Source organism: Blastococcus colisei (assembly GCF_006717095.1).
GTDB lineage: Bacteria > Actinomycetota > Actinomycetes > Mycobacteriales > Geodermatophilaceae > Blastococcus_B > Blastococcus_B colisei.
In genome coordinates, this window is sequence record NZ_VFQE01000001.1 from 1,539,297 (window position 1) to 1,596,967 (window position 57,671).

The 57,671-nt window shown below is 72.1% G+C and carries 45 protein-coding genes and 1 pseudogene (2 of these 46 cut by a window edge); 28 read left to right on the forward strand and 18 right to left on the reverse strand.

Going from position 1 to position 57,671, the window contains the following annotated elements:
- Nucleotides 1–844 carry the 3' portion of a DUF4407 domain-containing protein gene (locus FHU33_RS07340; RefSeq protein ID WP_142024749.1) on the forward strand. It extends 548 nt beyond the left edge of the window, so the window shows 844 of its 1,392 coding nt (coding positions 549–1,392); its start codon lies off the left edge, out of view; the stop codon is at nucleotides 842–844.
- A gap of 97 nt (nucleotides 845–941) precedes the next feature.
- Here FHU33_RS07340 and FHU33_RS07345 read toward each other — a convergent pair whose 3' ends face one another.
- A complete protein-coding gene (locus tag FHU33_RS07345) occupies nucleotides 942–1,697 on the reverse strand; it encodes a hypothetical protein (RefSeq protein WP_142024750.1) in 756 nt (251 codons plus the stop codon).
- The gene (locus FHU33_RS07350; protein WP_142024751.1) at nucleotides 1,690–2,355 is read right to left on the reverse strand and encodes a helix-turn-helix domain-containing protein; all 666 of its coding nucleotides are present in this window, start codon (nucleotides 2,353–2,355) and stop codon (nucleotides 1,690–1,692) included. The genes FHU33_RS07345 and FHU33_RS07350 overlap by 8 nt, the downstream gene beginning before the upstream one ends.
- Before the next feature lie 132 nt (nucleotides 2,356–2,487).
- Between FHU33_RS07350 and FHU33_RS07355 the strand changes: the two genes are divergently transcribed.
- From FHU33_RS07355 to FHU33_RS07365, 3 genes are all read left to right on the forward strand, one after another.
- Nucleotides 2,488–3,021: a DUF4916 domain-containing protein gene (locus FHU33_RS07355; RefSeq protein WP_142024752.1), complete on the forward strand. Its 534-nt coding sequence runs from the start codon at nucleotides 2,488–2,490 to the stop codon at nucleotides 3,019–3,021.
- 90 nt (nucleotides 3,022–3,111) lie between these two features.
- Complete coding sequence (locus tag FHU33_RS07360; RefSeq protein WP_142024753.1) at nucleotides 3,112–4,440, forward strand: adenylate/guanylate cyclase domain-containing protein; 1,329 nt, start codon at nucleotides 3,112–3,114, stop codon at nucleotides 4,438–4,440.
- 60 nt (nucleotides 4,441–4,500) lie between these two features.
- Nucleotides 4,501–7,779, forward strand: a complete 3,279-nt coding sequence (locus FHU33_RS07365; RefSeq protein ID WP_142024754.1) for a DEAD/DEAH box helicase — start codon at nucleotides 4,501–4,503, stop codon at nucleotides 7,777–7,779.
- A 5-nt stretch (nucleotides 7,780–7,784) separates the two neighbouring features.
- Here FHU33_RS07365 and FHU33_RS07370 read toward each other — a convergent pair whose 3' ends face one another.
- The 9 genes from FHU33_RS07370 to FHU33_RS07410 form a co-directional block, all read right to left on the reverse strand.
- On the reverse strand, nucleotides 7,785–8,171 hold the full coding sequence (locus FHU33_RS07370; protein ID WP_142024755.1) for a hypothetical protein: 387 nt from the start codon (nucleotides 8,169–8,171) through the stop codon (nucleotides 7,785–7,787).
- On the reverse strand, nucleotides 8,168–8,419 hold the full coding sequence (locus tag FHU33_RS07375) for a type II toxin-antitoxin system CcdA family antitoxin (RefSeq protein ID WP_246063383.1): 252 nt from the start codon (nucleotides 8,417–8,419) through the stop codon (nucleotides 8,168–8,170). Before FHU33_RS07375 ends, FHU33_RS07370 begins: the two co-directional genes overlap by 4 nt.
- A 40-nt stretch (nucleotides 8,420–8,459) precedes the next feature.
- The gene (locus tag FHU33_RS07380; protein WP_142024757.1) at nucleotides 8,460–9,659 is read right to left on the reverse strand and encodes a DUF3322 domain-containing protein; all 1,200 of its coding nucleotides are present in this window, start codon (nucleotides 9,657–9,659) and stop codon (nucleotides 8,460–8,462) included.
- A 1-nt stretch (nucleotide 9,660) separates the two neighbouring features.
- Nucleotides 9,661–13,047: an ATP-binding protein gene (locus FHU33_RS07385; protein WP_142024758.1), complete on the reverse strand. Its 3,387-nt coding sequence runs from the start codon at nucleotides 13,045–13,047 to the stop codon at nucleotides 9,661–9,663.
- Nucleotides 13,044–13,682, reverse strand: coding sequence for a DUF4194 domain-containing protein (locus FHU33_RS07390; protein WP_142024759.1), 639 nt, complete (start codon nucleotides 13,680–13,682; stop codon nucleotides 13,044–13,046). The genes FHU33_RS07385 and FHU33_RS07390 overlap by 4 nt, the downstream gene beginning before the upstream one ends.
- 127 nt (nucleotides 13,683–13,809) lie before the next feature.
- On the reverse strand, nucleotides 13,810–14,109 hold the full coding sequence (locus FHU33_RS07395) for a type II toxin-antitoxin system PemK/MazF family toxin (protein WP_142024760.1): 300 nt from the start codon (nucleotides 14,107–14,109) through the stop codon (nucleotides 13,810–13,812).
- Entirely contained in the window at nucleotides 14,109–14,345 is a 237-nt protein-coding gene (locus FHU33_RS07400; protein ID WP_142024761.1) for a YlcI/YnfO family protein, read from the reverse strand. Before FHU33_RS07400 ends, FHU33_RS07395 begins: the two co-directional genes overlap by 1 nt.
- A 53-nt stretch (nucleotides 14,346–14,398) precedes the next feature.
- Nucleotides 14,399–15,856, reverse strand: coding sequence for a DUF3375 domain-containing protein (locus tag FHU33_RS07405; RefSeq protein ID WP_142024762.1), 1,458 nt, complete (start codon nucleotides 15,854–15,856; stop codon nucleotides 14,399–14,401).
- 78 nt (nucleotides 15,857–15,934) lie between these two features.
- Complete coding sequence (locus FHU33_RS07410) at nucleotides 15,935–18,214, reverse strand: DUF1841 family protein (RefSeq protein ID WP_142024763.1); 2,280 nt, start codon at nucleotides 18,212–18,214, stop codon at nucleotides 15,935–15,937.
- A gap of 424 nt (nucleotides 18,215–18,638) precedes the next feature.
- On the opposite strand from FHU33_RS07410, the gene FHU33_RS07415 reads away from it, so the two are divergent.
- From FHU33_RS07415 to FHU33_RS07440, 6 genes are all read left to right on the forward strand, one after another.
- Nucleotides 18,639–19,412 carry an IclR family transcriptional regulator gene (locus FHU33_RS07415; protein WP_142024764.1) on the forward strand — a complete coding sequence of 258 codons (774 nt, stop codon included), beginning with the start codon at nucleotides 18,639–18,641 and terminating at the stop codon, nucleotides 19,410–19,412.
- Nucleotides 19,413–19,577: 165 nt separating this feature from the next.
- Complete coding sequence (locus FHU33_RS07420; protein ID WP_142024765.1) at nucleotides 19,578–22,010, forward strand: GcvT family protein; 2,433 nt, start codon at nucleotides 19,578–19,580, stop codon at nucleotides 22,008–22,010.
- Between the two features lie 2 nt (nucleotides 22,011–22,012).
- A complete protein-coding gene (gene solA / locus FHU33_RS07425; protein ID WP_142024766.1) occupies nucleotides 22,013–23,164 on the forward strand; it encodes an N-methyl-L-tryptophan oxidase in 1,152 nt (383 codons plus the stop codon).
- A complete protein-coding gene (locus FHU33_RS07430) occupies nucleotides 23,161–24,291 on the forward strand; it encodes an aromatic ring-hydroxylating oxygenase subunit alpha (RefSeq protein ID WP_142024767.1) in 1,131 nt (376 codons plus the stop codon). The genes solA and FHU33_RS07430 overlap by 4 nt, the downstream gene beginning before the upstream one ends.
- 117 nt (nucleotides 24,292–24,408) lie before the next feature.
- Entirely contained in the window at nucleotides 24,409–24,639 is a 231-nt protein-coding gene (locus tag FHU33_RS07435; protein ID WP_142024768.1) for a ribbon-helix-helix domain-containing protein, read from the forward strand.
- Entirely contained in the window at nucleotides 24,626–24,973 is a 348-nt protein-coding gene (locus tag FHU33_RS07440) for a type II toxin-antitoxin system PemK/MazF family toxin (protein ID WP_142024769.1), read from the forward strand. The genes FHU33_RS07435 and FHU33_RS07440 overlap by 14 nt, the downstream gene beginning before the upstream one ends.
- Nucleotides 24,974–25,236: 263 nt before the next feature.
- Here the strand turns inward: FHU33_RS07440 and FHU33_RS07445 are convergent, their stop codons facing one another.
- Complete coding sequence (locus FHU33_RS07445) at nucleotides 25,237–25,857, reverse strand: antibiotic biosynthesis monooxygenase (protein WP_142024770.1); 621 nt, start codon at nucleotides 25,855–25,857, stop codon at nucleotides 25,237–25,239.
- Between the two features lie 398 nt (nucleotides 25,858–26,255).
- The gene (locus FHU33_RS07450) at nucleotides 26,256–27,098 is read right to left on the reverse strand and encodes an alpha/beta fold hydrolase (RefSeq protein ID WP_142024771.1); all 843 of its coding nucleotides are present in this window, start codon (nucleotides 27,096–27,098) and stop codon (nucleotides 26,256–26,258) included.
- Nucleotides 27,099–27,142: 44 nt separating this feature from the next.
- Here FHU33_RS07450 and FHU33_RS25345 point away from each other — a divergent pair, with 44 nt between their 5' ends.
- On the forward strand, nucleotides 27,143–27,775 hold the full coding sequence (locus FHU33_RS25345; RefSeq protein ID WP_246063385.1) for a winged helix-turn-helix transcriptional regulator: 633 nt from the start codon (nucleotides 27,143–27,145) through the stop codon (nucleotides 27,773–27,775).
- Between the two features lie 102 nt (nucleotides 27,776–27,877).
- Nucleotides 27,878–28,276, forward strand: coding sequence for a YybH family protein (locus FHU33_RS07460; protein WP_246063386.1), 399 nt, complete (start codon nucleotides 27,878–27,880; stop codon nucleotides 28,274–28,276).
- 183 nt (nucleotides 28,277–28,459) lie between these two features.
- Here the strand turns inward: FHU33_RS07460 and FHU33_RS07465 are convergent, their stop codons facing one another.
- The 3 genes and pseudogenes from FHU33_RS07465 to FHU33_RS07475 all read right to left on the reverse strand — a co-directional run bounded on the left by FHU33_RS07465 (nucleotide 28,460) and on the right by FHU33_RS07475 (nucleotide 33,235).
- Nucleotides 28,460–29,701, reverse strand: a complete 1,242-nt coding sequence (locus tag FHU33_RS07465) for an MFS transporter (RefSeq protein ID WP_142024772.1) — start codon at nucleotides 29,699–29,701, stop codon at nucleotides 28,460–28,462.
- A 172-nt stretch (nucleotides 29,702–29,873) separates the two neighbouring features.
- A pseudogene (locus tag FHU33_RS25720) lies at nucleotides 29,874–31,667 on the reverse strand (DNA/RNA helicase domain-containing protein).
- Between the two features lie 275 nt (nucleotides 31,668–31,942).
- Nucleotides 31,943–33,235 carry a Fic family protein gene (locus FHU33_RS07475; RefSeq protein ID WP_142024773.1) on the reverse strand — a complete coding sequence of 431 codons (1,293 nt, stop codon included), beginning with the start codon at nucleotides 33,233–33,235 and terminating at the stop codon, nucleotides 31,943–31,945.
- Nucleotides 33,236–33,483: 248 nt separating this feature from the next.
- Between FHU33_RS07475 and FHU33_RS07480 the strand changes: the two genes are divergently transcribed.
- The gene (locus tag FHU33_RS07480; RefSeq protein WP_142024774.1) at nucleotides 33,484–36,768 is read left to right on the forward strand and encodes a TM0106 family RecB-like putative nuclease; all 3,285 of its coding nucleotides are present in this window, start codon (nucleotides 33,484–33,486) and stop codon (nucleotides 36,766–36,768) included.
- 101 nt (nucleotides 36,769–36,869) lie between these two features.
- Complete coding sequence (locus FHU33_RS07485) at nucleotides 36,870–37,616, forward strand: enoyl-CoA hydratase/isomerase family protein (RefSeq protein ID WP_142024775.1); 747 nt, start codon at nucleotides 36,870–36,872, stop codon at nucleotides 37,614–37,616.
- 183 nt (nucleotides 37,617–37,799) lie between these two features.
- Here the strand turns inward: FHU33_RS07485 and FHU33_RS07490 are convergent, their stop codons facing one another.
- Nucleotides 37,800–40,913: a DEAD/DEAH box helicase gene (locus FHU33_RS07490; RefSeq protein ID WP_142024776.1), complete on the reverse strand. Its 3,114-nt coding sequence runs from the start codon at nucleotides 40,911–40,913 to the stop codon at nucleotides 37,800–37,802.
- A gap of 145 nt (nucleotides 40,914–41,058) precedes the next feature.
- Complete coding sequence (locus FHU33_RS07495) at nucleotides 41,059–42,462, reverse strand: ADP-ribosylglycohydrolase family protein (protein WP_142024777.1); 1,404 nt, start codon at nucleotides 42,460–42,462, stop codon at nucleotides 41,059–41,061.
- 504 nt (nucleotides 42,463–42,966) lie between these two features.
- Between FHU33_RS07495 and FHU33_RS07500 the strand changes: the two genes are divergently transcribed.
- The 14 genes from FHU33_RS07500 to FHU33_RS07565 form a co-directional block, all read left to right on the forward strand.
- Nucleotides 42,967–43,575, forward strand: coding sequence for a hypothetical protein (locus FHU33_RS07500; RefSeq protein WP_246063388.1), 609 nt, complete (start codon nucleotides 42,967–42,969; stop codon nucleotides 43,573–43,575).
- A gap of 168 nt (nucleotides 43,576–43,743) precedes the next feature.
- Nucleotides 43,744–45,045, forward strand: a complete 1,302-nt coding sequence (locus FHU33_RS07505; protein WP_142024779.1) for an exonuclease domain-containing protein — start codon at nucleotides 43,744–43,746, stop codon at nucleotides 45,043–45,045.
- On the forward strand, nucleotides 45,042–46,676 hold the full coding sequence (locus FHU33_RS07510) for a nuclease-related domain-containing DEAD/DEAH box helicase (RefSeq protein WP_142024780.1): 1,635 nt from the start codon (nucleotides 45,042–45,044) through the stop codon (nucleotides 46,674–46,676). The genes FHU33_RS07505 and FHU33_RS07510 overlap by 4 nt, the downstream gene beginning before the upstream one ends.
- Nucleotides 46,677–46,699: 23 nt before the next feature.
- Entirely contained in the window at nucleotides 46,700–47,401 is a 702-nt protein-coding gene (locus FHU33_RS07515) for an 8-oxoguanine DNA glycosylase OGG fold protein (protein WP_142024781.1), read from the forward strand.
- Nucleotides 47,398–48,336 (forward strand): PGN_0703 family putative restriction endonuclease, encoded by a 939-nt coding sequence (locus FHU33_RS07520; RefSeq protein WP_142024782.1) that lies wholly within the window; start codon nucleotides 47,398–47,400, stop codon nucleotides 48,334–48,336. The genes FHU33_RS07515 and FHU33_RS07520 overlap by 4 nt, the downstream gene beginning before the upstream one ends.
- A gap of 163 nt (nucleotides 48,337–48,499) precedes the next feature.
- A complete protein-coding gene (locus FHU33_RS07525) occupies nucleotides 48,500–49,210 on the forward strand; it encodes a type II secretion system protein GspK (protein WP_142024783.1) in 711 nt (236 codons plus the stop codon).
- 239 nt (nucleotides 49,211–49,449) lie between these two features.
- On the forward strand, nucleotides 49,450–50,520 hold the full coding sequence (locus FHU33_RS07530; protein ID WP_170182351.1) for a thermonuclease family protein: 1,071 nt from the start codon (nucleotides 49,450–49,452) through the stop codon (nucleotides 50,518–50,520).
- A gap of 27 nt (nucleotides 50,521–50,547) precedes the next feature.
- The gene (locus FHU33_RS07535) at nucleotides 50,548–51,192 is read left to right on the forward strand and encodes a nuclease-related domain-containing protein (protein ID WP_142024785.1); all 645 of its coding nucleotides are present in this window, start codon (nucleotides 50,548–50,550) and stop codon (nucleotides 51,190–51,192) included.
- Between the two features lie 529 nt (nucleotides 51,193–51,721).
- The gene (locus tag FHU33_RS07540; protein WP_142024786.1) at nucleotides 51,722–52,441 is read left to right on the forward strand and encodes a hypothetical protein; all 720 of its coding nucleotides are present in this window, start codon (nucleotides 51,722–51,724) and stop codon (nucleotides 52,439–52,441) included.
- On the forward strand, nucleotides 52,438–53,745 hold the full coding sequence (locus FHU33_RS07545; RefSeq protein WP_142024787.1) for a hypothetical protein: 1,308 nt from the start codon (nucleotides 52,438–52,440) through the stop codon (nucleotides 53,743–53,745). Before FHU33_RS07540 ends, FHU33_RS07545 begins: the two co-directional genes overlap by 4 nt.
- 13 nt (nucleotides 53,746–53,758) lie before the next feature.
- On the forward strand, nucleotides 53,759–54,898 hold the full coding sequence (locus FHU33_RS07550; protein ID WP_142024788.1) for an OmpA family protein: 1,140 nt from the start codon (nucleotides 53,759–53,761) through the stop codon (nucleotides 54,896–54,898).
- 9 nt (nucleotides 54,899–54,907) lie between these two features.
- The gene (locus FHU33_RS07555) at nucleotides 54,908–56,335 is read left to right on the forward strand and encodes a hypothetical protein (protein ID WP_142024789.1); all 1,428 of its coding nucleotides are present in this window, start codon (nucleotides 54,908–54,910) and stop codon (nucleotides 56,333–56,335) included.
- A 52-nt stretch (nucleotides 56,336–56,387) separates the two neighbouring features.
- A complete protein-coding gene (locus FHU33_RS07560) occupies nucleotides 56,388–56,849 on the forward strand; it encodes a hypothetical protein (protein ID WP_142024790.1) in 462 nt (153 codons plus the stop codon).
- Nucleotides 56,842–57,671 carry the 5' end (the start) of an acetyl-CoA carboxylase family protein gene (locus FHU33_RS07565; RefSeq protein WP_142024791.1) on the forward strand. 2,413 nt of this gene lie beyond the right edge of the window, so only the first 830 of its 3,243 coding nucleotides appear in the window; the start codon lies at nucleotides 56,842–56,844; its stop codon lies beyond the right edge, outside the window. The genes FHU33_RS07560 and FHU33_RS07565 overlap by 8 nt, the downstream gene beginning before the upstream one ends.

The following is a 57,671-nucleotide window of genomic DNA, read 5'->3' on the forward strand; positions in this document are numbered from 1 at the left end:
GCGTGCGGACGTGACGGCTCGCCAGGCGGAGCTCGATGCCGCTGTGGCGGTGTCCCGCCAGCTCGAGGCCAAGGCGCAGTGCGAGCTCGACGGCTCGTGCGGCACCGGTGACGCCGGGACGGGGCAGGCCTATCTGGAGGCGCGGGCTGCTGCCGATGCGCAGGCGGCGGTGGTCGTCTCGGCGCGTTCGGCCCTGGACGCCGCGGTGGCCGCGGCGTCGGCGGCCGAGGGGCGCAGCGCTGGGCTGGCCGCGTCGTCGCTGGAGACCGACCGGGCGGAACTGGAGCGGCTGACGGCCGAGCAGGACCGGCTGCAGGCCGCGTTCGACGCGACCAACACCGGCTCGGGCGGCCTGCTGATGCGGCTGCAGGCGCTGGACCGGCTGGGCGATCGCAACGGCACGCTCGCCGCCGCGCAGTTCATGCTCTCGCTGCTGTTCATGAGCGTGGAGGTCCTGCCGGTGCTCATGAAGCTGCTGCTCAACTTCAGCCCGCCGACGGCGTACGACCGGCTGGCCGCGATGCGCGACCGCGGTGACGTCGACATCGAGGAGCTGGCGCAGGAGTCGCGGAAGACCGTGGCGATCGCGAAGGAAGAGCTGCTGGTGATGGCCGAGAAGGAGCGGGTCGACCGGCAGAAGGAGGCGATCCTGGCGCGCCGCCGGACGGCGCTGGCCGAGGTGGCGGCCCGGACCCGGACGCCGCAGCCGGCGCCCGTCGACGTCCCTCCGGAGCCGGCCCGGCAGATGTGGGACACCGGCCCGATCCGGGAGCTGGCCCGCAACGCGGCGATCCGGACGGTGCGCACCGTGCGCCGCCGTCCCGAGGACCGGGTGCCGGTCTGACCCGGTCTGAGCCGGCGATCGTGTGCGCGGATGTGCAGTTCTCGGACCTGTGCATCCGCGCACGCCGTCGGCCGGTGGCGCAGGGCGTCGGTCGGAGTCAGTCGCACAGCAGGTCGAGAGCCGCCTGACCGTTCCGGCGGGCGTCCTCGGGGAGCTGCAGCCACGCCGGCGCGGTCGGATCGGCGAGGTGCTCCCGGAGGTGCAGCAGGCGCGACCGGTCGCTGCCGGAGGGCGTGCGCTCCTCGAACGGGTCGACGCAGGCCAGCAGGACGGCGGCGTCGGTCAGGTGCCGGTCGCGGTCGCGGGTGTCCGCCTTGTGCGCTGCTGCCTTGAGGATCAGCGCACCGAAGGCGTCCGGCACGCTGACCGTCGTCGTCCCTGATCCGCTGATCGCCAGCTCGGCGAGCACCGTCCGCCGGAGCGCCTGCGTCCCGCCGTCGATCTGCACCAGGTCGAAGCCGCGGATCCGCTCGAGGGCCCTGGGTGGCGCGTGATCGGCGGCGACGACGTCGACGACGGAACTCACGAGGTCGACGACGGCGAAACCGCGGACGAACCGGTGTGCCGTGCCCGTGCGGGGGTCGATGCCGGGCGTGAGCTGGTATCCCAGCTGCTCCAGGCCACGGGTCACTTCCGCAGCGCGGCCGCGCGCGCTCTCCACGTGCAGCAGGACGTCGACGTCGTTGGTGGGGCGCACCACCGGCAGGCCGGCGGCGACGCCGTGCAGCTGCACCATGAGTCCGCCGATCAGCGTCCACGCGGACGACGGCACCGCCGCAGCCAGCTCCGCGACGTCCGGCCACGGACGGCCCCACCCGCCGGACGGTGTGGGTGGCCGGAGGACCTCAGCCACGCAGCGATCCCAGTGCGCGATCGAGGATGCGGTGGCCGGCCGAGCGCTCCCGGGCGTCGGTCGAGCCGGCCAGGTCGAGTCCGGCGAGCACGTGGCGACGTCCGTCCGCGAGCTCGGTGACCACGTCTGGCGGCATCTCGGTCGTCCGCAGGACGACGTTGCCGGCGGGGTCGGGACTCAACCGGTAGCGCTGCACCAGGCGGCGCAGGGCGGAGGCGGCGACGTATCCGTCGAGGCGATCCGTCGCGGTGAGCCCGCCGACGTCCTCCGTTGATCCGGAATCGACGACGTCCCGGGTCAGGTGGCCGAGTGCCCGCGGGTGGGCGTGGAAGCGGTGGACCTCGGCCCGGTTGCGGGTGCGCGCGGCGAGCTCGACGGCGGTGCTGCCGGCGAGAGCGGACCGCAGGCGGGAGCGCTGTGCCTGCCCGAGCCACGGGGCGGGGTGGTCCTCCAGCAGCGCGACGGCGGCCCAGGCGGTGGGTTCCTCCCACGCCCGCGGGCGGCTGCCCTGCCGCTGGGTGATCCACTGGGCGACGGAGTCGGCGTCGATCCGGTCGGGGCCGATCGCGATCAGCCCTCCGCCCGCGACCAGCCTCTGCACATGCCGGACCGAGACACCGATCCGGTCGGCAGCCTGCTGCGTCGTCAGAAGCGCCATACAGACAGTGTCGTCACAGCGACACTGTCCATCAAGCCGAATCCGGCCCTGGATCTATCGTCGAGGCCCGGAGGGTGACGCGCCCGCCGACCGGTCCGGCGCCGGAGCAGCGGCATCGGTTAGACAGTGCACATGACCGAGCTGACGACGCAGACCGGTGGCGGCATGCTCTCCCGCGAGGAGATGGACGCCGCGCGCGAGCGGCTGCCCATCGTGTACGTCGATGTGGTGCCGGTGCGGGTGGACGACCACGGCACGGTGATCGCCGTCGGTCTGCTGCTGCGGGCCGGTGAGGACGGGCAGATCAAGCGGGCGCTGGTCTCGGGGCGGGTGCTGTACCACGAGCGGATCCGGGCGGCCCTGCTCCGCCACATGGAGAAGGACCTCGGGCCGCTGGCGCTGCCGCGGGTCCCGCCGGCGCCGCAGCCGTTCACCGTCGCCGAGTACTTCCCGACGCCTGGCGTGACGCCGTTCCACGATCCGCGGCAGCACGCGGTGTCGCTGGCCTACGTCGTGCCGGTCGAAGGCGACTGCGAACCGCAGCAGGACGCACTCGAGCTGACCTGGTTCTCGCCGCTCGAGGCCCGCGACCCGGCGGTGCTGGCCGAGCTGATGCACGGGCAGAGCACGCTGCTGCTGCAGGCCCTGGCGCATCTCGGGGTCTGACGGTCACCTGGCGCCCCACCGCGGGACATCTCGTCCTTCCCGGCGCCGCTTCCGGGGGACAGCGCCCCTGGTCGGATGCCAGACTGACCCGTGCCGCCGAGGACCCGGTACGCCCGCAGCGGTGATCTGGCCATCGCCTACCAGGTCGTCGATGGAGACGGGCCTGACCTCGTGCTGGTGCCCGGCTTCGTCTCCCACCTCGACTGGGGCTGGCAGGAGCCGACCCTGCGGCGGTTCCTGGAACGACTGTCCGGCTTCAGCCGGCTGATTCTCTTCGACAAACGCGGGACCGGCCTGTCCGACCCTGTTGCCGGGTCCGCCACGCTCGAGGAGCGGGTGGATGACCTCACTGCGGTGCTGGACGCCGTGGGCTCGCAGGAGGCGGCCCTCCTGGGGGTCTCCGAGGGCGGAGCGATGGCCATGCTCTTCGCCGCGCAGCACCCCGACCGCACGAAAGCGCTGGTGCTGTACGGCGCATCGCCCCGTCTCACCGCCGCGCCCGGGTACCCGCACGGCGCCGACGAGGCGGGGATGATGCGGCTGCTGAACGGTCTGGTGGAGCGGTGGGGGGAAGGGGTGGCGCTGTCTGCCTGGGCGCCCAGCCGGGCCGACGACCCGGGTCTGCGTGCCTGGTGGGCGGGGCTGCAGCGGATGGGGGCCAGTCCGGGGATGGCTCGGCGACTGTTCGCCGTCTACCCGATCGCCGACGTCCGCGGCATCCTCGCGGCGATCCACGTGCCGACGCTGGTGCTGCAACGGCGGGGTGACCACCTCCTCCGCCCGGAGATCGGCCGCTACCTGGCCGCGCACATCCCCGACGCCGGCTTCGTGGAACTGGAGGGCGAGGACCACCTGTTCTTCGTCGGTGACACCGACCAGCTGCTGGCCGAGATCCAGGAGTTCCTCACCGGCTGCCGGCCGGCGCCGTCGGCCGCTGAGCGGGTGCTGGCGACCGTGCTGTTCGTCGACGTGGTCGGCTCCACCGCGCTGGCGGCCCGGGTCGGGGACGCCGCATGGGCGTCGATGCGGGCACGGTTGCTGGCCGCGGCCCGCCGGGAGCTGGCACGGCACTCCGGGCGCGAGATCGACGTCGCCGGTGACGGCCTGTTCGCGACGTTCACCGGCCCGGCGCGGGCGATCCGGTGTGCGGTGGGGATCCACGAGGCAGCCCGCGGCCTCGGCTTGTCCCTGCGGGCGGGCGTGCACGCCGGGGAGGTCGAGCGCGTGGACGGCGGCGTCTCCGGTCTGGCGGTGCACATCGGCGCCCGGGTGATGGCCGAGGCGGCGCCGGGTGAGGTGCTGGTGACGGGAACGGTCAAGGACCTCGTCATCGGCTCCGGGTTGGACTTCGCCGAGCGAGGCGTGCGCGCCCTGCCCGGCGTTCCGGGGACCTGGCCGGTCTACGCCGTCGCCGATTGACCGTGCCGCCGCTGTGGACGACCGGTGCCCAGCGGCGATCGGCGCCGTTAGCCTCGGGCGGTGCTCCAGGAGCTGCGGCCGATGCTCTCCGACGCCGTCATCCGTCGCTCGGTCGGCGACGACGCGTGGCGGCGCGGCGCTGCCTACGCTCGCGAGGGCCGCGTCTCGGAGATCTCCTACTCGCGCTCGACCGGCGAGGTCGGCGCCCTGGTGATCGGCAGCCAGCGGCGCGTCTACCAGACCGTGGCGGTGTACGACCGCGCCGATTCCCGGTGGTGGGGCGAGTGCAGTTGCCCGGTCGGCGAGGACTGCAAGCACGCCGCCGCGGTGCTCGTCGCCGTCCGGCAGGCCCTCACGGCGCCGCCCGCACCTCCTCGCACGCCGGACTGGGAGCTCGCGCTGGCCGATCTGGTGCCGGCCACGGCGCAGCCCGGGCTTGGCGGGACCACTCCGGTCGGACTGCAGTTCGACGTCGAGCAGGCGGGCGGGCGGGCTGCGTCCGAGGTGTCGGTACGGCTGCGCCCGGTCGTGCCGGGCGCGAAAGGGCGTTGGGTGCGTACCGGGGTGTCGTGGCGGAACCTGCCGTACGACTACTCCGGGCGGCGCGACCCCGCGCACGTCGCATCGCTGGTGGCGCTCCACCAGGCTCATCGGGCGGCCGATGAGGGCACCGGCTACTACTACCGCTCCGCTGACGTGCCCGTCCGGCTCGAGGAGTTCGGTCCCGCGCTGTGGCCGGCCCTGCAGCAGGCCATGGACGACGGGGTGCCCCTGCTGACCACGCGTGGCAACCCGGTGCGGGTCGCCGAGCTTCCGGGCGCGCTCGCGGTCGACGTCCGCCGGGACGGTGGTCCCGGATCTGAATCGGATGCCGGCCTGCGGGTGCAGGCGGTGGTGGAGCTGGCCGACGGCGTCGGCATCCCGGGGGAGTCGGTGCGGCTGCTCGGCAGCCCTCCGCACGGCGCCGCGCTGACCCCGGCGGCCGACGGGCTGCCCGCAGGCATCGTCCCGGACGACGGGCTGCTGCTCGTTCCGCTGCAGCGGGTTCCCCGGAGCGTCGAGCGGCTGGTGACCAGCGGGCCCGTGCGGGTGCCGCCGGCCGATCGCGCTCGCTTCCTCACCGGCTTCTACCCCGCTCTGCGCCGCGCGCTGCCGGTGCGCTCGTCCGACGGATCGGTGGAGCTTCCGGAGGTGCTGCCGCCGCAGCTGTGCGTGCACGTCGAGCACGCCGCCGGTCACCGGGTCCGCCTCACCTGGTCGGTGCAGTACCGCGCCGGCGACGACGTCCGCCGCGTGCCGCTGGCCCGCGGAGACGGTGTCTCCGGGCGCGATCTCGCTGCCGAGGACCGGCTGCTGCGGGCGCTGCCCTCCCCGCCGGACCGGTTGCTGCGCATGTGGCACGTCGGCCCGAAGGCCGGCCCGACGCCGGTCGCCGAGCTGTCGGGCGTGGACACCGCCGTCCTGGTGACCGAGTTCCTGCCCCGGCTCGCCGACGCCGGGGTGCTCGTCGAGATGACCGGGGAGCGGCCGGAGTTCCGGCGGACCGAGGCCGTTCCCGTGGTCGAGGTGTCCGCCACCGACGGCGGGGACGCCGACTGGTTCGACCTGGGCGTCACCGTCAGCGTGGACGGCGAGGACATCCCGTTCGTGCCGCTGTTCGCGGCGCTCGCGACGGGGGAGGAGCACCTCCTGCTGCCCAGCGGGACGTGGTTCGACGTCCGCCGGCCGGAGTTCGACCAGCTGCGCCGGCTGATCGAGGAGGCCAGGGCGCTGCAGGACACCGACCGGCCGGGCCTGCGGATCAGCCGCTACCAGGCAGGGCTGTGGGACGAGCTGGTGGAGCTGGGGGTGGTGGCCGAGCAGAGCGAGCGGTGGTCGCGCGACGTCCGGGCCCTGCTGGACGTCGACGGTGCTGCGCCGCCGGCGGCGCCCGCCGGGCTCGATGCGCAGCTGCGGCCCTATCAACTGCAGGGCTACCAGTGGCTGTCGGTGCTGTGGGACGCCGGGCTCGGCGGCGTGCTCGCCGACGACATGGGGCTGGGCAAGACGCTGCAGACCCTGGCGCTGGTCTGCCGGGCGAAGGCTGCCGGTGATCTGACCGCGCCGGTGCTCGTGGTGGCGCCGACGAGCGTGGTGTCGAACTGGGTGCGGGAGGCGGAGCGGTTCGCGCCCGGCCTCGCCGTCCGGCCGATCAACGCCACCGGCCGCAAGCTGGGCATGTCGGTGGCCGAGATGGTCGACGGCGCCGACCTGGTGGTCACCTCGTACACGCTGCTGCGCCTCGGCGAGGAGGACTACCGGGGGCTGCCGTGGACCGGGCTGGTGCTCGACGAGGCGCAGTTCGTGAAGAACCACGCGGCGAAGACCTACGCCGCCGCGCGGCGGCTGCCGGCCCGGTTCAAGCTGGCCATCACCGGCACCCCGGTGGAGAACAACCTCATGGACCTGTGGTCGATGCTCTCGATCGTGGCGCCCGGGCTCTTCCCCAACCCACAGCGGTTCACCGAGCACTACCGGACGCCGATCGAGCGGGGCGGCGACTCCGACGTGCTGGCCGCGCTGCGCCGCCGGATCCGGCCGCTGATGCGCCGCCGGACGAAGGAGCAGGTGGCCGCCGAGCTGCCGCCCAAGCAGGAGCAGGTGCTGGAGGTGGTGCTCAACCCGAAGCACCGCAAGGTCTACGACACCCACCTGCAGCGGGAGCGGCGCAAGGTGCTCGGCTTGGTCGACGACCTGCAGAAGAACCGGTTCACCATCTTCCGGTCGCTGACCCTGCTGCGGCAGCTGGCGCTCGACGCGTCGCTGGTCGACGAGTCCTACGCCGGCATCCGGTCGAGCAAGGCCGACTCATTCCTCGAGCACCTGCAGGAGGTGGTCGCCGAGGGCCATCGTGCGCTGGTGTTCAGCTCGTTCACCGGCTTCCTGGGCACGGTGCGCGCGCGGCTGGACGCCGAAGGGCTGCCCTACGCCTACCTCGACGGGCGCACGCGCGACCGGCAGGGGGCGATCGATCTCTTCCGCGGCGGGAGCGCGCCGGTCTTCCTCATCAGCCTCAAGGCGGGCGGGTTCGGGCTCAACCTCACCGAGGCCGACTACGTGTTCGTGCTCGATCCGTGGTGGAACCCGGCGGTGGAGGCGCAGGCGGTCGACCGCGCGCACCGGATCGGCCAGGACAAGACGGTGATGGTCTACCGGCTGGTGGCCGCGGACACCATCGAGCAGAAGGTCGTGGCGCTCCAGGCGCGCAAGCGCGACCTGTTCGCCCGGGTGCTGGACGACGACGCCGGCGCCCTGTCCGGCGCGCTGACGGCCGACGACATCCGCGGCCTGTTCACCTGATCCGGCTACACGCGGACGACGGCGAATCGGTGGCCGGCGTGTTCTGACAGGGCCCGAAGGTCCCCGGGGTCGCTGGTCAGGACGACGCTGCCGGGTCGGGTGCTCGCTGAGGCGGCCACCACGGCTTCGACGGCGGAGATGTCTCCCGCGCGCCCCGTGCGGGTACGCAGGACGGCGGCCTCCCGCGCCTGCACCTCGGTGACGGGACGGACCTGGCAGGCGCGCAGCAGGCGGTTCACCTGGAAGTCGCGTCGATGGTCACCGGTGAGCGCTTCGGTGAGCACCACCGCGGGAACCTGGGCCGGCCACAGACCCCGCCGCTGGAGTTCGCGAAGTCGCGCTCGCTCGCCCACCAGTGCGGTCAGACCGCCCGAATCGAGGACCAGGGTCACGCGGGACGGCCGGCGTTCGGTGTCGTCGGCAGCCCGGCCACCCAGGTCTGCGCGGCCTCGGCCTCGGCCGCCGAGATCGGACCGAGCTCCGCGTCGAGTTCCAGCAGGTAGGCATCGAGTGCGGCGACCTTGGCCTGCCGATCGAGTTCTTCGGCAAGAGCGGCAGAGGCAAGCCGCGACACGTTCAGGCCCGCCTCGCGCGCCTGCTCGACCAGCTCGTCCGGAACCGTGATGTTGACGCGAGCCATGCGCATACCATACACATTCTTGAGAGGTGTGGGGGTGGCATCAGCCGACGTGAATGGCCCGTTCGGCGAGGGACATCCGCACCCGTTCCTGCTCCAGCCGGACGGAGGGGCCGAAGGCGTCGGTGACCAGGGCGGCGTACAGCTCGCTCTCCTCCGGGGTGAGCCGGTCCAGTCGTTCGGCGGTGGGACTCGGCTCGCGCACGAACTGGGTGCGGTGGGCCAGGAGCGTGTCTCGGTCCATCAGCAGCGAGCGGGTGTGGGGGAAGGCAGCCCGAAGTCGGTCGAGGATGGCGAGGCCGTGGGTGTCGATGTCACCCCAGTACCGGAGGTCGACATCGGCCAGCCAGGCCAGCGGGGTGAGGCGACGGGCTGCGTACCCCCCACCGAGGAGCACTGCGGTGCTGGGCTGGGGTGGCAGCGCGAGGTAGGTGATCTCGTTCTCCACGACGATCACGGTGCCGGCGTCAACCGGCGCGTGTGCCAGCTCGTCGACGCGGACGGCGATCTCGCTGAACGGCCCGGCGTGCTCCGGCGGCAGCCGGACGCGGACATAGTCGGGTTTGCTCCGGAAGCCGAAGCGGCCGGCGAAGTCCGACCGAAGGCGGGCAGCGTCGATCCGTTCCGGCGGTAGCTGATGTTCCAGCAGGTCGGCGAGCAGTCCGCGGTGCGTCTCCACGAATTTGGTGTCGACCCCCGGCACGTCGATCTCCCGCAGATAGCTGCCCGGTCGCGCCTCCCGGTCGATCCAGAGCACCGTCGTGACCAGCCGGTCCCAGTCGTCGCCGGCCGCCAGCACCCGCATGGGGAACCGGGTCATCCACTCGGCCAGCGCCGGCGCTCGTTCTCGCGCGCATGCCAGCCGCGCATCGAAGGTCTCGACGTCCCTCCGGACGCCGAGGACGGAGATCAGTTCGTCCCAGCCGTCGATGGCCACGCGGGACGGCAGCCGGTTGATGCCGATCAGCCGCCCACCGATCGGTGCCTCCACCACCCGGACGCCGCGCGGTACCGCCGTCCAGCCCGCCCGCCAGGCGCGGACGTCGTCGAACCGGTCGCCGATGTCGCGGGGCCCGGGCCCCCGGATGGGCAGGTCCAACGGCTCGAACGGCAGACCGGCCGCGTGGGCGGTGAGGAAGATGCCGCGGTCCCAGCGACGCCGCATCTGGTCGCGGACGTCTGCCCAGGTCGTCCACTCGCTGCGTCGGCGCCCGGGCGCGCCCCTGCTCCCCGTGCCCGGCATGTCAGCGCGCGTCGCCGGCGACCCGGCGCAGTGCCTGCTGTTCGCGGTACTCCTCGATGGTCATGCTCTGCAGCCGGGAGAAGTTGCCGGTCGGGTTGTCGACGAACCCGACCGCGGCCACGTGCGGCTCGATGACGTGGATCTTCTGCAGCGGCGTGACGATGAGCAGCTGCAGGCCGAGCCGGGTGAACAGGGTGAGCGCGAACCGGGTGGACTCGTCGGACCCGCGGCCGAACGCCTCGTCGATGACGACGAACCGGAAGGTCTTCGACCGGGCGGCGGCGGGGTCGAGCCGGAACTGGTAGGCCAGCGACGCGGCCAGGATGGTGTAGGCCAGTTTTTCCTTCTGCCCGCCGGACTTGCCGCCGGAGTCGCTGTAGGTCTCGTACTCCGTGTCGTCCTCCCGCCAGCGCTCGGAGGCGGTGAAGACGAACCAGTTGCGGACGTCGGTGACGAACCGTGACCAGTTCCGGTCGACGTCGCCGTGTCCCGGGCGACCGCGAAGCCGTTCGACGATGGCCTGCACCTGCAGGAACCGCTGTTCGGAGTACTGGTCGTCGCCGTCGGCGAGCGCGTCGTCGGTGCAGGCGCGCAGGTCGCGCTTGAAGTCCTTGATCTCGGGATGCGGGGTGAGCTGCGTGTCCAGCCGGATGTAGCGGCCGGGGTTGTAGTCGATGCCGACCAGGGAGGCGTTGATCGTCGCCACCCGCTGGGTGATCAGCTCGGCCCGCTTGTTGAGCTCGGCGAGGAACCCGGCGATGTCGCGGATGGTGTTCTCGTTCAGGTACCGCTTGAACGTGGCCTCGAAGCGGGGCAGGTCGTCGCCGGTCAACCGGTCGTGCAGGGCCCGGAACTCGCCGGCTGCCGCCACGGAGGCGTCCATCTCGCTGGTCTCGACGGGATGGTCGCTGATGAACGTCCCCATGGCGCGGACCAGTCGCGATTCCACGCCGGACTGGCGCTTCGCACGCTGGTCGCGGTCCTCGGTCAGCTGCCGGCGCAGCGCCTCTTCCAGGGCGTCGACGCCTTCGAGCGTGGCCGGTGATCCACCGGGCTGCGCCGCGGCCCGGCCGGCCAGGGCGTCCAGGTGCTCGTCAGGCACGCTCCCGGCGGCGTCCAGCCGGGTCGCGACGCCGGTGGCGCGCTGCTCGGCGTCGGCTAGTTCGCTGCCGTGCCTGCCCCGCCGCTGCTGGCAGGCCGACAATGCGTCGTCCGCTTCGGAGATGGCGGAGCGGACTCCGTCGAGCTCCCGGTCGATGCGCTGCAGCTCGCCGGAAGCGGTCAGCAGCCGCTCGCGTTCGGCGGTCAGGTCGGCGATCCGCCGGACGACGGCCTGCCAGTCCAGCTCGGTCCAGTCGTCGAAGACGTCCAGTTTGCTCAGCGTGCGGCCCCGCTCGGCCGCGGCCTTGTAGGCGGCTTCCACTCGGGCGCGGTCGGCGGCCAGCCGGTTGAGCCGATCCTGCAGCCGCTGAGCCTCGACCAGGAGCGCGTCGATCTTGTCCGCGTTGCTCCAGCCGAGCACGTAGGAGCGGCGGTCGTCGATGCGGGTGGCGTCGTTCTTCTCGTGCCGGCCACCTGCCTTGATCTGGCCGGCGCGGGTCAGCGCCTTCGGGGTGCGCTGGAACGCCTCGATGGAATCGACGCAGGCGTGGTCGGCGCGGTGGGCCAGCTGCGTCTCCAACCACGGCCGCACCGCGGAATCCTTGATCTCCAGCTTCGCGGCGAGGGAGTCGGAGGACGGCAGTGCCGGCAGCGCCGGAACGCGTGCGGGGACGCGGTAGTAGACCAGCCGGGTGCGCAGGTCGTGGGCGTCGATCCAGCGTGAGACGGCGGGGTAGTGCTCGTCGGGGACGAGCAACGACAGGGCGAACCCCCGCAGCAGGCGCTCCGCGGCGCCCTCCCAGTCGCGGTGGGGCGCGCCGACCTGGATCAGCTCGCCGGCGAACGGCAGCGCGGCCCCCGGGATGTCGAGCTCGGTGACCAGCCGCTGCCGCAGTTCCAGGCTCTGGCGGGGCAGGCTGCTGGTGCGCTGGCGCAGGCTGGCCAGCTCGGCGCGCAGATCGTCGGACTCGTCCTGCAGGCCGCGCTCGTCGACGGCGAGCTCGCGGAGCCGGTTCTGCGCTTCGGCGGCGTCGGACTCGGCGGCTGCGGTCGCAGTCCGGACCTCGGCCCGCCGGGTGCTGAAGCCGTGCTCGTCGGCGACCGGGTCGAGGCCGGCGGCGCCGAGCAGGCCGGCGAAGGTGGCAGCCTTCTGCCGGCGGGTGCCGAGGGCTCGCTGCTCGGCGTCGACCAGCTCGTCGATGCGGGCCAGCCGGTCGCCGCCGTGCCCGGCACGCTCGACGATGAGCGCCCTCTCGCGCGCCCGGTCGCGGCCCAGATCGTCGGCGAGCCGGGCGAGCTCGCGATCGTCGTCGGCCACCGACTCGCGCAGGCGCGCGATCCGCCGGGCGAGCAGGTCCGCCCGCAGCCGCCCGGTGACCACCGGCAGGGCCTCGCGCTGGGCGTCGAGCGCGGCGATCTCGGCGCCGAGCCGGTCGTGCGCATCGGCGTCGGTGAGCACCGGGCGCAGCTGGTCGAGCTGCGTCCGGGCGCGGACCACCGACTCGTGGGCGCGGGTGAGGTCGTCGAAGTGGGCGACCAGCTGGTCGATCCAGCCGGCAGCGTCGAAGGGCTCGAGCATGTGGCTGCGGACGAAACCGTTGAGGTCGCTGACCGCCTTCATGGACACCGTCTGGTGGAACAGCTCCAGGGCCTGCTCGGAGTCGATGCCGAGCCGGCGGCGGTACTCGCGGCCGTAATCGGGAAAGACGTTCTGCACCGAGACCCCTGCCTGGGCACGCAGGCGGCGCTTGAGGGCGGTGACGTCGGTGCCGAAGTCGGCGAAGTCGGCCGCGATGGTGAGGTCGCGGTCGGCGGTCACGTAGAAGCGGTCGGGCTGGCCGCCGTCGCCGTCCTTGAGCCAGAACACCTGCGCGAGGGTGACGGTGGCGTCGTAGCCGGGGTTGGTGAAGACGGCGAGCAGCACCGAGTAGGTGCTCCCCGCGCGCAGGCCGACCTGCCGGGTGGTGCCGGTCGCCTCGTTGCGCTCGGAGCGCCAGTGGCCCTGCACGTAGGAGCGGAGGCTGCGCTCGCGGGTATCGGCGCCGGCGGCCTTGTTGTAGGAGATCCGCTGCGCCGGGAGAAGCAGGGTGGTGACGGCGTCGACGACGGTGGACTTGCCCGACCCGATGTCGCCGGTGAGCAGCGTGTTGGCGCCGCTGGCGCGCAGGGTCCACACCTTCCGGTCGAACGTGCCCCAGTTGAGCAGTTCGAGGCGGTCGAGCCGAAAGCCGGACCCGGCCTCGGGCGTCGGCGGCTCGTCGGTGGCGAGGTGGACGGGCGAGGTCACGGCTGTGCACCTTCTTCGGGCTCGGCGGCGGCATCGGGCGCGCCGCGCAGCTGGGCGGCGTAGGCGGCGAGCCGGGTGTCGAAGTCGGCCAGCCACTGGGCGTCGACGAAGGCCTTGAGGATGCGGCGCACCTCGACCGCGCCGTCCGAACCCGGCACCCGACGGAGAAAGCCGAGCTCGACGACCTTGGTGATGGACTGGTCGACCTGGTCGACGAGGCGGGCCTCGTTGCTGGTGGCGGGCAGGAAGACCCGGAGCATCGCGACGATCTGCTCGCGGGTGAGGATCAGCCGGCTGCCGGCGTCCGTGGCGTCGAACTCGGCCAGCCGGCGGCGCAGCAGTGCGAGCAGCAGGCTGACGTGGAAGGACAGCGAGCGGCGGGCGACCAGGCGCGGCACGGAGGTGGCGCCGTCATCGGCAGCGTCGTCCTCCCGCTGCCGGAGGAATGCGTAGCCCTCGGCCTCGTCGATCACCGGGACCAGGCCGATGGTGGACATGTACTCGCGCAGCCGGCTCTGCAGTGGCAGCAGGTGGCGCCAGACCTGCTCGTGCGTGTCGCGGTACACCACGCCCTTCATGAGCGAGGTGGCAACCAGCGGCAGGTCGAGTTCGGAGTGGGCGGGCGGTGCGGTCACGTGCCACCTCCGGGCTGCGGTTGAGGGCCGCTGCCGATGCTAGGAAGGGGGTACGACGAAAGAACGTGCGGCTTCGCGTGTCGGCGCGGCGACAGACGCGTGCGTGGTGGGGACTGCGCGGATCGAGTCAGTAGAGATCGAAGGCAGCGTGGATGGCCTCGGTCAGGGCTTCTTCCTGATCGGGCAGCAGGAAGCCGATCTGCCGGCCGAGCGCGGTGCTTGGCACCGTCGTCACGTTGTCGCAGCTCACGACGCTGGGCTGGTCCAGTCCGTTGGCCGCCCCGACTGGCACTTCCGTCGACAGCCCGCGGATCGTGCCCGTGATCGGTGCCACGGTCACGCGGGTCAGTCGCGGCCTGACCAGCTCGCGGGTGAGCACCAACACCGGACGACTCTTGTCCAGCCGGGCGACGTGGATAGGTCGCATCAGTCCAGGTCGTCCATGCGGACCGTTGCGGCGAAGTCGGCGAGGGCGTCGAGGTCGGGATCATGGGGATTGGCGGCGAGAATCTCTGCATCCCGCGCCGCGACTTCCCTGCGCCGCTCACGCTCCAGCGCACGAGTCACTACCGCAGCGCGACTGGTCGCCCGTCCGTGCGCGACGAGAGTGTCGACGAAGTCAACGAGGTCGTCCGGCAGGCGGACGGCGATCTGCTTGCTCATCCCCGGACGGTACCGAATTGGGATGCCTTCTGATACCACATGCGGGCAGATCCTCACCTCCGCGCCGACTGCGGTAGCTCGGCGCGGCGGGCGTAGGTGACCCGGGGAACGGTGGCCCGGCGGGTGTGGCCGTCGCCGTCGGTCCAGGCAACCTGTTCGGGGGTGTCGTCGAAGACGACGTCGAAGGCGCCGTCGGTGAGGGAGAAGTAGGTCACGAGCTCCGCGAGGCCCTGCTCGAGCGGGTGGTCGTGCAGGAGTGCGGCCAGCCCCACCTGCGACCGCTGCAGCAGGGCGCGCCGCACGTGCGCGGTGAGCGGAGCTGGGTCGACGTGCACCTGACCGAACAGGGCGGTGGCGTCGAAGTCGTCGTCGCCGCTCTGCAGACTGCTGCTGTCGACGGCGGCCCGTGTCTGGGGCGTGTACAGGGGGCGTTCCATCGGCAGGACGACAGTGGATGCCAGCGCGTCGATCTCGACGCTGAGCTCGACGCGACGTTCCCCGCGGAGTTGGAGGGCGGACGTCTCGATGCTGCGCAAGATGTCCATCACCCGCCGGTTCTCCAGCCAGACCCGGTCGTCGAGGTAGCGGCGCAGCTGTTCGGAGAGGGTGCGCACGGTGGTCTGGGTGCGCTCGCCGGCGGCCAGCCACTCGTGGTGGACGGCGCGCAGGCGATCGTCGCCGTCGGCGAGGGCGGGCAGCTCGTGCACCCGGCGCAGCAGGTCGGTGAGCTCCTCCTGGCGGGTGGGGGAGAGCAGGAAGTCGTAGAAGGCGTGGAAGCTCTTGCCCTGGTCGGAGTCGGCGATGCTGGCCCGGCCGTCGACCACCTGCTCGAGCAGGCCGCCCTTGGCGCCGTCCCAGGTGGTGATCTGCTCGCGCAGGTCGCGGTCGAGCGCCCGGAAATTGCCTTCCACCTCGCGGAAGTCGGCCAGCAACTCGCGCGCGGTGCCGGCGAACTGCTGGTACCGGTCCCGCTGGGCGGACGGGTCCATGACGTCGACCTCGCCACGGCGGACGCGCTCGATCTCGTCGTCGATCTCCTGTCGCCGCCGTTCGAGCTCGGCGAGGCGGGTGTCGGGGTCGGCCTCGGCGCCGTAGACCATCTGGCGCAGCAGGTCGACGACGGTGTTGAGCCGGGACTCGGTGCCGACGAAGGCGCGGGCGCGCAGGGACGCGCACCAAGCCACCGCTTTCTCGGCCGCGGGGGTGGCGTCGAAGTGCGGCTCGTCGGAGCCGGCCAGGTAGTACTTGCGCAGCCAGCCGGCGTCGGGGGCGGCCCAGGCGTCGAGGTAGGCGCGCGCCGGCTTGGGAAACTGCGGCGGTTCCTGCCCCTCGTTAAGGGCATGGAGGACGTCGTCGAGCCGGTCGGCCAGCTCGCCGGCCGCGATGCCCCGGACGTTGCCTTCGACGAACACCTGGTCGAGAAAGCTGATGATCAGCGGAGCGTGGTCGGCGCGGACCAGCCGCCACGCGGAGCTGTGGCGTTGCAGTGCGGCGACGTCGTCGTAGTGCACGGCACCTCCGGTCCGGGTTCGCGGTCGTCGCTGATGCTAAGGAGGACCACCGACAGGATCGGGCACCGGCGCCTGCGCTCACCGGCGCGTGCGGTCACCTGCCTCCGGGTGCCGGCGGTCGAGGGCGCCGAGCCGTTCGTCTACGGCCTCCCGGTCGAAGTGCGCCGGGTCGAACGGGTGGCCCAGCCACTCAAGTCGGTCGGCGGCGGCCGGGTCGTCCGGGTTGCAGGCGGCCGCACAGAGGTCGGCGTAGCCCCACACCCCGCCGCAGTCCTCGGGGGGGCCGGCTCGCCGCCCGGCCAGGCATCGGAGAGCCACCGGTCCCACGGCCGGCTCGACGGACTCGACGAGCACCTCGTGTTCCCAGTCGTCTCCGAAGTCGTAGGTGTAGCGCAGCCGGTCTCCCACGCGGGGCAGCACCTGATCCACCCGGACCGCGGCCTCGTCCCGCGAGTCGTCGAGCCAGCCGCCGGAGAGCTGTCCGGGATCGCCGTACCGGGCGTCGCCGACGCGGAAGTCGTGCAGGTGCGTGTCCGTCCACCCCATCGCCACCTGGATGACGTCGTGCAGTCCCGCCAGGGTGAGATCGTCGGGCACCAGCACCCGCCGCCACACCGGTGGCTTCGTGCCCAGCAGCCGGATCTTGAGTTGGTAGGCGGTGGCGCGTCGGCTCCCGGCGTCCGGGCCCCGGCGAGTGCCCTGGCCGCCGCCCCGGACGACGGTCGGCCGCGGCGGGACGGCGGCGGGCGCGTCGAACAGCGGTTGCTGGCCCTCGGGCACTCGCCCGACCGACCTCTTCGACCGCGGAGCGGGCAGCGCGTCGAGACCATCGAGGGCGGCACGGTAGGCAGCCAGGTCGAGCGGCCCCCGGTCGGTCAGTGCGTGCCACAGCAGCTCGGTCGCCACGCCGGCGAGCTCGTGCAGGACGTCGTGCCGCTCCATGCCCGCGGCGAGCAGCCGCTGGGCCGCTTGCCAGGCCTCGGGCGGGTCGTCGTCCCAGAGCTGGTTGGCCACCATCTCGTGGACGGCCAGGTGCAGCCGCGGGTTCACGCCGTCGATCTCGCCGTCGGCGAAGGGGTCGTCCAGCACGGCGTGGTACTCCGGATGCTCCCCGGCGATCAGCAGCCCCCGGTCATCGGGGTCGGCCGGGTCGAGGGACGGGTAGTCCTCCCCACCGATCGTCGTGCCGACATAGGGCATGGCGAAAGTGCGCCGCGCGATCGCGTCCTCCAGGGCGGCCGGGTCCAGTTCATCGTCGAGCAGGTCGCCGGCGTAGGACATCGCCAGCTCTGGGCCGCGCTCGGCGAACTCGGGGTAGCTCCGCGCCACCAGGTACGTGTCGGCGAGCTCCTCGGCGGCGGAGACCAGATGGTCGCGGGCCACCGACGGCAGCGTCGTGCGGCCGGCGGTGAAGCGGGTCCAGGCGAGGACCACGCCGGGCATCGCCTGGGCCTCGTCGTCGCTCAGGTCCGCGCCGAGCAGCCGGTCGAGCAGCAGGTCGGCCAGCGTGCCCGGACTGATCCGCAGCGGGTTCGCCGGCTCGGCCTCCACCCGGTGGGCCACGATCAGCGCGGCGCACCGCTCGACCGTCGCGTTCGTGGTCAGGTGCGCGGCCTCGGGAGAGGCGAGGAATTCGCCGACGAGCGCCGCTTCGTCGAGAGGTCGCGGTGCCGGCGGCGCGGGGTCGGCGGCCGGCAGCGCGCGCAGCCGCGCCAGGACGAGGGCGCGGGTCGCGACGAGGTCGTCGTCGACGTCCGCGGGGTCCGCCGTGTCGACGGCCCGGAAGGCGGCCTCGATCTGCGCCCGCGCGGTGCCGAGATCCAGCTCCTCGACGACCACCAGCGGGTCCTGGCCCTGCCGGTCCCGTTCGGTCCGCACGTCGTCCGGGTCGTCCTCGAGGAACGCGCCGGCCGCGATGCCGCCCTCCGTGTGGTCCACCAGCACGACCAGGGCGTGTGGCCGGCAGGGGCGGGCGAACTCGACCGCGATGGTCGCCGCATCGCCGTAGACGTCGTGCACCGTCCAGGCCCCGGTGGGTGCCACGTCATCCAGCTGGGTGGTCCAGTCCGGCTCGGGGACACCGGCTGCGGCCAGCCGCCGGATGCCAGGGACGGCGAGATCGCGCTCGCCCGGACCGCCGAGGACGGCGAGGCAGCGCAGGAGACCCAGCGACGTCGGGCGGCGCACCTTGCCGGCCTGCCGCACCACGTCGGCGACCAGGTCGGTCGGTCCCCGTTCACCGGCCGGATCGTCGGGACGGGCGCGGCGGGCGGCGCCGAGCAGGGTGGACACCGTGATCTCGGCGGACAGCGCGTCGGCGTCCTGCAGCTCGCGCTCCAGTTCCCGGAGAAGCTGCACGCCAGGGGACTGGTGCGAGGAGCTCCCCGACCGGTGCTCTCTGCGGCTCCGGTTCCGCGGTGTCCGGCCTCTGCTCTTCGGACTCACACCGCCAGCTTCGCAGTGATCCCGCGAGCGGAACAGGGCGAGGCGGTGGGTGACGGTAGCCGTTTCACCGTCGCCGAAACGGGCCGAGCGTGCTGCCGCAGGCGCTGGCGCACCTCGATGTCTGACGGCGCCCGGCACCCCGGCGTGGCGGCGAGGACACGCGGCGGACTGGCGCCCGGAGGGCCCAACGACCCTTCGGCGGGCGACCTGGCCTTCGCCGTCCCGCCCGGCACGTGCGCCGACGTCTTCGCCGGCGGCAGCTCTCGCAGGAGACGTCCGGTGCGGAAAGTCCCTGGTCCCGACGCCGCACAGGCGCTTCCTCGGCTAGCGTTGCACCATGCGCAACAGAATGGATGGCGACGGGCAGCCGCCGCTGGTCCAATCCGTCGATCGTGCGCTGGCGATGCTCTCCGTGCTGGCCGACCGCGGCAGCGCCGGCGTCACCGAGCTCGGGGTCGAGCTCGGCGTGCACAAGTCCACGGCGTCCCGGCTGCTGGCCACGCTGGAGGCCCACGGCCTGGTCGAGCAGTTGGGGGAGCGAGGCACCTACCGGCTGGGGTTCGGGCTGGTGCGCCTGGCCGGGGCAAGCGCGGCACAACTGGACCTGACCCGGCTGGGGCGCGAGGTGTGCGAGCGGCTGGCCGCCGAGCTCGACGAGACGGTCAACCTCGCGGTCCTCGACGGCGACAGTGCGGTCAACATCAGCCAGGTGCACGGGAGCGCCTCGGTCGGCGTGCTCAACTGGGTCGGTCGGCGCACGCCGCTGCACGCCACCTCCAGCGGCAAGGTGCTGCTCGCGTTCGGGCCGGCGGCCGCCCGCCGAGCTCTGCCGCCCGCCCCGCTCGAGCGGTACACCCCGGCGACGATCACCGACGCCGCCGTCCTCGACGAGGTCCTCACCGAGGTCTGCACGCGGGGCTGGGCGGCGACCGAGGGCGAGCTCGAGCTGGGCCTCAACGCCGTGGCCGCGCCGGTCTGCGCTCCGGACGGCCGGCTGGTCGCCGCGCTCAGCGTCTCCGCCCCGTCCTACCGCCTGCCCGTCGAGCGGTTCGCCGCGGTGGCCGAGCGGCTGTGCGTCGTCGCCACGGAGACCGGCAGGCAGCTCGGCTGAGGGTCGGGAGCGGCGCCGATGCGGCGTTCTGTGTCGGCCCTGTCGACACAGTGTCAGGACGTGCGGCGACGCGCCGTCGCCTCTTGACGGAGGCGTAGCCCATTCGGAGGCTGTTGCGCATTCCGCGAGCCGTTGCGGAAACCGCAACAACCGAAGGGCGTGGCCATGGGCATGGCTCCCCGCAGGTCGTCGCCCCGTGTCGTCGTCATCGGCGCCGGGATCGTCGGTTGCTCGCTGGCCGACGAGCTCACCGGACGCGGCTGGACCGACGTCACCGTGCTCGACCGGGGCCCGCTGTTCGCGGCCGGCGGATCGAGCTCGCACGCGCCGGGCCTGGTCTTCCAGACCAACCCGTCGAAGACGCTGGCGGAGTTCGCGCGGTACACGGTCGGCAAGCTGGGCGGCCTCGAGCTGGACGGCGCACCGGTCTTCCGGCCCGTCGGCGGCCTGGAGGTGGCGACGACACCTGAGCGCTGGGCCGACCTGGCCCGCCGGCACGGGCTGGCCACCTCCTGGGGGATCGAGGCCCGGCTGGTCGATCCCGGCGAGTGCGCCCGGCTGCACCCGCTGCTCGACCCGGGTGCCGTGCTGGGCGGGCTGCATATCCCGAGCGACGGGCTCGCGCACGCGGTACCGGCCGGCGAGGCGCAGGCGCGGCGGGCGATCGACCGGGGGGCCCGCTTCCTCGCCCGGCACCGGGTCACCGGCGTCGCCGAGGAGCACGGCCGGGTCAGCGGCGTGCACACCGATCAGGGCTTCGTGCCGGCCGACGTCGTCGTCTGCGCCGCCGGCTTCTGGGGTCCGGACGTCGGCGCGCTGGCCGGGCTGACCGTGCCGCTGCAGCCGCTGGCGCACCAGTACGCCACCACCGCGCCGGTGCCGGCGCTGGCCGGCGCCCTGCGGGAGATCAGCGCGCCGATCCTGCGGCACCAGGACGCCGACCTGTACTACCGCGAGCACGGCGACCGGATCGGCATCGGCTCCTACGGCCACCGCCCGATGCCGGTCAACGCGGCCGACACCGAGGCGCACGCGAACAGCTGCCTGCCCTTCACCCCCGACGACTTCGCCGACGCCTGGAAGCAGAGCCTCGCGCTGCTGCCCGGGCTGGCCGAGACCGAGGTCGCCGCCGGCTTCAACGGCGTCTTCTCCTTCACCCCCGACGGCATGCCGCTGATCGGCGAGCACCGCGACCTGCCCGGCTTCTGGGTCGCCGAGGCGGTGTGGGTGACCCACTCGGCCGGCGTGGCCAAGGCCCTGGCCGAGTGGCTGGTCGACGGGCAGCCGCGCACCGACGTGCACGAGTGCGACCTGCACCGGTTCGCCGACGTCCAGCTCTCACCGGAGTACGTGGCCGAGCGGGGAGCGCAGCAGTTCGTCGAGGTCTACGACGTCGTCCACCCGCTGGCCCCGGCCGCGGTGCTGCGCCCGCTGCGCACGAGCCCGTTCTTCCCCCGACAGCAGGAGCTCGGCGCCGTCTTCGGCGAGGCCGGCGGCTGGGAGCGGCCGCTGTGGTTCGAGGCCAACGCCCCGCTGGCCGAGGGTCTCGACCTGCCGGCGCGGGACCCGTGGGCGGCGCGGTGGTGGTCGCCGACCGTGGCGGCCGAGGCGCTGGCCACCCGCGGGCAGGTGGCGCTCTACGACATGACCCCCCTGACCCGCATCGAGGTGACCGGTCCGGGGGCGGAGGACTTCCTCCAGCGGCTGACCACGAACGACGTCGGGAAGCCCGCCGGCCGGGTCACCTACACGCTGCTGCTGGACGCCGCAGGCGGGATCCGCAGCGATCTGACCGTCGCCCGGCTGGGCGAGCACCGCTTCCAGGTGGGGGCCAACGGCCCGCTCGACCTCGACTGGTTCCGGCAGCACGCCCCGGACGACGGATCGGTGCAGCTGCGCGACACCACCGCGGGCACCTGCGGCATCGGGCTGTGGGGGCCGCGGGCGCGCGAGGTGCTCCAGTCGCTGACCCGCACCGACGTCACCCACGCGGCGTTCGGCTACTTCCGGGCGCGGGAGCTGTTCGTCGGCGGCGTGCCGGTGACCGCGCTGCGGGTCTCCTACGTCGGCGAGCTCGGGTGGGAGCTGTACACCGACGCGGCCACCGGGCTGCGGCTGTGGGACGTGCTCTGGGATGCGGGCCGGCGGCGCGGGATGGTCGCCGCCGGCCGCCGGGCCTTCGACAGCCTGCGGCTGGAGAAGGGCTACCGCGCCTGGGGGGTGGACATGACGACCGAGCACGACCCGGTCGAGGCGGGGCTGGAGTTCGCCGTCCGTCAGGACAAGGGCGACTTCGTCGGGCGGGAGGCGCTCGACCGCCGTCGGCACGACCGGCGGCTGTCCTGCCTCACCCTCGACGACCCGGCAACGACGGTGCTGGGCCGCGAGCCGGTGCGGGTGGGCGGGACACCGGTCGGCTACGTCACCAGCGCGGCCTTCGGCTACACGATCGGCCGCTCGATCGCCTACGCCTGGCTGCCGGCGTCGCTCGCGGAACCCGGCACCGCCGTGAGCATCGACTGGTTCGGCGAACCGCTCGCGGCGACCGTCGCCGCCGAGCCGCTGGTCGACCCCTCCGGCACGCGGGTCCGGTGCTGACGATGGCCTACGACGTCATCGTCCTGGGGCTGGGCGGCATGGGCAGCGCGGCGGCCGCGCACCTGGCCGCCCGTGGCCAGCGGGTGCTGGGGCTGGAGCGGTTCGGCCCGGCGCACGACCAGGGGTCCAGCCACGGCGGTTCGCGGATCGTGCGGCAGGCCTACTTCGAGGACCCCGCCTACGTGCCGCTGCTGCTGCGCGCCTACGAGCTGTGGGACCAGCTGTGCGCCGACTCCGGCACCGACGTGCTGGTGCGCACCGGCGGGGTGTTCCTCGGCCGGCCCGACAGCCGCACCGTCGGCGGCAGCCTGCGGGCGGCTCGCGAGTGGGGGCTGGCCCACGAGCTGCTCGACGCGACCGAAGTCCGCCGCCGGTTCCCGACGCTGACCCCGGCCGACGACGAGGTGGGGCTGGTCGAGACCGCCGCCGGGTTCGCCCGACCGGAGGCGACCGTGGCCGCGCACCTCGACCTGGCCTTCGCGCGCGGCGCGGAGCTGCGCTTCCGCGAGCCGGCGCTCTCCTGGGCGGCGACCCCGGGCGGCGGGGTGCGGGTGCGGACGGCGGCGGGGGAGTACGAGGCGGGTGCGCTGGTGGTCAGCCCCGGTTCGTGGGCGCCGGAGGTGCTGGCCGGGCTCGGGCTGCCGCTGACCGTGGAGCGGCAGGTCATGTACTGGTTCCAGCCCAGGGGTGGCACCGCCGCCTGGACGCCGGACCGGCACCCGATCTACATCCACGAGGCGGCCGACGGCACCCAGGTCTACGGCTTCCCGGCGATCGACGGCCCGGACGGCGGGGCGAAGGTCGCCTTCTTCCGGCGGGGCACCCCGTGCACCCCGGAGACCATCGACCGGCAGGTGCACCCCGAGGAGGTCGCGGCGATGGCCGGGCACCTGGCCGGGGTGCTGCCGACCCTCCCGGGGGAGCTGCTGAAGGCCGCCACCTGCATGTACACCACGACGCCCGACGAGCACTTCGTCATCGCGCCACACCCCGAGCACCCGCAGGTGACCGTGGCCTGCGGCTTCTCCGGGCACGGCTTCAAGTTCGTGCCGGTGGTCGGCGAGATCCTCGCCGACCTCGCCACCACGGGTTCGACGACGCACCCGATCGCCCTGTTCGACCCCCGCCGGCCCGCTCTGGAGGCCACCCCGTGACCGCGACCCTCTCCGCTCCCTCCTCCAGCCTGGTTCCGACCCTCGCCGGGCGGTACTACACCGACCCGGCGCTGTTCACCCGCGAGCAGGAGCGGGTGTTCGAGGCGATGTGGTGCTGCGTCGCCCGCACCGACGAGGTTGCCTCGCCTGGCAGCTTCCGGCGGGTGCAGGTCGGCCGGGAGAGCGTGCTGGTGGTGCGCGGCCGGGACGACGCGCTGCGCGCGTTCCTGAACGTGTGCCGGCACCGCGGCGCGCAGCTGTGCACCGAGGAGTCGGGCCAGGTGAACCGCACGCTGCGCTGCCCGTACCACGCGTGGTCGTACGGGCTCGACGGAGCGCTGGTCGCCGCACCGAACCTGGCGCGGATGCCCGACGTCGACCGGGTGGCCAACGGTCTGGTGCCGGTGCCTCTGCGCGAGTGGCTCGGCTACGCGTGGGTGTGCCTGGCGGACGCCCCGCCGTCCTTCGAGGACGACGTCGTCGGCGCGGTGACCGAGCGGCTCGGCGACCCGGCGGCGATCGAGGGGTACGACGTCGGGCGGCTGGCCCTGGGCCGGCGGATCCGCTACGACGTCGCGGCCAACTGGAAGCTCGTCGTCGAGAACTTCATGGAGTGCTACCACTGCGCCACGATCCACCCCGAGCTGACCGACGTCCTGCCGGAGTTCAGCCGCGGGTACGCCGCCCAGTCCTTCGTCGGGCACGGGGCTGAGTTCGCGGCTTCCGCCGAGGGCTTCACGGTCGACGGCGGCGCCGGCTTCCCGGCGCTGCCGGGGATCGACCCGGACCGCGACCGGCGCTACTACGCGGCCACGATCAAGCCGGCGGTCTTCCTCAACCTGGTGCCCGACCACGTGATCCTGCTGCGGATGACCCCGCTGGCGGTCGACCGCACGGTGGTCGAGTGCGACTGGCTGTACGCGCCGGAGGTGGTCGCCGCCGGGCTCGACGTCTCCCGGTCGGTGGAGCTGTTCCACCGGGTCAACCAGCAGGACTTCGCCGCCTGCGAGCGCACCCAGCCGGGGATGGCCTCGCGTGCCTACGCGGCCGGAGGGGTGCTGGTCCCCGTCGAGCACCACCTCGGGCTGTTCCACGACTGGCTGCGCGGTCGGCTCGGTGAGGGGTGACGGTGCGCCACGGACCGGTGCGCACGTGATCGTCTCGCGCCTGATCGCCGCCCGGGGCAGGAACGGGAGCCGGCCGCAGCATTCCTACCGTGATGCTACTTCGGTAGCATCGCCGAGGTGAAGCTGAGCATCAGCCTGAGCGACGAGGACGTCGCATTCGTCGACGAGTACGTCGCGGCGTCCGGCCTGGAAAGCAGATCAGCCGCGATCCGTCGCGCCCTGCACCTGCTGCGCCAGCCCCAGCTGGAGCAGGACTACGAGCGGGCGTGGGAGGAGTGGGCAGCGTCGGGTGAGCAGGCCGCCTGGGACACCACCGCCGGCGATGGCGTGGCCGATGCGCCGAGGTGAGGTGCGCCTGGTCGACCTCGAGCCCGTGCGGGGCAACGAGGCGAACAAGCGGCGGCCGGCCGTCGTGGTCAGCAACGACCAGGCCAACGCGACGGCGGACCGGCTGGGACGAGGGGTGGTCACCGTGGTTCCGCTGACGAGCGACGTCGGCCGGGTGTTCCCGTTCCAGGCCTTGCTCCCCGCTGCGCTCAGCGGTCTGCGGATCGACTCCAAGGCTCAGGCCGAGCAGGTCCGCTCGGTGGCGGTCGAGAGGATCGGCCCCGTGCTGGGACGAGTCCCGCCACGGCTCATGCACGACGTCGACGAGGCGCTCCGGCTGCACCTCCAGTTGTGAGCCAGGGCCGTTGCTGTCTGCGCGCGCCCAGCCGGAGGGGCAGGTGCCTTCCTCGTGCGGCCGCCAGCCGTCGTCCTCGGCCCAGGACGTGACGAACTCCCTGAGGTAGCCGGGTTCGGTGCCGCGGTCCAGCCGGGGACGCCGGTCAATCGGACCGGTCGCCAGGCACGGCGCCGGGCCCACTGATTTCTTTCTCGACCTGCCGCCGAGTGGTGCCGCGGTGGGGCCGGCGCGCGCTCCGGGCCCGCGCCGGCCGCCGTCGATCAGGCCATCTCGGGGACGCGCAGGTGGTGGATCGCCAGCTCGAACTCGGCCATGTCGGTGACCTCCAGCCCCATCTGCTGGGTGAACTGCTCGCGCATCCCCCGCACCGCCTCGGCGGAACCCTCCAGAGAGGCACGGTCGTCGTACGTGGCGGTCAGGACGCTCATGCCGGTCTGCCGGTCTCCCATCACGCTGACGCTGCAGAAGCCCGGGATCTCGTCCAGACGCGGTAGTACGCCCGTACGGAGGGTCTCGGTCATCTCGTCCATGCGGGCGGGGTCGCCGCGGGTCCACGTGACGCGGCAGCAGGCGCCCTCAGGCGCCTGGTGCGCGCGGTGCAGGAGAGCGATCTCCCACTCCTGGACGTCGAAGCGGCCACCCATCACCTCGGTGGCGCGCTCGCGCATGGCCATGACCGCTTCCCTGCTGGCGCTCATCGACTCCTCGGAGTCCCAGCTCGTCGTGACGATGCATCGGCCGGAGTCGCGGTCGCAGAGCATGGACAGGCCCATGCAGCCGGGCATGCTCTGCACCGCGGGCATGACCTCGTCGCGCACGTTGGCGATGCCCTCGTCGATGCGCTGCGGGTCGGCCTGAACGGTGGTGGAACGGGTGTACATGCCGCCCTCCTCTCGGGATGGCGGGCGGCGCCCGGGCGGCGTCGCCGCGGGGGACATGCTGCTCGCCTCGGCGGCTGACCGACAGACCGCTGCGCGTGCTGGGCGCGATGACCCGCGCGGCGCATACGCGCCGCCTCGACCGGACGACGGGACCGTGCGGGAGCAAGGGGCGGTCGGTCATCGCGAGCAGTCCGTCGACGGTCCGGTTCGTGCTGCCGGAGCGGGGCGAGCCGTTGAGGGACCTCGTCGGTCAGTGAGAGCCAGGCCGACGAGCGATGATCGTCGCCGGCCGGGCCCGGGACCGACGGCGTCGAGCTCGTCACCGTGCAGGTGGCCGCCGACGACGGCGTCGTGTGGCCCAGCGCGGGACGCCGTGGCACTGCGGCGTCCCGCGGACTTCAGCCCGGGGACGCCGGATCGAACGAGAGCGGAGCAGTCAACAGAGCCCGCACCGCGGCCGCCACCTCATCGGGGCGCTCCTCGGGCAGGAAGTGCCCTGCTCGGGCGAGCAGGGTCAGGGTCGTGCCGGCAGTCGTAGCGGTGCGGTGCCCCTGTTCCGTGGCGAAGAAGGGGTCGCGGTCGCCCCACATCACGAGGGCCGGCCCGGTCCACTGGTCCAGTCGTCGCTGGACGGGCGCGTACAACGCGTCGAGTTCGCGCAGGCTGCCCTCGAAAATCGTGCGGACGACCCGTACCTGGGCACGGTCGCCGAGGTGGGAGCCGAGGTCGAGCCGCGGCCGCGGGCGCCCCACACCAGCGATCAGCATGGCCGCCAGGGAGGCGCGAGAGAAGAGTGCGGGTGCCAGCAGCCGGCCGACGACCGGCTGCCTGACCAGCGAGAGCGGGAACGGCACGGGCGTGTCCGGGAAGGCGTTGGTCGCGAGCAGGCCGAGGCGGACCACCCGGCGCGGAACCCGGCCGGTGAGCATCAGCCCTACCGGGCCACCGAAGTCGTGTCCCACCACGGTGACCGACTCGACCGCCAAGGCGTCGAGGACGTCGGCCAGCGCCTCGGCCTGCCCGCGTGCGTGCAGGGTGGCGAGGTCGCGGGGGCGGCCGCTGGCCCCGAAGCCGAGGAGGTCGGGCACGAGCACGGTCGCGTCCGGGCACAGCAGTGGGACGACGTCCCGCCAGCTGTCACGGCTCCCGGGGATGCCGTGGAGCAGCAGCACCGGTTCGCCGGCACCCGATCGGGTCAGCGCCATCCGCCCGTGTCGCGTCGGGATCGTGAGCTGCTCCATGGCAATCTCCCTGCCACTTGAGAAAGTAAAGTAGACTCCTGTCGGTGGCGGGCCGCAAGACCTACGGGCAGTTCTGTGCGCTGGCACGTGCGATGGACCACGTGGGCGACCGGTGGACGCTGCTCGTCGTGCGGGAGCTGTTGATCGCACCGGCGAGGTACGGCGACCTGGCGGCCGCGCTTCCCGGTGCTGCGACCAATCTGATCGCCCAGCGGCTCCGGCAGCTGACCGACGACGGGATCGTCGAGCGGATCGGGCCGGCTGGTGCGCACTACGCCCTCACGAGTCACGGACGTGGGCTCGAGCCGGTGATCATGGAGCTGATCCGGTGGGGTGCGGCGTACATGGCCACAGGGCCCGGGAACGACGTCGTCGACGAGCGGTGGGCCTGGCTCGCGGTGCGTGCGCTGCTGGAGGGGCTTGCGCCGGGACTGCCGCCGGGGGCGGTGGCGGTGCGATGCGGGGAGTTCGAGTTCTCCGTGGTGGTGGAGGGCTCCGGCCGGCACGTCGTCCGCGAGGCTGCCGGTGAACGCCGGGCAGTCGTGTCGGCTCCTCTGCCGGCTCTTCTCGGCGCGGTCGCATCCGGGGAGTGGGACGACGTGCGGCTCGAAGGTGACGGCGCCTTCGCCCGAGCAGTACTGGATCCTGGCTCCAGCGGCCGGCCGCCCTGGCCATGATCGGCGGCCGGTCAGACCGTGCCCGGCCGGTCGGTGGCGGGCCCTCGGTGCGCCCGGTCACCGCGAGGGCGCAGAACGTCCGCCGGTCAGGTCCGGCGTGTCGTGACGTCTGCATGCGTTGACCGAGCCGCGTCGCCGTCGCGACGCCGGTCCGCCCCGCTGCAAGGAGGAGCCAAGAGCCGCAGCGACATCGACGCCCTGAACGCCACGTTCATCAACGGGATGGAGACCGGCGACGCCGCTCTGATCGCCTCGGTTTACGCGCCGGACGCCGAGGTCATGCCGCCGGGTTCGCCGGTGGTCACCGGCGCCGTGCTCAAGACGGTCTCGCTGGAGGAGCGCGAGGACCTCGCGGTCGAGGAGGGGCAGTACGAGATGCGCGTGGGCGCCGACGTCGTCGACGCCGGCAAGTACGTCGTCGTCCATCGCAAGCTGCCCGACGGCGGGTGGAGCATGGGCCTCGACATCTGGAACTCCGACTCGCCACCGCAGCAGTCGTAGCACTCGAGCCGCGCACCGCTCAGGACTTGCCGGGCTTCGGGCGGTGCGTCGAGCCGCGGCCGCGGGCGCCCGCTCGGGCTGGCGGGCGGCGCGCCTGCGGCGTCGCCGCGAAGGCCGTGCATCTCGGCGCCGGGGTGCTGTCAATGGATGCCGACGCGTCCGGTGTCGGTGATTCTCACCGGCTCACGCGGGGACGAGTTCCCTTTCCTCGACACGCGATGCCGGCGCGGTGTGCGCGACGCCGGCGGCGACCACCAGGGCCGCCGCGAGAGCCGGTGCGGCCAGCGCGGCGGTCGCGCCCAGGGAGTCGACGACGACACCGGTTCCCGCGGAGGCGAGCGCCTGGCCTACGATCACCGCGGAGCCGAGCATCGTCATGGTGGTCGCCGAGCGGCCCGCCGGGCTCAGCCGCGCGGCCAGGCTGTAGAGGGTGACGAGCGTCGGGCCGATGCCGAGGCCGAGGACGGCGAGGGCGACGACGAGGCCCCCGACCGACCGCGCGCAGGCATAGCCGATCGCCGCGGCGAGCAGCAGGGAGCCGAAGGTCCGCCAGCGCGCCCGCAGCGTGAACCGTGCCGGGAGCGCGGCCGCGCCCAGGGCGAGGACGGCCGACCCGATGCCCATGACGCCGTAGAGCAGTCCGGCGCGGTCGCCGCTGCCGTCCTGGGCGAGGAAGCCGGTGAGGGAGGTCAGCGTCGCGCCGAAGAAGATGCCGACGCCGAGCGTGCCCACCACGACCGTGAGCAGGGGGAACCGGACGAGCTCCCGGGCGGGCGCCGGGACCTCCGGGACCTTGTCGGGGTCGGGGTCGACCCGGCCGGTGTGGTGCAGGGCGAAGGCGGTGACGAACACGAATGTCAGCACCGAGGCGCCGGCGATGGCCACCCACGGGGCGATGGCGCTGGCGAGCAGCCCGACGAGGAACGGGCCGACGATGAAGACGGTCTCGTCGGCTGCGGACTCGTAGGCCATGGTGCCGCTGAGGACCTTCTCTCGGCGGCCGGGAGCGATGGTGCGCCCGATGATGGCGACCAGCCGGGTTCGTGACAGCGGGCCGACCTGCGGCGCGCTCGCACCGATGAGCACTGACAGCGCGAGGACGGCGACGTCCGGAGCGGTGCCCGCGACCACGAACGGGAAGGCGCCCAGCAGGGTGGCGTTGACCAGTCCCACCGGGACGAGGACCCGCCGCTGCCCGAACCGGTCGACGGCGGCGCCGAGGAGCGGGCCGGCGAGCGCGGTGCCCAGGCCGGCGGCGGCGGAGTTGAGTCCGCCCAGGGTGACCGATCCGCGTTCGGCGACGACGAGGGTCAGCACGCCGACCACCATCATCGCGAAGGGCAGCCGCGCGACGAAGGCGAGCGGGAAGTACGTGGGACCGGCGTGCCGGAGGAGCGGGGACTCGAACAGTCGGGCGTGCGTCATCACCTCTGTGCATCTGCGGATCGGGCGTGCCGCCTTGATCCGTCAGCGAGGCCGACAGCAGGTAGTTACACGTTCTGAACGCCGTCGACCATAACGCGCGGCTGTGGCCGGTGGCGGACCGACGTGGGTCCGCCACTGCCCGGCCGGGTGACGCCTCGTAAGACGCGCCAGGTCAGGCCGTCGCCGGCACCAGCCGGTGGAGGAATGCCTGGGTCTCGGGGTCGGTGGAGAAGAGCAGCGTGCCGCGCATCCCGCGGCTCAACAAGACCTTGTAGACGTTGCGGATCAGGGCATCGAACTCCTGGTCGCTCACTTTGGCCCGGTTCCGGAAGTCCGGGTCCTTGTTGTGGGAGCGATCGGTCACCCAGCGGTCGGTTCGCCAGATGAGATCCGGTCCCATGAGCACGCCGTTCCAGTCGTACTCGAAACCCTGGGCGGTGTAGACGCAGCCGACCTGAGCGAAGCCGGCCGGATCGCTGGCCCACAGGGCTGATGGCGGCGCCCCTCCGACGGACCGCTCGCCCTTGAGGTTCCAGGGGCGCTCCCAGTTTCCGATCCGCACGTCCGCGACAAGGGACCCGTCCTTGCGCGGGTCACTCCACGGCCAGCAGTAGCCCGCGGCCATGCGGGCGCCGTACTTGTCGCCGAGATACCGCTGGAGCTCGGACTCCATGGCCGACGGCGAATCGGCTACCCGGACCTCGAAGTTCTCATCGCCGGTCTAGGGGATCGGCCCGCCCGGCTTGAGGCCGAGGAGCCGTTCCACCCAGTCGATGTAGGCCTCGGAGCCACCGCAGCGGTACTGGGCGCTGAGGTCCACGTGATGCACGTCGAGTCCGCGCTCACGGGCCGCCTTCTCGATGTCCTGAACGGTGCCGAGTTCGCCGGGTCGCACGACCTGGTTCTGGTCGAGGAGGAAGACGGGCACGCGTGCTGCATCGATGAGCTCGTCGACCTGGCGCTTGTCCGTGCGGAGTTCCGCCTTCGTCCACCGGTTGGCGGAGGTCTCGCGGAGACGGTGGGCCTCGTCAGCGATGAGAACGTCGAAACCGTTCTTGTCGGCGTCCGTGAAGCTGTTGAAGTACTTGAACAGCGACTGGACCTGACGAGAGCCCTTACCGGCCACCTTGCGGAGGGTCTGGGTGAACGACCGCGATCCCGTCGCATGGATCGCCGTCCGGCCACGGCGGTTCAGTTCACCCAGCAGCGAGAGCGCGATGACGCTCTTCCCGCTGCCCGGCCCGCCGGACACGACGACGACGCTCTTGTGGTCGCCCGACCGCGCCTTCTCGACCTCGTGGAGGACGAGGTCGAAGGCCACTCGTTGTTCGTCGAGCAGCACGAACTGCTCGCGGCGCTGGATCTCGTCGGCGGCGACCTGCATGAGCTGTTTGCTCGGCGCGATCGTCGAGTGGAGCAGGCGGTCGGCGTAGTGGCTGCCGTCGCTCGGTGCCAGCCGGCTCCGGAGGAAGTCGAGGAATTCTCCCCGGCTCTCCTTGGTGAACAGCCGGCCGAGCTCGTCCTGCGGGTAGTTGTAGAGCTGCCCGACCTGATTCCGGGCGGCGTTGTGCAGGTAGGCGGCACCGGCGACGACGTCGGTCGTTGCGTGCAGAAAGGCGACGAAGTCCAGCAGGTACTCGCCGTAGGCCCGCACCTGGGCGACCGGGTGGAGGATCGGGCGTCGCCCATAGGTCGGCTGGACGACCAACTCGGCGTCGTCCTCGAACAGCTCGGCGTCCGTCCACTGCTTCAGCTCGAGGACGACGTACGACGGGCTGTCCCGCCGAGGATGGCGCCCGGCCAGGACGGCGTCGATGCGCTTGCTGCTGAGCGGGAGCTGGTACTCCAGCAGCACCTCGACGTCCTCCAGGCCGGCCTGGAGCAGGTCGGTGGCCAGTACCCGCAGGCTGGCGTCCCAGGACCGCAGCTCGGAGGCGGAGGCGCGACGCTTCATCTGGAACGACATCTGCTCGGCGAGGACGGTGCTCAGGCGGCCGGCCGACGACAGGCCGGCCAGACCTCGCGCGGAGGTGCGCAGCAGTGGCAAGGACAGTCCCCAGGCAGCACGAATCGATTCGTGCGGGTGGAGGCATGTCCTGGGTGCGGAAGCCTGTCGAGCCGCTCCCGAGACAGTAACGGGCCGGAACCGGGACGGCGGGCATCGATACTGGCGCCGTGTCGGACATCCGCGACCTCACCCAGGCGATGCGCCAGTGCCCGAGGCGGCGACGGCGCGGGCGCTCAGTTTTGGGGTCGGGCCGGAACGGGACGGGTGGGCGGCGAGACCCGGGTGTCCCACCGGGTGCTGGCCAGCTGCCGCTCGGCGTGTGTGACGAGGGAGAACACGTCCGTCGCGGTGTATCCGGTCGTGCCCCGCTCGACGGATCGACGGGCGAGGATCCCGGCGTCCGCGAGCTCTTCCAGCGCGGCTCGCGCCGCCGGGAACGAGACGGCCAGGCGCCGCTGCGCCGTCCGGGACGTCAGGATCGGCACCTCGGGCAGGGTGCGCAGGATCCGCGAGGTCGCGGAGTCGGCACGCGGAACCTCGCGCCGCCCCTGGGCGGCCCGGTGCTCGGCGAGCTTCGTCTCCCACTCGTTCTGCAGTCCGGCGATCTGGCGGGCGAAGAGCTGCGCCTGCTCCGCGGCGACCGTGGTGGCGGAGAGGAAGAGGTCCAGCCATGTGGCGACCGCGGCTGCCGCTTCGCCGCCCGCGGGGGGCCCTGCGTATCGGTACGAGGTCAGGCCCTCGACGTAGCGGTCGCGAAGGGTGGAGAGCACCAGGCTCACCGGGAGGACCGCCGACGGCGTGAGGCGGCGCCGGGTGAGCACGGTGTGGATGAGGGCGCGCCCCACGCGACCGTTGCCGTCGGTGAAGGGATGGATCGTCTCGAACTGGGCGTGCACGATGCCTGCCTGCACGAGCGGCGCATGGACGGAGCCGTTCATGTAGTCGACGAGGTCCGACATGAGGGCAGGAACCAGCTCCGGCGGGGGCGGGACGAACTCGGCCGACAGTGGGTGCCAGGCGGAGCCGCCGAGCCAGTTCTGCACCCGGCGCAACCCGTGGTGGGCCTCGTCGGGCAACAGCGCCCGATGGAGGGCCTCGATGTCCTCGACCGTGATGGCATCTGCCGTGGCCAGCTCGTTCCCCGCCCGGCGGAGGACGGTGATGTTGTTGGCGACGAGGCGCGCCTGGTCGCTGAACCCTCGGACGTCCTCGTCCTGGGCGAGTTCCGCGAGAGCGACCTGTTGGGGCGAGGGCGCGATGCCCTCGATGAGCGAGCTGGCGATCGCCTCCGAGCGCAGCAGGAAGCGGGCGAGGCCCTCCAGTGCCTGCGCTCCCGGGCCGTTCGTCAGCTCACGGACCGCGCGTTCCGCCACCGTGGCGGCCTGATTGGCGTCCCGGGACAGGCTCAGGGGCCGCGAGGTCACCAGGTCGGGCTCGTAGCGGCGGTACGGGCCGAAGAGTCGATCGGCGCGCGGGACCATGGTCAGATCGGAGTGCTCCCAGACCGCATCCAGCCACCGCGCCATGGTCGTAACCTTTCACGGACAGTCATTCCGTTAAAGTGTGATATGCGATCCTTTAATGGATCCGCCGTTCACGCAAGCTTGTGGTCCTGGTCTGCGTCCGGCGATCGCTCGGACGGGTGAGTCCGCCGCCTCCCCTGACCTACAGCCCCGCGGTCGTGTCGGTGGCGTCCGCTACCCACTGAGCGAGGCAGGGTGGTCGGGACCCGTCCGGCAGGCTGCCGGCGACGGCGATCGGGGAGGTACGGGCGATGCAGCGACTCGACGGGCGGCTGGTGCTGAGCCCGACCGACCTGACCGCCCACCAGGAGTGCCGGCACCTGACCCGGCTCGACCTGGGCGTGGCCGCGGGGGAGTGGGCGGCGCCGGACGTCGAGACGACGGAGGAGCTGCAGTTCGTCTTCGACCGAGGCATGGCGCACGAGGAGAGGTACCTGGCGTCGCTCGAGGCGGCTGGAAAGACGATCGCGCGGATCGAGACGGTGTTCGACGCAGACGGACGGCGCCGGGCCGAGGTGCAGACGGTCGAGGCGATGCGCCGCGGGTTCGACGTCGTCTACCAGGGGACCTTCTTCGACGGCGCCTGGGGCGGGCAGGCCGACTTCCTGCTTCGCGTGGATCGGCCGTCTCCGGTTCTCGGCGACTGGTCCTACGAGATCGCCGACACCAAGCTGGCGCGGAAGCTGAAGATCGCCGCCCTCCTGCAGATGGCCACTTACGCCGAGCGGCTCACCGTGCTGCAGGGGGTGGCGCCGGAGTGGATCCACGTCGTCACCGGGGACGGCGAGTCGCGGCCGTGGCGGCTCATCGACGTCGCCGCCTACGCCCGCCGCGCGCGGGCCCGGCTGGAGACGTTCGTCGAGGCGCCGCCGGCGACCGGTCCCTCGCCGATCGGCTACTGCGAGCAGTGCCGCTGGGCGGTGCGGTGCAATGCCGAGCTGCGGGACGCCGACGACCTCGGCCTGGTCGCCGGCATGCGCGGCGACCACCGCGACCTGCTGAGGGCGGCGGGCATCCCGACGCTGGAGGCGCTGGCGACGGCGTCGCCGGAACGGCTGAAGGCCTCGGGCATCGGCGCGGACGCGCGCACCCGGCTGCAGCAGCAGGCGGCCGAGCAGCTCAAGGAGCGGACGACGGGGGAGTCGTCGCGGACGCTGCTGCCGCCGGTGTCCGGCCTGGGTCTGCTCCGGCTGCCGCCGCCAAGCCCGGGCGACCTCTACCTCGACTTCGAGGGCGATCCCTGGTTCGAGGACGGCGCGGGCATCGAGTACCTCGCCGGGCTGGGCGACCGGTCGCGCGGGTTCACGCCGCTGTGGGCGCACGACCGGCCGGCGGAGAAGCAGATGGTCGCTGATCTGATCGACCGGATCGTCTCTGCCACAGAGGCCGACCCCGCGATGCACGTCTACCACTACGCGGCCTACGAGGTGACCGCGCTCAAAAAGCTGACCGGCGGCTACGGCGTCCGCGAGGCGGAGCTCGACCAGCTGCTGCGCGAGGAGCGGTTCGTCGACCTCTATCCCGTCGTCCGGCAGTCGATGCGGATCAGCAAGGAGTCGTACTCGATCAAGAAGGTCGAGGCGTTCTACGGCCGGTCGCACGAGGGCGAGGTGGCCAGCGGGCTCGGCAGCGTGCTCGTCTACGAGCAGTGGCTGGCCGACGGCGACGCCGCGAAGCTGGCCGCGATCGAGTCGTACAACACCGACGACGTCGACTCGACCCGCGAGCTGCACGACTGGCTGGAGCAGCAGCGCGCCGAGCTGGAGGCGCTGCACGGATCGCTGCCACGGCCGACGCTGACCGCGTCGGCGCCCGACCCGAGGGTCACCGACGCGCAGGCCGCCGAGCAGGAGCTGACTGACCGGCTGCACGCGGCGGGGCACGAGCTGCTCGGCGACCTCGTCGGCTGGCACCGTCGCGAGGACCGCCCGGCCTGGTGGGAGGTCTACCGCCTCCAGGATCTGGACGCCGAGGAGCTCGAGCGGGACGGCACAGCGCTGGGCGGGCTGACCTTCGTCCGGTGCCTGGGGCCGAAGAAGAAGAGCGACCTGTACGAGTACTCGTTCCCGGTGCAGGACACGAAGGTCTCCACCGGTGAGGCACTCGACGTGGACACCGCGAAGAAGGTCGGCGAGGTCTTCGAGTTCGAGGCCACGGCCGGGCGGCTCGTGCTGAAGACGACGGCGACCGAGCCGCCTCGCCCGCGCGGACTCGGGCCGGGCGGGCCGCTGAACACCAAGAGCCTGCGCGAGGCGATCCAGGCGAGCGGGGAGGACGTGCTGGCCGGGCACGACTGTCTCGGCCAGGCGCTGGTCGAGCGGCGCGTTCCCGCGGGAACGCAGCTGCGCGAGGGTGAGTCGACCACCCAGGCGATCGTGCGGCTGGGCCTGGCTCTGGACGGCGAGGTGCTGGCCATCCAGGGCCCGCCGGGGAGCGGCAAGACGACGGCCGCGGCTGAGCTGATCCGGGAGCTGCTGGACGCGGGGAAGAAGGTCGGCGTCACGGCGACCTCGCACGCGGTGATCGGCAACCTGCTGAAGGCGGTGGGGCGGCCGGCGCTGCAGAAGTGCGACGAGAGCCAGCACTGCGGCTCGGACGACGTGGCGTGGTCGTCGGACAACGGCTTCGTGGCGCAGGCGCTGCTGAGCGGCGACGTGAACCTGGTCGGCGGGACGGCGTGGTTCTGGACGCGTGCGGACGTGGCCCAGGCCGTCGACGTGCTGGTGGTCGACGAGGCCGGGCAGTTCTCGCTGGCCAACGCGGTCGCGGTGGCGCGGGGTGCGCGGTCGATGGTGCTGCTGGGCGATCCGCAGCAGCTGGCCCAGCCCAGCCAGGCGGTGCACCCGGGGGAGTCCGGAGCCTCGGCGCTGGAGCACCTGCTCGACGGCCACGCGACCATCCCCGAGGACCGCGGCGTCTTCCTCGACCGCTCGTACCGGATGCACCCGGACCTGACTGCATTCGTGTCCGACCTGGCGTACGAGGGCCGGCTGGAGGCCGCGGACGGCCGCGAACGGGTTGCGGTGCTGGGGGAGGGGCGGCTGTCGGGGAGTGGCCTGCGGGTGGTGCCGGTGCGGCACGAGCTGACTGGGGCGGACAAGAGCCAGCAGGAGGCCGACGTCGTCGCGCGGCTGTGGCAGTCGGTGCAGGGCTCGACGTGGCGCAGCCATCTCGGTAAGGAGGCGCGGATCGGGCCGGAGCAGGTGCTGGTCGTCGCGCCGTACAACGCCCAGGTCGCACTGATCAAGGCGGCGCTGCCGGACGGTGCACGGGTGGGGACCGTGGACAAGTTCCAGGGCCAGGAGGCGCCGGTGGTCATCTACTCGATGACCAGCACCAGCGCAGTCGACGCACCGCGGGGCGTCGGGTTCCTGTTCGACCTCAACCGGCTGAACGTGGCGGTGTCGCGGGCGCAGGCGCTGGCCGTCGTGGTGCTGAGCCAGCTGCTGTTGGACGCGCCCGTGCGGACGCCCGAGCAGCTACGGCGGGTGAACGCGCTCTGCCGGCTGGTGGAGTCGGCGACCGTCGTCGTGTAGCCCCGCCCGCGTGCGCGGGCCGGATAGGACGCGTGGTCTGATGCCAGTCAGAGGTTGGTGGCCGGCGTCGGGGCCGGTCCGCTCGGCAGGAAGGTGGGCTTGTGGCCGGATCCGGTGAAGTGCAGCTCGAGGTGGACGGCGGCGTCGCGATCGTGACGCTGAACGCCCCGGACCGGCGCAATGCGCTGACGCCGGCGATGGCCGACGAGCTGATCGCGACGTTCGACGAGGTGGACGTCAAGCCGGAGGTCGGCGCGCTGGTGATCCGGGCGGTGGGCAAATCCTTCTGCGCGGGCGGCGACATCGCCACGCTGACCTCCGCCGGCAAGGACCCGGCGGGACCCGAGGCTTACGAGGGCATGGGCAAGATCTACGACTCCTTCTACCGACTGGGCCAGGTGAAGGTCCCGACCGTGGCCGCGGTGCGGGGCTCCGCGGTGGGCGCCGGCATGAACATGCTGCTGGCGGCGGACCTGCGGATCGTGGCGAAGGACGCTCGGCTGTTGTGCGGGTTCCTGAAGCGCGGCATGCACCCCGGCGGCGGGCATTTCGTCATCCTGTCGCGCTTGATCGGACGCGAGGCCGCGGCCGCGATGGCGCTATTCGGCGAGGAAATCAACGGCGACAAGGCCGTTGAGCTCGGCCTGGCCTGGGAGTCCCTTGACGACGCCGCGGTCGAGGAGCGCGCGATCGAGCTGGCCGCCCGCGTGGCAGCCGACCCCGAGCTGGCACGCGTGGCGGTGGGCAACTTCCGCAAGGAGGTTGTCAACGGCGCCGTCGGCTGGGACGTCGCGATGCACTCTGAGCGCCCGGCGCAGATGTGGTCCATGCGCCGCTCGGCCGGCTGAGAGCGCGAGTTCGTGAGCGAATGGTGGAGCGCGGGCGCGGGCGCGGTCGACGGGCCCCCGCTCCGCGGCGCGCGGCCCGTCTTCGTTGCCCAAGGTCGCCGTCGGCGCCGGGGTCCACGTTCCCCGGCATGACGCCATAGCGTCGCCTTCGTGTCAGTGCGCCGATCTAACTGCCGCGACGAGTCAAGCCACTTTGGCGGCATGGAAGACGTCCGCCGGTAGCGCGTGTTCGAGGTTCCACAAGATGCGCATGGGCCGCTCGCCGGTGTGTGACAAGTAGGTCATTGGGCCGGCGTACAGGTAAGGCGGAGCGCCGAGGTTGCCGTCTGATGTCTTGGTCTCACGCAAGAACAGGTGTACCGAGGTTCCGAGCTCACGATGGTGGATGTAGCGGTTGCCGACGCCCGTGCCGGGGCGAGTCGTGTTCTGTGATTCCCACTGGAAGATGCTCGGTGAGATGGCGTGGTCGGCATACATCGTCGTTGGGGAGTAGTGCAGCTCGGTCTTCTGCAGGGTTACGAAAAAGAGGTCTGCGCTCTCATCGGGGATCCACCAGACGCCTGCCCCGAACGCGTTGGCAAGGGACTCCCTGCCGAATGCCGCCAGCGCCTCCACCTGCGTGTACCGCGCGTGTAGATGCAGTGGTCGGGCGCTGGCCGCCGTTAGTTTGGGGGTGACCCGATGCAGCCGGTCGACTAGCACGTCGGTGAGCTGGGTCAGTTCCTCGGCCCGACTCGGATGGCGGAGGAGCCGGTCAAGGCTTGCCTCGATCGAGCTGAACTGCTCCTGCTGTCCGAACAGGGAGAAGTGCAGCATTGCTGCAAGGCGACGACTTCGCGCATCTCTCGTTACGTCTGTTGTGCCGGCCGCGGTAATGATTTCCCGGATGAACTGGAGGCGTTCGAGGTCGTCGATGTGCAACATGCGCGCAAAGGCATTGGCCAGGCGGCGGTCATCCGGGCCGGGGGTGTCCTGGACGCGCTCAGCGGCCCTCTGCAGGTCAAGCCAGCTCCGGCGATTGCCGCGGTAGAGGTCCTCGAGCTCGATGCCGGCTTCGTCGAGGAACTCGGCCATCGTCGGCCGCTCCAAGCTACGCGCCTCGGCGACGAGTCCCTTCCAAGACACGTTCAGGGATTGCTTGATGTTCTCCAGCACGATTCGCTGAGCGACTCTGTCGAGCTCGATGTGACAGCCGGCCGGCAGCGTGGGGAACCCCTGCTCGACGTCCCTCTGTAGACCACGACGCGAGCTGCCCGTGAGAGCTCGGAACCGTAAGTCGAAGCGAAATTCCTGATGCTGCGCCCCGATGAAGTCGAGGACCGTCAGGCATGCCTTGTCCTCGCTCAGCCGCAAGCCTCGACCGAGCTGCTGCAGGAACACCGTGGCGCTCTCCGTGGGCCGGAGGAACAGCACCGTGTCGACTGTCGGGATGTCGAGCCCCTCGTTGAACAGGTCGACCGTGAACAGCACGTTGGCCTGGCGCTCGCGTAAAGCGACGAGGGCAGCGGCTCGCTCCTCGCGCGACGTCTGGGAGGTGATGGCACGGCTGGGGATGCCTGCGGCGCTGAAGCGCTCCGCCATAAACTCGGCGTGCTGGATGCTCACGCAGAACCCCAGGGCGCGCATCCTCCCGGGGTTCTCCACCTTGTCGTGCACCGCCTGCAGGATGAGACGCACGCGGTGGTCATCACCGGTGTAAACGTTGGTGAGCTCGGTGAGGTCGTAGCCGCGACCGCGCTTCCAGCGCACCTGCTCCAGCGCCACGTCATCGTGTAGGCCGAAGTATTGAAACGGCGCCAGCAGTCCCTGCTCCAGTGCTTCCCACAGCCGCAGCTCCACGGCGGTTCGACCGTCAAACCACTCCCGGACATCGGCGCCGTCGGTGCGTTCTGGTGTCGCAGTGAGGCCGACAAGGACCTTCGGCGCGACGTGCTCAAGTAGGCGGCGATATGTGGACGCCATTGCGTGGTGGAACTCGTCCACGACGATCATGTCGAAGTGCGCGGGATCAAGGTCGGCCCGGTCGAGCTGAGTCAGGGACTGTACGGACCCGAAGACGTGACGCCACTCTCGCGGTCGCTGGCCGGCGACATAGAGCTCGCCAAAGTCGCCCTGCCTGAGCACGTGTCGGAATGTCGACAGGCTCTGAACCAGCAGCTCTTCGCGGTGAGCGATGAACAGAATGCGGTCGACCGTTCCTGCGTCGCGCAGCCGCTTGTAGTCCAGCGCAGAGACCACCGTCTTGCCGGTTCCCGTGGCCATCACCACGAGGTTGCGCCACCGGTTGTGGATGGTGCGCTGCGCCTCGAGCTCGTCGAGGATCTCCCGCTGGTAGCCGAATGGGCGGACGTCGAGTGAGGTGATCTGGATGGGCAGGTCCGAAGGACCGCCGCGCTCCGCGTTGAGCGCCTCCCGCAACCGGTCGCCGTCCCGTGCCGGGTCGTACGTCTCGAACGATGGGTCAGCCCAGTAGCTGTCGAATGTCTCGGCGAAGGTCTCGAGAAGATGGGCCTGCTCGACGTTCGAGAGGCGGACGTTCCATTCCAGCCCGTCCGTCAGCGCCGTACGGGACATGTTTGAGGAGCCCACGTATGCCGTCGATAGCCCGGTCGCGCGGCGGAATAGCCACGCTTTGGCGTGTAGTCGCGTCGTTCGGGTCTCGTACGAGATCTTGACGTCTGCGCCCAACTCCACGAGGCGATCGAGCGCCCGCTGATCGGTCGCGCCCATGTACGTCGTGGTGATGACACGAAGCCGACCGCCCCGCTCCCTCAAGTCGATCAGCGCTTTCGCTAGCACGCGAAGCCCCTGCCACTTGATGAAGGCGCAGAGCAAGTCCACACCGTCGGCGGACGCGAGCTCCCGAGTGACCTCGTAACCGATGCGGGGTTGTCCGCGGCCGTTCACCAACAGCGCACTCGTGGACAGCGGGACGGCGGGTCGTTCCGGGAACGACACGGGGCCTGGGACGCTGTTCGGCGCAGCGACCGCCAGGAGCTGGCGTACGGGATCAGTGACAGCGTCGTTCGAGTCGGCTGCTTCCGGCGCGAGATCGCCGATCGCGGCAACAATCCGGTTGGCCAATTCGACTTGCCGACTGACGGCCGCGGAATCGCCTCCGCCGGCTGCTCGCAGCGCGCGGCTAGTGAGGCCGGCGATGTGGCGGGCTAGGGCCTCGTGGGCGTCCGCCGGATCGAGCGCGCCGATCTGAATCAAGTCGTGAGCCGTCGACGTCAAGTCTCTGCTGAAGCGGTCGGTGATCAGGTGCTCGTACAGCCCGGCAGGCACGTCCCCCATGCGCTGAACGTAACCGGAGGCTGACGCAGCCCGCCTTTACGACGCGACCCCATGGGGTGGGCGCATCGGCCGCTAGCAGCTGCCGTCAGGGGCCTCCGACGCGAACGCCGCGCAAAGTCAGACGCGTCTTTGCCCACTCCCTTAGCTAGATCGCGTACTCACTCAGACGATCCAGCGCGGCGGTGAAGCTGTCGTTCCAGAGCCCGAGGTGCGGCCACCGTTCGGCGACGTGCGCCGTCGCCTCCTCGACCGACATCCCCTTCTCGCGCACCAGCCAGCCGCGCAGCACTAGCCCGGTGCGCGAAGCGCCGCCGTGGCAGTGCACCAGGAGCCGGTGTCCCTCCTCCTGCAGCGCCGCCATGTCGTCGAGGACGTCGGCGAGCATTACGCCGAGGTCGGCGTTGTGCTCGTTGTCGGCGATGTAGGCCATCCGGTGCACGGGGTGCCGGAACGGCTCGCCGAGCCGGCACAGCGAGATGACGGCGAAGTCTTCCTCGCTGTAGCGCGCGCCATCGAGGTTGCCGGCCCAGATGCCCGGCAGCACCTCCGTCGGCCCGATCCGCGGGATCACACCCGGGTCGTAGTTCTGCTGCACCGCGCCGTCCAGCGCAGCGGCGAGCTGCTGCAGGTCGGGCAGCCGCCACACGCGATCACCGAAGCCGGGAACCCGCCCGTGCACCACCGACGCCCACCGGCTGGGGATCGCCCCCATGCCGAAGACCGCGCCGGCCAGCCCACCGGCGACGGCGGCCACCGTGTCGGTGTCCCCGCCGAGGTCTATCACCAGCCGCAGCACCTCGGCGAAATCGCGGCCGTTGCGCAGCGCCCACACCGCCTGGCCGAGCGTCGGCCACACCGCACCGTTCGCCTCGGTCGCGTCGGCCGGCGTCCACTCCGGCGCCAGCACGGTCGCCCACCGGCCCCGGTGCACGGTCGCCACTGCGTCGAGCACGGACGGGATCGCGGCCAGCGGGTTCCCGCCGTCCAGCGCCACGCGCACCAGCTCGTGGAAGATCGCGCAGCCCTCGCCGGCCGAGGGGTCGCCGTGGGTCAGTGCCGAGAGGCGCCGGGCGGCGTCCATGGTGGCTTCGCGACCGTCGCGCGAGAAACGGATGGCGGCCGGCGTGGTCCTCATCAGCGAGCCGTTGCCCGCCGCGTGCCCGGAGCGGGCGAAGTGCTCGGCCGCGGCGACGTCCCATGGTCGGCCCGAGCCCATGACGGCGCGCGTCTGGTTGCCGATATCCGGCGGTCCGGCCGCCGCCCAGGTGCGGAACCGGTCGAAGACGTCGGCCCCGTCCAGACCACCGTGCTCCACCAGCGACGTCGCCACCAGCAGCGCCATCTGCGTGTCGTCCGTGAACTCGCCGGGCTCCCAGTCCAGCGATCCGCCGCCGCACATCTCCGTCTTCGAGCCGCGGGCCGGCACCGGGAAGCGGGCCGAGAACCGCCCCGGCGGCCCGAACTCGAACGGGGCACCGAGCGCGTCGCCGACGGCGGAGCCGACGAGCGCGCCGGCGACGCGGTGGGAGCGGTGCATGCGCTGGGTCACTCAGGACTCCTGGAAGCGGCGGACAGGTAGACGGGGCGGTCGTCGAAGCGGCGGCGTCGACGCAGACCCGGTGACTACCGGGGAACCGGCAGCCGAGCCCGGCCGGGCTACACGACGTGAGCCGGACGGCCCTCGACATCGAGCGTGCCAGACCGGCGGGCTGCGGACGGGAGCGCCAGGGATGCCGAGCGTGGCGCGTGCAACTCCTCGACGCAGTGTGCGGCCAGGCGGTACGACGCAGGCCGGACCGCTCAGGAACGACCGCTCAGGAACGGACCGGTCCGTCGGCTGCCCTCGAACAGCGGACGGCAGCTCGCGCGGGCACCTGAACGCCGTGTCGAGGAGCTGTCGTCGGGTCGCCCGATCGGGTGGTTGTCACGGGTCCGTGGCTGCGCGCCCCGGATCGTTGTCAGTAGCTCGTGCCACGGTGCGCCTCCCGCCGTCGCCGGATGGTCTGGAACAGGGAGTGGCATGAGGGAAACCGTCGGAGCGCAGGTGAGACGCGTGTGTCCCCGGTGCGGGCGCGAGGACTCGATCCCGCTGGTCTACGGGCTGCCAGGCTCCGACCTCTTCCAACAGGCAGAGCGCGGGCGGGTCGGTCTGGGCGGTTGTCTGGTGATGGACGAGCAGGCGGCGTTCGTCTGCCGCTCCTGCGAGCTGGAGTGGGGGAGCGAGTCGGACCCGACCGCAGACGAGGCGGAGCTGACCGAGCTGCTGGGCGTGGCCTACCCCGACGTCGTCCGCGCGCTGGGCACCGGCTGGCGGCGAGAGGCGCCAGCCATCGGAGACGACGTGCAGTGGTTCGTCAGCGGCGAGCCGGCGCAGGTGGCCGTCGGGGTGCAGGGCCCCTACTTCGTCCTGGCCCGGCCCCTTACCTCTGGGGGCGAGGGTCGCCCCGGACCGCTCTCGACGGACGGTCCGCGGTTCACCCGGGACGACGTCCTCCTTGACCCGCACCCGGTGGCCGATGCCGCCGAGGCCATCGCTTCCAGCCGGCGTCGGTCGTTCCGCTGGTGCCGCACCTGCCGCCGGGCCACTGCGCCGGAGTCGTTCGACGCCTCCGAGGGCTCGTGCGAGCACTGTCTGTCGATCCTTCCCGATTCGCACGAGTGACCGCCGGTTCGGGCGTTTGGCCGAGGCGCGCACGGGTGCGATGGGGCTGGTGGGGCAGGAGCGGACCGGATCGGCCCGAAACCCCCGGTTCCGTCGCCCCGCCGTGTCATGGTCCGCCGGGCACGTACCCCTCGGTCGACGTACGGCCGCGAGCGCAGAGGAGCCGTCGTGACCGTTGCCGTCGTCGACGTGGAGACCACCGGGTTGTCCCCGAAGATGGACCGCGTCGTGGAGGTGGGCGTCGTCCTGCTCGACTCCCGCGGTGAGGTCGAGGGCGAGTTCGAGACCCTGGTCAATCCCGGACGGGACGTCGGGCCGACCGGGCTGCACGGCATCAGCGCGTCCGACGTCGTGGACGCGCCCGCCTTCTCCGACGTCGCGCCGCACCTGCGGTCGCTGCTCTCCGGCCGCGTCGTCGTCGCCCACAACGCGTTGTTCGATCTGCGCTTCCTGGCCCGGGAGTTCGGCCGTGCCGGCTGGCCGATCCCGCTGTCGCCGTCCCTGTGCACCATGCGCTTGGCGCCGCTGTTCTTCGGCTCGGGCACCCGATCCCTCCAGGCGCTCTGCGGCTTCCTCGACATCCCGCTCGTGCACGGCCACGCCGCGCTGCACGACGCCCGCGCCACCGCGGAACTGATGCTGTCCATGCTGGCTTCCGACCTGGGCACCGGATCGCTCGCCGGGGCCGGTGTCCGCGTCGACTTCGCGGACGATGGCAGCTACCGCGGCTTCGAGGCCCTCGACGGTGGCTGGGCCGACCTCGTCGCCGCGGCGTCCGCGCACGCCGCCGACGGCCCGTGTCCTCCGTGCCGCACCCTGCCCCGCGACGCGGCGACCGCCGCCGTCCGCGAGCGGGACGGCTACCTCGGCGGGCTGGTCGCCGCCCTACCGGCACTGGACGACGCGCCGCCGAGCATGGCGCCGTACCTGACCGTGCTCGACCAGGTTCTCGAGGACCGGCTCGTCAGCGTCACCGAGGCAGCCCAGCTCGTCGCCCTGGCCGGTGAGCTGGGCTGCGGCTCCGACCACGTCTCCGCCGCCCACCGGATCTACCTGGAGGCCTTGGCCACTGCCGCCTACGCCGACGGCGTGGTCACCGACGCGGAGCGCTCCGACCTCGACCGCGTCGCGTCGCTGCTCGGAATGGGGAGCCGGGACGTCGAGCTGGCACTCGCCGTGGTGCGCAGCGGCGCGCAGGTGTCGCTGCCCCGGCGGGCGGAGGTCTTCGCGCCCGGCGACCGGATCGTCTTCACCGGAGCCATGAGCCGGACCCGCGACGAGCTCGAGCAGGCTGCGCGCAACGCCGGCCTGACCCCGATGTCCTCGGTCTCCAAGCAGACCGCCGTCCTCGTCTGCGCCGATCCGCACTCCCAGTCGGGCAAGGCGGCCAAGGCGCGAGCGCTCGGCGTGCGGGTGATCGGCGAGGCGGTGTTCTGGGAGGCCCTCTCGGTCGCGGGGATGCGCACGTGACGGCGCGGCTCTTCCCCGAGGAGCCGGAGTTCGCGTCTGCCTCCGAGCAGCTGCTGGTGCAGACGCTGCGAGACCAGCTGCCCGACGACGCCGCCCTGTTCTGCAACATCCGCTTCAGCGACCGGTCGCAGGACCGGGAAGCCGACGTCATCGTCGCCTGGCCGGGCGTGGGCGTCGCCGTCGTGGAGGTCAAGGGCGGCAGTGTCTCGCTGGAGCGCGGGGAATGGCGCCAGATCGGTGACGGCGTGGACCGCATGGTCCGCCCGGTCGACCAGGCGGTCGCCTGCAAGTACCTGCTCTGCGAGTACCTGGCCGACCACCCGCGCTGGACGGCGAGCCGCCCGCGGACCGCCCACCTGGTCGCGCTGCCGGCGACCACGCTCCCGGCCGACTTCAGGGCGCCGGGGCTGGCGCGCTGGATGACCGTCGACAAGACCGATGTGCCGCACGTCGCGGCCCGGATCCGGGCGGCGCTGGAGAAGGTGCGGGACGAGCCCGACCCGCCGACGGCGGGCGACGTCGACGCGCTCGTCGACTGCCTCGCCGGGACCGCGATCCCGCAGCAGGACCTGCTGGCCCAGGTCGCCGAGCGGGAGGCAGCCTGCGACCTGCTCACCCGGCGGCAGGCGAAGGTGCTCACGATGCTCGAGTCGTTCCACCGGGTCGAGATCCGTGGCGGTGCCGGCTCCGGCAAGACCTGGCTGGCCGTCGAGAAGGCCCGCCGGCTCGCCGCGCAGGGCCAGCGAGTCGCGCTCATGTGCTACTCGCGCGGGCTGGCCGAGTTCCTTAAGCGGCGGGTCGACACCCTGCGGAAGAAGGAGCGCCCCGGGTACGTCGGTACCTTTCACTACCTCGGCATCGGGTGGGGCGTGGAGCCCGGGTCCGACGACGACAGCCAGTACTGGGAGGAGTTCCTGCCCGCCGAGATGGTCTCGCTGGCGGCGCGGCTGCCGGAGTCCGAGCGGTTCGATGCGATCGTCATCGACGAGGGGCAGGACTTCGCCGAGAGCTGGTGGGACGTGGTCCGTGCCGCGCTGCGCGACCCGGACGAGGGATCGATCTACGTCTTCTCCGACGAGGGGCAGCGGATCTTCGCCCGGCAGGGGCGGCCCACGGTCGACCTGACGCCGATCCCGCTGAACGAGAACCTGCGCAACACCAAGCAGATCGCCGGCACCTTCTCCAGCCTCGCCCCCGAGCAGATGGAGATCCGCGGCCTGGCGGGGGTGCCCGTGCGCTTCGTCCAGTGCTCGTCCGAGGATGCGGTCGACGCTGCCGACGACGTCGCCGAGGCACTGCTCGACGGTGGGTGGCCGCCGGAGCACGTTGCGCTGCTGACCACACACCGCCGGCATCCCGTCCAGGTGGAGCGGCAGGCCGAGGGGCAGGACGCCTACTGGGACACGTACTGGCAGAACGACGACCTCTTCTACGGCCACGTGCTCGGTTTCAAAGGCCTCGAGCGCCCCGCCGTCGTCCTGGCCGTCAACGGCTTCCGGAACGAGGCCCGCGCCCGGGAGATGCTCTACGTCGGGCTGTCCCGCGCTCGCGACCTGCTGGTCGTCTGCGGCGACCTAGAACTCATCCGCCGGGTGGGCGGCAAGGCAGTCGCCCGCCGGCTCACCGCCTGACCGCGATCTACGGAGACAACAGCATGAGCGAGCCCAGTCAGCTGCAGCTGCCCGAATGGTTGTCCACGAATCTCCGTGCCACGCCTGCCGCGGAGGTGGCCGGTCAGCCGGTCACGGTGAACCGGAGCTGGTGGGAAGAACGCCTCGACGGCACTCCTTTCGCCGACGAGCTCTTCGACTCCCCGGAGGAGCGGCTAACTCGCACACTGCTCTTCGAACTCGGGGAGCGAGCCGGCAAGTCACCGGAGGACGCCCGCCGGTTGCTCTGGGCCACGCTGGCCTGGGGAACGGGTCGGCGGCACCGCAACAACCGAGCTCGCGTCACCGCTGTCGTGAAGGGCGGCGACGAGCTCAGCGAGGTGCTGAGACGGGCGGCCGAGGTCGGCCGCGCCGACCCCTCGGCTGCCTACCGGCTGCTCCGGCCCTACCGGAACGCCGTCTCCCACCTGGGCCCGCCCTTCTTCACGAAGTTCCTCTACTTCGCCGGCGGCGGCAGCGCCGCCCACCCCTGTCTCATCCTCGACTCCCTGGTCGCGAAAACCCTTCGGCGGCAGTGCGGCTGGACGGAACTCACCGGTTGGTACAGCTGGCCGGCCAACCAGTACGTCGACTACTGCGAGCTCCTCGCCCGTTGGGCCAAGGAGCTGAGCGACGACGTAACCGGCGACGCGGTGCGCCCCGACCAGCTGGAGTACGCCCTCTTTAACCGAGGGAGGCACTCATGACGACTGCTGACATCACCGTCGTCGCCTCGGACAACGCTGTCACCCGGCGCGAACGGCGACGCCAGTCGGCCTACCGCGACGAGGTTCTCGGGTTGCCTGCCGGACCGGCCCGGGACGGCCGCATTCTGGGCAACTACCTGCCCGCTGACGACCGGCGCAGCAACTTCCTCAGTTCCGAGGCCGCCGACTATGCCGCCTCGCGTGTGGACGTCGTCCGGAGCGAGGGCGGGCAGCTCGAGCAGACCCGGCTGTTCACCAACATGCTCAGCTCGATGCCGATGTGCTTCAGCGTCTTCGGCCACCTCCGCGCGCGGCCGGAGGCCGCGGCCGCGCTCCTGTCGTCGCTGACCGGTCGAAGCATCGCGGGTTTCGACCGGGTGACCGTCGGCCGCCGGACCATCGACGGGATCGAGTGCGAGTGGGCGCCCGAGCGGCGCGAGCACCTGGACGACGGCACCGCCTTCGACGCCGTGGTCGCCGCCCGGCTGGCGGACGGACGACGACTCCTGATCGCCGTCGAGACCAAGTACGTCGACACCTTCAGCCGGGACAAGGACGACCCCGAGAGGGACCGCGAGTACCGCCGCTTCTGCGAGCAGTTCGGCATGGCGCCCACCGCCTTCGACGCGCTGAAGGGCCCAGCCACCCGGCAGCTGCTGCGCAACGTCCTGCTCACCGAGAGCGTGCGCCGGGGCGGTGCGAGCGGGCCCGAGGCACTGTTCGACGACGCACTCACGCTCGTGCTCGCGCGGGAGGACGACGCCGCTGCACGGTCGACGGTGGCCGCCATCGACCGAGAGCGCGGCGGCCTGCCGACGGCGGTGGCGTTCGTCGGCCACGGTCCGCTGGCCAACGTTGCGTCCGGGATCGATGGGCTGGGGGAGTGGGCCACCCGCTTCCGTCGCCGCTACGTCGCCTCCGAAGAACTCTCGTGACCTCCTCTTCGTCCCTCACGGAAGCCGCGGCTGGAGCACGCCGACCAGCGGACCTTCCCGCGGGAACGCCGAGGGGTCGGCAGGGCATCCGGGAGGTCGCCGAGCCCGAGCCGCGTCGCGGCCGCCGGCAATCGGCTCTCACCGAATCATCGAAAGGAACCACATGACCCCGCCGCACCTCCCAGCCCAGGCGACACCGAGCACGGCTACGTCCGGCCAGCGGTTTCGGGCGGGTGCCTGGTACTTCGTGCTCACCATCGCCTCGGCCGGCTTCCTCGCCGCCGTGCCGTTCTGGCACGCCGCAGACCGGCTTGGCCGGCGGAAGGTGCGCCCGCTCGCGATGGCCTACACGGCGGCCGGCATCTACCTCGTCATCCTCATGGCGCTCACGCCGCCGCAGCAGCCCGACGGAACGTCGGGCAACGAGACGCTCAGCACCATCGGCGGGTTGAGCGCCGTGTTCGTCGTGGTCGTCGCGTGCATCCAGCTGCGCTCGCTCCGCCGCGAGGTGTACGGCGCACCTGGCGTCGTCCCCGGGCACGACGACCCGGCGGTCGCCCGTGCACTCGGCGCCCGGGCTCGCCGCGAGGAGACCCGGCAGCTCGTCACGCGGGAACCCGGTCTGCGGCGGGAACTCGGCATCGGTCGTCCCGACCTGGGCCGCGGCTACGACGACGGCGGGCTGATCGACGTGAACACCGCGCCGACCGAGGTGATCGCCCGCGTCGCCGACATCGACCGCGGTGACGCCGAGGCCATCGTGGCGGGGCGCACCGCCCGCGGCGGCTCGTGGTTCGACATGGCGGAGTTGGTCGACAGCGTGCCGCTTTCGCCCTCTGCGCGAGAGCACCTCCGGGAACGGGCGGTCTTTTGATATGGCAGCTGACCGGGGGGCGGGGTCTGGACCTGACGACCGCGCTTCGCGCCGTGGTGGCTCTCCGTCGGCGGTCGGACCGTCATCGGGCTCGGTGGTGCCTGAGTCCTGCCCCTGAATGGTCTCGGCCGGCTTCGGCCCTCACCAGTGCGGGTGGCACGGGCTGCCGGGAGCCGATTCGGACGCATCCGTCTCGTATCCTCGCGCGGCTTGATGACTGCATGGGACTTGGGGTCGACGTGAATGAACTGCTCGCTCTCGCGGGTGCGCACAAGGCTCTGACGGCCGTGGCCGTCGCTGCGGTGGTCGTGGGCGGCGGAATCGTTGCGGCGACCGCGGTCGGATCCACCATCGCGACGGTCACCAAGGTGGTCGACGGCGACACCATCGACGTCCGCTACGGCGGCCGAGAACACAGGGTTCGCCTTCTCAACATCGACACCCCTGAGGCCGTGGACCCGAATTCTCCGGTCGAGTGCTTGGGCCCTGAGGCGTCCGACTGGCTGAAGCAGCGGTTGCCGGTCGGCACCGAAGTGCGCCTCGAGCGGGACGAGGAGACGCGCGACCGCTACGACCGAGAACTGGCTGCCGTCTTTCTCGGGGACGAGTTCGTCAATGCCGAGATCGCCAGAGCCGGCATGGGCGTCGCGATGTCCGTCGGCCCCAACGTCAAGTTCTTGCCGCAGGTAGAGGCCGCCCAGGCGGAGGCCGTGAGCGGTGGTCGCGGTCTGTATGCCACCTCGATCGAGTGCACGGTGCCCGCACGCGTTGAGGAACTCAGCTCCGCCGCTACCGAGACCGTCGGGCAGGAACCCGCAGGCGCGGCAGCGCTCGCCGACTTCGACTCGCACCGTGCTGAGCTCGTCGCCCTTCTGGTGACCGCCAAGGACCTGCTGGCTCTTCTTGACGGCGACGCGGATGTCCTACCGATGGCGGCCTACCGCAACCAGACGAGCACTCTTCGCTGGCAGGTGGCGAGAGTCCAGGACCGGTTGGAGTCCGCCGAGACCAGGAACGGGATCGCCCGGGACGCGCGAAAGAGCCAGCTCGCGGAGGAGGCGCGCCGCGCGGCTGAGGAAGCCGCCCGCCAGGCGGCCGCGGAAGCCGCGCGCCAGGCTGCGGCCGAGCGCGCCGCTGCTGCGGCACGGGCAGCGCAGCAGTCGGCGCCGTCGTATCGCCCCCCGTCCCCATCAACCGCCACGCGCACCGCGGCTCCGCCGCCGTCCAACAGCGGATCCGGGTCGAGCACCTACACCGGCTGCCGGAGTTACGCGCCTGGCGGGAAGACGTGGACGCCGATTCCGTGCTGAGGCCCGCGGATCGACGAGGAGATGGACATGACCGAGCAGCACACGGGCTGGGATGACCTGGCCATCCGTTGCCCGGGCAGTGCTGCCAGCGCCCAGGCAGCGCAGGCCCGTGCGGCCGCACCCGTCCGGTCAGTGCTCGCCCGACTGATGGGCGTGCACAGCGACGAACGCGCATGGCGACTCGGCGCTGCCGGCGAGAAGCGTGTTGGTCGTCAGCTCGAGCGTTTGATGAAGGACGACCCCCGGTGGCGCTGTCTGCACGCCATCCCGGTCGGTAGGCGAGGTGCGGACATCCACCATTTCGTGATCGGCCCGGGCGGCGTGTTCACGCTCAACGCCAAGCACCACCCAGGCGCTCGGCTCTGGGTCGGTGGCGACACCTTCATGGTCAACGGCGTCCGGCAGCCTTACGTGCGGAACAGCAGGCACGAAGCCGACCGCGTGAGCAGCCTGCTGTCTTCTGCGGTCGGTCATCCGATTGCGGTCACCGGCCTCGTCGTCCCCGTCGGTGCTCAGGACGTCCGGATCAAGAAGCCGCCGAAGGACGATGCGGTCGTGCCACGGCGGCAGCTGTGGCGCTGGTTATCGCATCAGCCACAGGCACTGCCCGTCGCGATCATCGACACGCTCTTTGAGCAAGCCCGCCGGTCTGCAACGTGGACCGGTACGTGAAGCCGTGGTGACCTGGGGTCCAGCGGCTTCGAGGCCGCACGATCGGCGGTCCAGGCGGTCGACCGGCAACGCGGGGGACTGGCACGACCGTGCGGTTCGTCGGACACGGCGAGCTCGCCGATGCTGCCGCGCGAGGGCGCGACCTGGTCAATTGGGCTGGGTAGCTCCGGCGCCGCTGCGTAGGCGGGCCGGCGGAAGCCTGACCTCCCGTGCGAGCTGACGATCTGGCCTCTGGTCATCGGCTCACCCGCGACGCCGACGGGGGTGGCTCCTGTCCGGCGTCCGGGCGGACGACTGGCTGCTGATCTCACCCCTCGGAGGGGAAAACCGCCACGATCCGTGCACGGAGCCGATCACAGACGGTGAATCGCTCTAGCCTTTCGTTGCTCACCGTGATCGGCGACTGCCCGTGGCAGAGGTCGATCAGTCGCACGGGGGTGACGATCCACGGGGCATCTGCGACGCGGCACGATCCGCTGGCCAGGACCCCACGGAAGACCGGCGGGGCGCGCCCGCCTCGGGGGAGACTGTGGCCACAACCAGATCGAAGGCGGAGCGCTTCGACGCGTCGTACCGCTCGTTGCCCGTCTACTGGCCGGTCCGCTGGCGCCTGCTCTGGATTGCGCGGAGCGACCGGCGTGCCGGGTTGCCCATCGGGCTCAGTGCCGAAACGACTCCGGCTCTTCGGGACCTCGTGGCCCGCCGCGACGACGCCTGCGAGCACGAGCGCACCCGCTACTACGCCCATGTGCGCCCCATCGACGTCCGCTTGGCCGAGATCGACACCGAACTTGTGGCCCTGAAGCGGACCCTCGCGGAGAAGGCGGAGGCTGCGGTGCGCGCGGCGGTCCCGCCGTCGGAGGAGGAGCTGGTCCGGCGCAAGGCGGGGGAGCGCGACCTCCCCCCGGAGCTGGTCCGGCAGCGGCGGGTGCTCGAGCACCAACGGATCGCCGACGCGGCCCGCGAGGCCGAACTCGACGCGCAGCGCCGGCTGGACGCGACTCTTGCCGAGGAGGCCGAGCTTGCGGCACGCAGGCAGAACCGGGCCGATGTCACCCGGTCTCGTGCCCTCCGCCTCGTCGAGTACGCCGATCGGCTGGCGGCCCTGTACCGGCGCGCCCTGATCCGCCGTCACCCGCAGCGGGACGCCCTGGTCAGCAGCTGGCGAAGCGACCTCGCCGGCCCGCCGGCATGGGTGCTGGCCGACGACATCATCCCGTCCCACCGAGCTCCGGGAGCCGCCGCGTGAGCAGGAAGCCTCAGCAGGAGAACTCGTCGGCGAGCGCTGTCGACGGCGGGAACGGGTGGTCTTTCCGGCACCCCGCCGACCCGCCGCTCTCGCCGCGCATGCCGGCACACGAGGCACGCGACGCGGTGCACAAGGTTGTCACCGAGATGCACGCCACCGGCTCGCTCGACGCGGGCAACGGTGATGCGCTCGACGCCTGGCTCGAGTCGCTGCGACCGCAGTGGGTCGCCCACCACGAGTTGGCCGGCGCCGAGGCTCAGTCCGTGGCCCAGCTGGCGGCCGGCCATTACGAGGCGGCCGCCCTGGCGGCCCGCCGGACGGCCGAGGTGACGAAGGCCGAAAGGGACCACACCGAGCGGCTGGTCTCGATCTTCGAGCAGCGGCTCCTGGCGCCGAACGAGGGGTCGGCTCGCGAGACGCCGGACCGGCGACGACGCCCTCGCCCCTCGATCGACGCGCTGGAGGGGCTCACCCCCCAGCGTGGCTGGCAGTGCGTCAGCATTCTGCTCCTCCTCCTGGCGACCGCCGGTGACCTCGCCGCCTTCTACGTCACGCTCGCCGGGATGACCGGGCAGCAGGCCTACATGGTCTGGACGCTGACGATCGCTTTGGCCGCGGCAGCAGTCGGCGTCATGCACGTCGTGGGCCGGACGGCGCGGAACCTGCGCGAGGGACAGGGCGGCCTCGGCCGGGTGTCCCTGGCGTTCATGACCACGGGGTGGCTGGCACTCGGCGCGGCGACCTTCTACGTGCGGACCCAGGTCGAGGCGCCGACGGCCTCGACCGGCCAGGTGGCCTTCGGCGGCGTCGCCGCGGAGACGTCGGGGGAGGACCCGCTGCTCGCGGCCCTGCTGCTGGCCGCGCTCTACATCGGCTCCGGGATCCTGGCCTTCTGGATCGGGTTCTCCGACCACCACCCGCGGATGAAGTCCTACCTGAAGCTCCGCCGGGACCTCGCGGCGCAGCGGCGCGCGGCGGCTGACGCCGAGAGTGCGGCGATCGAGGCCGAGCGGCTGGCCGACAACGCTCGCGCCGAGATCGAGCGGACGGCGGCCCGCACGGCCGCCGCCGCGGCCAGCGTCGACGCCGAGATCACCGAGCTCAAGGAGCTGGCGCGCATCCACGTCGCCGGCGTGCTCGGTGACCCGGCCGCCACCAACAACCTCGTCTCCGGACGGGCGCCGGGCGAGGCCCGGCCGAGTCACCTCAGGCCGCTCGTCCCGTGGCCGGCCGCTCCGGCCGACCCGCTCCCGCCCACGAACGGCAAGGGCAACGGCAACGGCCATCACGCCGGCGCCCGCTGATCCAAGGACACTCGTGAACGCACCGTCGGCACTGCGCCGCATCGCAGCAGGCGTGGTCTCCATCGCACTCCTGGTCGGCACCGCCGCGTGCTCGGACGGCGCTGAGCCCACCGGTGGGCTGTCGATCGTCGTCGGCGCTCGGAACAACATGCCGGCACCGGCGCTCTCCGGGGCAGCCTCCGAAGCCATCGAGTCAGCCCTGGTCTCCCAGAGCCACCTGTCGGTCGTGGTCGCCGACGGTGCGCCGTTCCAGCTCGACGGCGCGGGTGCGCTGGTGGCGCGGGACGAGAACTCGATCGTCCAGAAGCAGGACCGTGACCAGAACCGCGAGCTGATCGAGCGGGCGCTCGGTGAGGCGCAGGCGAAGACGGAAGAGACCGACCTCCTCGCGGCACTGCTGCTTGCTGCCCGATCGCTGAGCAGCGTCGACGGGGAGGTCACGATCGTCATCGTCGACTCCGGCCTCTCCACCACGGGAGCCCTGAACTTCGCGGCGCAGCCCGAGCTGCTCGACGCCGATCCGGAGACGCTCGCTGCCGCACTGGCGGAGGCCGGGGAGCTGCCGGATCTCAGCGGCGTCGACGTGGTCTTCTCCGGGCTCGGTGATGTCGTGGCTCCGCAGGAGCCGCTGCCTGCTGCGCAGCGCGCCAACCTGATCGCCATCTGGACCGCGATCGTCAAGACGGCCGCCGCACCAAACGTCCGCGTCGAGGAGGCGCCGCTCAGCGAGACGCCCGCCCGCGGCCTACCCCGGGTGACTCCGGTCGTCCCGGGCGAGGGGTCGCGATGCGTGGTGGAGACCGTCGTCCTGGACGAGGGGGACATCGCCTTCGTGGCCGACACCGCCGAGTTCCAGGACGGCGACGCCGCCCTGGCGACGCTGCAGCCCATCGCGCAGCGCATGACGTCGCAGGTTCTCTCGGCCACGCTGACCGGAACGACCGCCGACAAGGGCGACGACGAGGGGCAGAGGGCGCTCAGCAGGCAGCGCGCGCAGGGCGTGGCCGACGTCCTGGTCGAGCTGGGAGTCCCCGTCGGCCGGATGACGGTGACCGGTGTCGGTAGCGACTTCCCCGATTACGACCCCACCGATCTCCCGGCGAACCGGGCCGTGCGGATCCAGCTGGCCGGCGTAGCCGAGATGGAGTGCTGAGCTCAAGTCGTGGAGGTCGGGTGTCGATACCCGTTTCGCCAGCAATTGTCCGAGGCCTCTTTCCAGGACGACAGCTGCGGGGTAGCTCAGGAGGGATCATTCGAGGTGTCGTCCGTCGACCGTCTCTGGGAATCTGCCCGGACGCTGCCCTGGAACCACCGGCCCGACAGGCAGGACATAGCCACGATCATCTCGGCCATACGCCCGTCGGATCGGATCATCGGCGTGCACCGCGTGGCGTGGTCGCTGACCTCGGCGGGCGTCCTAGTCGTGACGAATCGGGCGCTGCTCGTCGGTGACGACCATTCGGGTCACCAGTGGAATTGGGCGCTGGCTGCAGCACCGCCCGCTTTCCGGGTCGGTTCCAAGGCACTCGCTATCCCGCGCACGAGCATCCGCCGGATCGAGCTGACCGCGTCCGGCATCGCCATCTTCACGGATTCGGGGCCGGTTGACCTGCCGGCGCGGGCAGGGCCGAATCGGCACGAGAAGCTCGAGTGGATGCTGCGCTTGATCGACCCTGGGAACGCGGCACCACTCGGGGGATTGCCGCCCGAGGCGGAGACGGTCGTGGAAGAGGACACGCCGTACCCAGGACTGTGGAGCGGGCGCGAGCGCATCGACGGCCTGATCGTCGTCACCCGCGCGCGCCCCGACGACGACGCCGGGTCCGACTTGGTCTCGTCCGCGGGCAGGGCTTGGCGGCGCCTGCCCCGCTGGACGCAGTGGGTCGTGTCGATCGCGATCTTCCTCGGGCTGCAGACCTTCGCTGCGCCGGGCGGTGTGGCGTATGTGGTCCTCATGGTGCTGTTCCTCGGCTGGACCGACCCGGAGAAGAGTGCCGAGCGCCGCGCCGCCGCCAGGCGGCGCCCCCGGGCGGGATCGCCGGAGGCGGTGCTGGCCGCTTCGGGGTCGATCGAGGCGCGGGTGGCTGGGGCGGCGTACCGCGCCTGGGAGGAGACGGTGCGCGAGCCCTCCTGGTCCTCGCCAGCGATGGCCGGGACGCGCGAGTCCTTCGACGGGCAGCGGGAGGTAGACACCATCGTCGACCTGGCGATCCGGATCCACGCCGCCCGAGACGAGCTCGGCATCCAGCCGGACGGGTCGCTGGCCGACTACTGGCGGCAGCAGATGGACGCGCTGGACCGGGCTGCCCTGCGGCTCGGGGATCGGGCCGACGCCTTGATCCGCCACCGGGATCAGGCTGCCGAGCTCTCCGCCGAACTGGGGCAGCTAGCCGAGCTCGAGCGGCTGGAGCGATCTGCGCTCGTGGTCGACGACCTGACCCTCGCGACCGCGGCGGCGCCTGGGCGCGACGGTCAGACGCCGGTGTCGGAGCAGATCACGGCCGCTCGCCAGACGGTGGGCGAGCTCATCGACCTGATGACCCGCACGCGGGCGCCACTGGCCGAACCGGCTCAGCCACCGACCCCCTAGCCAGTTCCGCCGCACCGCCCGACGCACCTGCGAAACTCTTGGAGACCGGTACATGTACCCCGACCCGCCCGATCGGTCGTCCGCGCGCACCGACGCCGTCCGCGGGATCGTCGTGCTGCTCGTCGTCGTCGTCGGACTCGCCGTCTTCTTCTGGGACGGCGCGGCGGGCGATGCCACCGAGGCCGACCCGGCGACCGCTCTGCCATCGGCGACCGCCTCATCGGGGCCCACACGGTCGGTCGCCCCGACCACCACGGCGCCGCCCACCCGCAACCAGGCCCGCATGCCCGACCTGGCCGGCGTCCGGCTTGACGCCGCCACGGAACAGCTCTCGGACTTGGGACGCGCCACCGGCGTCGACATCGGCCATCCCAGCTCGCACGACCTCTCCCCGCGTGACCGGTCGCAGTGGGCGGACGGGAACTGGACTGTCGTCACCACCCGGCCCGCGGCAGGGCGACCGGTGATGGACGGGACCGACCTAGTCGGCGTGCGAGCATCGCCGGGTGGCTGACTCTCACCGCCTGCTGATCGCCAATCGCGGGGAGATCGCCGTCCGCATCGCTCGCGCCGCGGCGGCCGAGGGGATGACCAGCGTCGCCGTCACCGCTGCTGACGAGCCTGACGCAGCTCACCTCGCCGCCGCTCACGAGGCCTACGTCCTCCCCGGCAGCGGCCCGGCCGCCTACCTCGACGCCGACGCGATCGTGCAGGCCGCTATCGCTACCGGCTGCGACCTCCTCCATCCCGGCTACGGGTTCCTCTCTGAGAGCCCCGACCTGCCCGACGCCTGCGAGGACGCCAGCAGCCGGCGCGGCTCCCCGCTCGTCTTCGTCGGCCCCAGTCCCAAGGCGCTCGTGGTCCTCGGCGACAAGGTGCTCGCCCGCGGGCTCGCGGAGAAGGCCGGCATCCCCGTGCTCCCAGGCCTCGGCGTCCAGGTGGACGTCGCCGTCGTCACGAGCCTCATGGAGGAACGGGGCGCCGTCATGCTGAAGCCCCGCTTCGGCGGGGGCGGCCGAGGCACCCGCGTCGTCCGCCGGGGCGACGACGTGCAGGCGGCGATCCGCAGCGCCACGGCCGACGCGCGTGCAGCCTTCGGGAACGCCGCGCTCCTCGCCGAGACGTTCCTCCACCCCGCCCGGCACATCGAGGTCCAGGTCCTCGGCGACAGCAAGGGAGCCGTCGTCGTCCTCGGCGACCGGGACTGCTCGCTGCAGCGCTCGCGGCAGAAGATCTTCGAGATCGCCCCTGCGCCTAACCTGCCCGACTCCGTCCGCACCCAGCTGCACGACGCCGCCAGGAAGCTGGCGACGGAGGTATCGCTACGCGGCCTCGC

What these genes read in the sequence shown, in the direction of transcription:
- FHU33_RS07440 (WP_142024769.1), top strand. Translation starts at nt 24,626, where the DNA reads ATGCGCCGAGGTGAGGTGCGCCTGGTCGACCTCGAGCCCGTGCGGGGC.
- FHU33_RS07355 (WP_142024752.1), top strand. Translation starts at nt 2,488, where the DNA reads ATGACCGAGCTGACGACGCAGACCGGTGGCGGCATGCTCTCCCGCGAG.
- FHU33_RS07520 (WP_142024782.1), top strand. Translation starts at nt 47,398, where the DNA reads ATGACGACTGCTGACATCACCGTCGTCGCCTCGGACAACGCTGTCACC.
- FHU33_RS07535 (WP_142024785.1), top strand. Translation starts at nt 50,548, where the DNA reads ATGACCGAGCAGCACACGGGCTGGGATGACCTGGCCATCCGTTGCCCG.
- FHU33_RS07380 (WP_142024757.1), bottom strand. Translation starts at nt 9,659, where the DNA reads ATGCCGGGCACGGGGAGCAGGGGCGCGCCCGGGCGCCGACGCAGCGAG.
- FHU33_RS07420 (WP_142024765.1), top strand. Translation starts at nt 19,578, where the DNA reads ATGGGCATGGCTCCCCGCAGGTCGTCGCCCCGTGTCGTCGTCATCGGC.
- FHU33_RS07560 (WP_142024790.1), top strand. Translation starts at nt 56,388, where the DNA reads ATGTACCCCGACCCGCCCGATCGGTCGTCCGCGCGCACCGACGCCGTC.
- FHU33_RS07475 (WP_142024773.1), bottom strand. Translation starts at nt 33,235, where the DNA reads ATGGCGCGGTGGCTGGATGCGGTCTGGGAGCACTCCGATCTGACCATG.
- FHU33_RS07465 (WP_142024772.1), bottom strand. Translation starts at nt 29,701, where the DNA reads ATGACGCACGCCCGACTGTTCGAGTCCCCGCTCCTCCGGCACGCCGGT.
- FHU33_RS07395 (WP_142024760.1), bottom strand. Translation starts at nt 14,109, where the DNA reads ATGCGACCTATCCACGTCGCCCGGCTGGACAAGAGTCGTCCGGTGTTG.
- FHU33_RS07515 (WP_142024781.1), top strand. Translation starts at nt 46,700, where the DNA reads ATGAGCGAGCCCAGTCAGCTGCAGCTGCCCGAATGGTTGTCCACGAAT.
- solA (WP_142024766.1), top strand. Translation starts at nt 22,013, where the DNA reads ATGGCCTACGACGTCATCGTCCTGGGGCTGGGCGGCATGGGCAGCGCG.
- FHU33_RS07525 (WP_142024783.1), top strand. Translation starts at nt 48,500, where the DNA reads ATGACCCCGCCGCACCTCCCAGCCCAGGCGACACCGAGCACGGCTACG.
- FHU33_RS07450 (WP_142024771.1), bottom strand. Translation starts at nt 27,098, where the DNA reads ATGGAGCAGCTCACGATCCCGACGCGACACGGGCGGATGGCGCTGACC.
- FHU33_RS07350 (WP_142024751.1), bottom strand. Translation starts at nt 2,355, where the DNA reads ATGGCGCTTCTGACGACGCAGCAGGCTGCCGACCGGATCGGTGTCTCG.
- FHU33_RS07400 (WP_142024761.1), bottom strand. Translation starts at nt 14,345, where the DNA reads ATGAGCAAGCAGATCGCCGTCCGCCTGCCGGACGACCTCGTTGACTTC.
- FHU33_RS07480 (WP_142024774.1), top strand. Translation starts at nt 33,484, where the DNA reads ATGCAGCGACTCGACGGGCGGCTGGTGCTGAGCCCGACCGACCTGACC.
- FHU33_RS07490 (WP_142024776.1), bottom strand. Translation starts at nt 40,913, where the DNA reads ATGGGGGACGTGCCTGCCGGGCTGTACGAGCACCTGATCACCGACCGC.
- FHU33_RS07445 (WP_142024770.1), bottom strand. Translation starts at nt 25,857, where the DNA reads ATGTACACCCGTTCCACCACCGTTCAGGCCGACCCGCAGCGCATCGAC.
- FHU33_RS07375 (WP_246063383.1), bottom strand. Translation starts at nt 8,419, where the DNA reads ATGGCTCGCGTCAACATCACGGTTCCGGACGAGCTGGTCGAGCAGGCG.
- FHU33_RS07415 (WP_142024764.1), top strand. Translation starts at nt 18,639, where the DNA reads ATGCGCAACAGAATGGATGGCGACGGGCAGCCGCCGCTGGTCCAATCC.